This window comes from uncultured Lacinutrix sp. (assembly GCF_947500325.1).
Classification (GTDB): Bacteria; Bacteroidota; Bacteroidia; order Flavobacteriales; family Flavobacteriaceae; genus Lacinutrix.
The window spans coordinates 1-57,671 of sequence record NZ_CANMRQ010000021.1 but is presented as its reverse complement, the minus strand read 5'-3'; the positions used below and the strand labels follow the sequence as shown (position 1 = coordinate 57,671).

At 30.8% G+C, this 57,671-nt stretch carries 46 protein-coding genes (1 of these 46 running past the window's edge); 9 read left to right on the top strand and 37 right to left on the bottom strand.

All coding sequences use genetic code 11. The features are described from left to right. The 7 genes in view from Q0997_RS17380 to kynU are tightly spaced (at most 5 nt apart) and all read right to left on the bottom strand, a layout consistent with a single transcriptional unit that may run on beyond the window. Positions 1-657, bottom strand: partial view of an SDR family oxidoreductase gene (locus tag Q0997_RS17380; protein WP_299891133.1) — the 5' portion only. It extends 126 nt beyond the left edge of the window; 657 of the gene's 783 nt are visible here — the first part of the coding sequence; the start codon lies at positions 655-657; the stop codon falls past the left edge of the window. Position 658: 1 nt separating this feature from the next. Beyond that, positions 659-1,099 carry a GNAT family N-acetyltransferase gene (locus Q0997_RS17375; RefSeq protein WP_299891130.1) on the bottom strand — a complete coding sequence of 147 codons (441 nt, stop codon included), beginning with the start codon at positions 1,097-1,099 and terminating at the stop codon, positions 659-661. A gap of 3 nt (positions 1,100-1,102) precedes the next feature. Beyond that, positions 1,103-2,542, bottom strand: coding sequence for an aldehyde dehydrogenase (locus Q0997_RS17370; protein ID WP_299891128.1), 1,440 nt, complete (start codon positions 2,540-2,542; stop codon positions 1,103-1,105). 5 nt (positions 2,543-2,547) lie between these two features. Then, the gene (locus Q0997_RS17365; protein WP_299891125.1) at positions 2,548-3,144 is read right to left on the bottom strand and encodes a hypothetical protein; all 597 of its coding nucleotides are present in this window, start codon (positions 3,142-3,144) and stop codon (positions 2,548-2,550) included. Positions 3,145-3,148: 4 nt separating this feature from the next. Continuing rightward, positions 3,149-3,553: a RidA family protein gene (locus Q0997_RS17360; protein ID WP_299891122.1), complete on the bottom strand. Its 405-nt coding sequence runs from the start codon at positions 3,551-3,553 to the stop codon at positions 3,149-3,151. Positions 3,554-3,557: 4 nt separating this feature from the next. After that, a complete protein-coding gene (locus Q0997_RS17355; RefSeq protein ID WP_299891119.1) occupies positions 3,558-4,955 on the bottom strand; it encodes an NAD(P)/FAD-dependent oxidoreductase in 1,398 nt (465 codons plus the stop codon). Continuing rightward, positions 4,948-6,213, bottom strand: coding sequence for a kynureninase (gene kynU, locus Q0997_RS17350; RefSeq protein ID WP_299891116.1), 1,266 nt, complete (start codon positions 6,211-6,213; stop codon positions 4,948-4,950). Before kynU ends, Q0997_RS17355 begins: the two co-directional genes overlap by 8 nt. 168 nt (positions 6,214-6,381) lie before the next feature. On the opposite strand from kynU, the gene Q0997_RS17345 reads away from it, so the two are divergent. Further along, positions 6,382-7,152 (top strand): IclR family transcriptional regulator, encoded by a 771-nt coding sequence (locus tag Q0997_RS17345; protein ID WP_299891114.1) that lies wholly within the window; start codon positions 6,382-6,384, stop codon positions 7,150-7,152. 8 nt (positions 7,153-7,160) lie between these two features. On the opposite strand, the gene Q0997_RS17340 is transcribed toward Q0997_RS17345, so the two are convergent. After that, complete coding sequence (locus Q0997_RS17340) at positions 7,161-7,817, bottom strand: hypothetical protein (RefSeq protein WP_299891110.1); 657 nt, start codon at positions 7,815-7,817, stop codon at positions 7,161-7,163. A 95-nt stretch (positions 7,818-7,912) separates the two neighbouring features. On the opposite strand from Q0997_RS17340, the gene Q0997_RS17335 reads away from it, so the two are divergent. Continuing rightward, on the top strand, positions 7,913-8,713 hold the full coding sequence (locus tag Q0997_RS17335) for a bifunctional 2-polyprenyl-6-hydroxyphenol methylase/3-demethylubiquinol 3-O-methyltransferase UbiG (RefSeq protein WP_299891107.1): 801 nt from the start codon (positions 7,913-7,915) through the stop codon (positions 8,711-8,713). On the opposite strand, the gene Q0997_RS17330 is transcribed toward Q0997_RS17335, so the two are convergent. The 4 genes from Q0997_RS17330 to Q0997_RS17315 form a co-directional block, all read right to left on the bottom strand. Further along, positions 8,710-10,314 carry a T9SS type A sorting domain-containing protein gene (locus tag Q0997_RS17330; RefSeq protein WP_299891104.1) on the bottom strand — a complete coding sequence of 535 codons (1,605 nt, stop codon included), beginning with the start codon at positions 10,312-10,314 and terminating at the stop codon, positions 8,710-8,712. The genes Q0997_RS17335 and Q0997_RS17330 overlap by 4 nt on opposite strands. Positions 10,315-10,440: 126 nt before the next feature. Next, positions 10,441-11,106 (bottom strand): peptide-methionine (S)-S-oxide reductase MsrA, encoded by a 666-nt coding sequence (msrA, locus tag Q0997_RS17325; protein ID WP_299891101.1) that lies wholly within the window; start codon positions 11,104-11,106, stop codon positions 10,441-10,443. A gap of 122 nt (positions 11,107-11,228) precedes the next feature. Further along, the gene (locus Q0997_RS17320) at positions 11,229-12,008 is read right to left on the bottom strand and encodes a C4-type zinc ribbon domain-containing protein (RefSeq protein WP_299891098.1); all 780 of its coding nucleotides are present in this window, start codon (positions 12,006-12,008) and stop codon (positions 11,229-11,231) included. A gap of 3 nt (positions 12,009-12,011) precedes the next feature. Then, positions 12,012-13,106, bottom strand: coding sequence for a Nif3-like dinuclear metal center hexameric protein (locus tag Q0997_RS17315; protein ID WP_299891095.1), 1,095 nt, complete (start codon positions 13,104-13,106; stop codon positions 12,012-12,014). Between the two features lie 67 nt (positions 13,107-13,173). Here Q0997_RS17315 and lpxK point away from each other — a divergent pair, with 67 nt between their 5' ends. Further along, complete coding sequence (lpxK, locus tag Q0997_RS17310; RefSeq protein WP_299891092.1) at positions 13,174-14,178, top strand: tetraacyldisaccharide 4'-kinase; 1,005 nt, start codon at positions 13,174-13,176, stop codon at positions 14,176-14,178. Here the strand turns inward: lpxK and Q0997_RS17305 are convergent. From Q0997_RS17305 to Q0997_RS17275, 7 genes are read right to left on the bottom strand one after another with little or no spacing between them, the layout of a single operon-like run. Continuing rightward, entirely contained in the window at positions 14,175-16,397 is a 2,223-nt protein-coding gene (locus Q0997_RS17305; RefSeq protein ID WP_299891090.1) for an ATP-binding protein, read from the bottom strand. The two genes, lpxK and Q0997_RS17305, sit on opposite strands and share 4 nt — an antisense overlap. 38 nt (positions 16,398-16,435) lie before the next feature. Then, positions 16,436-17,443 carry a type I glyceraldehyde-3-phosphate dehydrogenase gene (gene gap / locus Q0997_RS17300; RefSeq protein WP_299891088.1) on the bottom strand — a complete coding sequence of 336 codons (1,008 nt, stop codon included), beginning with the start codon at positions 17,441-17,443 and terminating at the stop codon, positions 16,436-16,438. Beyond that, a complete protein-coding gene (lipA, locus tag Q0997_RS17295) occupies positions 17,443-18,324 on the bottom strand; it encodes a lipoyl synthase (protein ID WP_299891086.1) in 882 nt (293 codons plus the stop codon). Before lipA ends, gap begins: the two co-directional genes overlap by 1 nt. A gap of 36 nt (positions 18,325-18,360) precedes the next feature. After that, positions 18,361-19,572: an Nramp family divalent metal transporter gene (locus Q0997_RS17290; protein WP_299891083.1), complete on the bottom strand. Its 1,212-nt coding sequence runs from the start codon at positions 19,570-19,572 to the stop codon at positions 18,361-18,363. Continuing rightward, complete coding sequence (locus Q0997_RS17285) at positions 19,572-20,117, bottom strand: sigma-70 family RNA polymerase sigma factor (protein WP_299891080.1); 546 nt, start codon at positions 20,115-20,117, stop codon at positions 19,572-19,574. The genes Q0997_RS17290 and Q0997_RS17285 overlap by 1 nt, the downstream gene beginning before the upstream one ends. Further along, positions 20,108-21,220 (bottom strand): glycosyltransferase, encoded by a 1,113-nt coding sequence (locus Q0997_RS17280; protein ID WP_299891078.1) that lies wholly within the window; start codon positions 21,218-21,220, stop codon positions 20,108-20,110. Before Q0997_RS17280 ends, Q0997_RS17285 begins: the two co-directional genes overlap by 10 nt. A 6-nt stretch (positions 21,221-21,226) precedes the next feature. Next, positions 21,227-21,430, bottom strand: coding sequence for a membrane or secreted protein (locus Q0997_RS17275; protein ID WP_299891075.1), 204 nt, complete (start codon positions 21,428-21,430; stop codon positions 21,227-21,229). A gap of 193 nt (positions 21,431-21,623) precedes the next feature. Here Q0997_RS17275 and aqpZ point away from each other — a divergent pair, with 193 nt between their 5' ends. Next, positions 21,624-22,310 (top strand): aquaporin Z, encoded by a 687-nt coding sequence (gene aqpZ, locus Q0997_RS17270; RefSeq protein WP_299891073.1) that lies wholly within the window; start codon positions 21,624-21,626, stop codon positions 22,308-22,310. 68 nt (positions 22,311-22,378) lie between these two features. On the opposite strand, the gene Q0997_RS17265 is transcribed toward aqpZ, so the two are convergent. Genes Q0997_RS17265 through Q0997_RS17250 form a run of 4 tightly spaced genes read right to left on the bottom strand, consistent with a single transcriptional unit; the run spans position 22,379 to position 25,970 of the window. Beyond that, positions 22,379-23,173, bottom strand: a complete 795-nt coding sequence (locus tag Q0997_RS17265; RefSeq protein ID WP_299891070.1) for an anti-sigma factor — start codon at positions 23,171-23,173, stop codon at positions 22,379-22,381. A gap of 10 nt (positions 23,174-23,183) precedes the next feature. Continuing rightward, positions 23,184-23,714 (bottom strand): RNA polymerase sigma factor, encoded by a 531-nt coding sequence (locus tag Q0997_RS17260; RefSeq protein ID WP_299891068.1) that lies wholly within the window; start codon positions 23,712-23,714, stop codon positions 23,184-23,186. 52 nt (positions 23,715-23,766) lie between these two features. Further along, positions 23,767-24,780 carry a UDP-N-acetylmuramate dehydrogenase gene (gene murB / locus Q0997_RS17255; RefSeq protein ID WP_299891065.1) on the bottom strand — a complete coding sequence of 338 codons (1,014 nt, stop codon included), beginning with the start codon at positions 24,778-24,780 and terminating at the stop codon, positions 23,767-23,769. Next, positions 24,780-25,970: a pyridoxal phosphate-dependent aminotransferase gene (locus Q0997_RS17250; protein ID WP_299891062.1), complete on the bottom strand. Its 1,191-nt coding sequence runs from the start codon at positions 25,968-25,970 to the stop codon at positions 24,780-24,782. Before Q0997_RS17250 ends, murB begins: the two co-directional genes overlap by 1 nt. Before the next feature lie 81 nt (positions 25,971-26,051). On the opposite strand from Q0997_RS17250, the gene Q0997_RS17245 reads away from it, so the two are divergent. After that, a complete protein-coding gene (locus tag Q0997_RS17245) occupies positions 26,052-27,398 on the top strand; it encodes an aspartyl protease family protein (protein ID WP_299891059.1) in 1,347 nt (448 codons plus the stop codon). Positions 27,399-27,450: 52 nt separating this feature from the next. On the opposite strand, the gene Q0997_RS17240 is transcribed toward Q0997_RS17245, so the two are convergent. Beyond that, a complete protein-coding gene (locus tag Q0997_RS17240; protein WP_299891057.1) occupies positions 27,451-27,876 on the bottom strand; it encodes a DUF1573 domain-containing protein in 426 nt (141 codons plus the stop codon). A gap of 186 nt (positions 27,877-28,062) precedes the next feature. Between Q0997_RS17240 and Q0997_RS17235 the strand changes: the two genes are divergently transcribed. Further along, entirely contained in the window at positions 28,063-30,699 is a 2,637-nt protein-coding gene (locus Q0997_RS17235) for a valine--tRNA ligase (RefSeq protein ID WP_299891055.1), read from the top strand. Between the two features lie 86 nt (positions 30,700-30,785). Here the strand turns inward: Q0997_RS17235 and Q0997_RS17230 are convergent, their stop codons facing one another. The 6 genes from Q0997_RS17230 to Q0997_RS17205 all read right to left on the bottom strand — a co-directional run bounded on the left by Q0997_RS17230 (position 30,786) and on the right by Q0997_RS17205 (position 39,348). After that, positions 30,786-32,249, bottom strand: coding sequence for a M57 family metalloprotease (locus tag Q0997_RS17230; protein ID WP_299891053.1), 1,464 nt, complete (start codon positions 32,247-32,249; stop codon positions 30,786-30,788). 123 nt (positions 32,250-32,372) lie between these two features. Beyond that, positions 32,373-33,911: a M57 family metalloprotease gene (locus Q0997_RS17225; protein ID WP_299891050.1), complete on the bottom strand. Its 1,539-nt coding sequence runs from the start codon at positions 33,909-33,911 to the stop codon at positions 32,373-32,375. 121 nt (positions 33,912-34,032) lie between these two features. Next, positions 34,033-35,013 (bottom strand): T9SS type A sorting domain-containing protein, encoded by a 981-nt coding sequence (locus Q0997_RS17220; protein ID WP_299891047.1) that lies wholly within the window; start codon positions 35,011-35,013, stop codon positions 34,033-34,035. 303 nt (positions 35,014-35,316) lie between these two features. After that, positions 35,317-35,727 (bottom strand): hypothetical protein, encoded by a 411-nt coding sequence (locus tag Q0997_RS17215; RefSeq protein WP_299891045.1) that lies wholly within the window; start codon positions 35,725-35,727, stop codon positions 35,317-35,319. 427 nt (positions 35,728-36,154) lie between these two features. Next, positions 36,155-38,917: a CHAT domain-containing protein gene (locus Q0997_RS17210; RefSeq protein ID WP_299891042.1), complete on the bottom strand. Its 2,763-nt coding sequence runs from the start codon at positions 38,915-38,917 to the stop codon at positions 36,155-36,157. 5 nt (positions 38,918-38,922) lie between these two features. Next, complete coding sequence (locus tag Q0997_RS17205) at positions 38,923-39,348, bottom strand: hypothetical protein (RefSeq protein ID WP_299891039.1); 426 nt, start codon at positions 39,346-39,348, stop codon at positions 38,923-38,925. Between the two features lie 315 nt (positions 39,349-39,663). Between Q0997_RS17205 and Q0997_RS17200 the strand changes: the two genes are divergently transcribed. From Q0997_RS17200 to Q0997_RS17190, 3 genes are all read left to right on the top strand, one after another. Then, positions 39,664-40,227, top strand: coding sequence for a sigma-70 family RNA polymerase sigma factor (locus Q0997_RS17200; protein ID WP_299891037.1), 564 nt, complete (start codon positions 39,664-39,666; stop codon positions 40,225-40,227). After that, positions 40,224-41,051: a tetratricopeptide repeat protein gene (locus tag Q0997_RS17195; RefSeq protein WP_299891034.1), complete on the top strand. Its 828-nt coding sequence runs from the start codon at positions 40,224-40,226 to the stop codon at positions 41,049-41,051. Before Q0997_RS17200 ends, Q0997_RS17195 begins: the two co-directional genes overlap by 4 nt. Positions 41,052-41,318: 267 nt before the next feature. After that, a complete protein-coding gene (locus Q0997_RS17190; RefSeq protein ID WP_299891031.1) occupies positions 41,319-43,454 on the top strand; it encodes a thioredoxin domain-containing protein in 2,136 nt (711 codons plus the stop codon). 15 nt (positions 43,455-43,469) lie between these two features. Here the strand turns inward: Q0997_RS17190 and Q0997_RS17185 are convergent, their stop codons facing one another. The 7 genes from Q0997_RS17185 to Q0997_RS17155 form a co-directional block, all read right to left on the bottom strand. Next, the gene (locus Q0997_RS17185) at positions 43,470-44,144 is read right to left on the bottom strand and encodes a response regulator (protein ID WP_299891029.1); all 675 of its coding nucleotides are present in this window, start codon (positions 44,142-44,144) and stop codon (positions 43,470-43,472) included. A gap of 2 nt (positions 44,145-44,146) precedes the next feature. Then, positions 44,147-46,213 (bottom strand): sensor histidine kinase, encoded by a 2,067-nt coding sequence (locus tag Q0997_RS17180; RefSeq protein ID WP_299891027.1) that lies wholly within the window; start codon positions 46,211-46,213, stop codon positions 44,147-44,149. Between the two features lie 84 nt (positions 46,214-46,297). Next, positions 46,298-46,453: a hypothetical protein gene (locus Q0997_RS17175; RefSeq protein ID WP_299891024.1), complete on the bottom strand. Its 156-nt coding sequence runs from the start codon at positions 46,451-46,453 to the stop codon at positions 46,298-46,300. Positions 46,454-46,665: 212 nt separating this feature from the next. Then, positions 46,666-47,391 (bottom strand): LytTR family transcriptional regulator DNA-binding domain-containing protein, encoded by a 726-nt coding sequence (locus Q0997_RS17170; RefSeq protein WP_299891021.1) that lies wholly within the window; start codon positions 47,389-47,391, stop codon positions 46,666-46,668. Between the two features lie 952 nt (positions 47,392-48,343). Next, positions 48,344-50,305: an OmpA family protein gene (locus tag Q0997_RS17165; protein ID WP_299891018.1), complete on the bottom strand. Its 1,962-nt coding sequence runs from the start codon at positions 50,303-50,305 to the stop codon at positions 48,344-48,346. Between the two features lie 23 nt (positions 50,306-50,328). Next, positions 50,329-51,273: a type IX secretion system membrane protein PorP/SprF gene (locus tag Q0997_RS17160; RefSeq protein WP_299891016.1), complete on the bottom strand. Its 945-nt coding sequence runs from the start codon at positions 51,271-51,273 to the stop codon at positions 50,329-50,331. A 56-nt stretch (positions 51,274-51,329) separates the two neighbouring features. Further along, positions 51,330-57,671, bottom strand: a 6,342-nt coding sequence (locus Q0997_RS17155; RefSeq protein WP_299891014.1) for a gliding motility-associated C-terminal domain-containing protein, incomplete at its 5' end; no start/stop codon positions are given.

The window sequence follows — 57,671 nt, the reverse complement described above, 5'->3', positions numbered from 1 at the left end:
TACAGCATTCTTCATTGCATTACTAGCATCTTCAACAGTTACACCTGTTTTAGCCGATTTGTTTTTAATAATTTCACTTAAACGCTCTGTTCCTGTCGCTCCAGGTAATACATTATTTACTGTAATACCATAACTCCCTAATTCATTAGCTAATGTTTTACTCCAATTAGCAACAGCTCCACGAATAGTATTACTTACGCCTAATCCATCTAAAGGTTGCTTAACAGAAGTAGAAATTACATTTACAATACGTCCATAATTTTCATCTTTCATAAATGGAACAACAGCTTGCGCAAGTACGTGATTGCATTTTAAATGTTGCGTAAAAGCATTTTCAAATTCATTTACCTCAGCTGAAAATACTGGTCCGCCTTTTGGCCCACCTGTATTATTAACAAGGATATGAAATCCATTATGCTTTGAAATATAGTCTTGTACTTTTATTTTTAAATCTTCTGGATTAGAAAAATCTGCTACAATATAATTGTGATTTCTATGTCCTGGCAATTCTTCTAAAACAGCTTTTAGTTTCTCTTCATTTCTAGCAATTAAAGTTACATTTGCTCCTTCTTCAGCTAAAATCAATGCTGTAGCTTTACCTATTCCTTGTGTACTTCCGCAGACTAATGCGTTTTTATTATTTAAATTTAAATTCATTTTATTTATATATTTTCTTAGCGCGTTCGTTTAGTTTTTCCATTAACTTCTCAGGACTTGCAATACTTGTAAATCCATATTTCTCATATAATCCATGTGCATCTTTTGTTGCCAACATCCATTTATCTATATTTTTTAATTCAGGAAAATTTAAAATCTCCCTCATTAACACTTTAGAAAAACCTTGTCCCTGATACTCTTTAATCACCAATACATCAAGTAAATAGGCGAAAAATATTTTATCGGTCATTACGCGGGCATAAGCTATTTGTTTTTTATCATGAAATAACCCAAAATTAATTGTGTTATCCATTGCTGTTTTCTGCTCTTCTTCCGTACGTAATGCACCCCAATAAGAGTCTTTTATAAAACAATAGATCATTTTAAAGTCCATATCTTCTCTTTTTGAAGAAAAATAAATGCCTTTACTTATTTCTATCATTCTTTAATATTTAATACACACATTTTTAGCTTCAGTAAAAAACCTTAACGCTTCAAAACCGCCTTCACGACCAACTCCACTAGCTTTAACACCTCCAAAAGGTGTTCGCAAATCTCGCATCATCCATGTATTTACCCAAACAATACCTGCTTGTAATTGATTACTTAATCGCATAGTACGTTTTAAGTTATTTGTCCAAAGTGTAGCAGATAAACCGTACTTCACTTTATTTGCCATTTGTAACACCTCATCCTCTGTTTTAAAAGGCATGATAGTAACTACAGGTCCAAAAATTTCTTCTTGATTTACTCTACATTCATCATTTGGCACTTCTATAACAGTAGGTTCTAAATAGTAACCATTTTCATAACTTTCTACTGTTACTTCGTTTCCTCCACAAAGGATTGTCCCGTTTTCAGTTTTGGCAATATCTATATATTCTTTTACTTTTTCTATATGTGGTTTGGATACCAATGCTCCAATGTTGGTGTCATTTTCTGATGGATGACCAACTTTTAATTCTTTTACTCGAGTTACAAAATCTGTTTTAAACTGCTCGTATATTTTTTCTTCTACAAAAATGCGACTTCCACAAAGACATATTTGACCTTGGTTTGCAAATGATGATCTTACCGTTGTGTCTAACATAGTATCATAATCGCAATCTGCAAAAATGATGTTTGGATTTTTCCCTCCTAATTCTAAAGATAGTTTTTTAAACATTGGCGCTGCTACTTTAGCTATATGTGCTCCTGTTGCTGTACCTCCAGTAAATGAAATAGCCTTAATATCTGGATGCTCTACAATTGCTTGGCCTGTTGAACCTCCAAGTCCATGAACAATATTTAAAACACCTTTTGGCAAACCGGCTTCATTACATATTTCTCCTAATAAATATGCAGTCATTGGTGTTACTTCGCTAGGTTTAGCTACTACACAATTACCTGCAGCTATAGCTGGAGCAATTTTCCAAGTGAATAAATATAATGGCAAATTCCATGGTGAAATACAACCTACAACTCCAATGGGTTGGCGTAATGTATAATTTACTGCTTTCTGCCCAACACTTTCATGACTTTCACTTGCGAACTGAGTTATAGCATTACCAAAGAACCTAAAATTACTTGCTGCTCTAGGTATATCGACTGCTTTTGCTAAGCTTACAGGTTTACCATTATCTTTACTTTCTGCTTCTGCAAATCGCTGTAAATTAGCTTCTAATAATTCGGAAATCTTAATAAGAATACGACTACGTTCTTCTAATGTAGTTTGAGACCATACAGGAAATGTTGCTCTTGCAGCTATATAAGCATTTTCTACATCAGCTTTACCTGAATTAGGAATCTGCCCATATACTTCTCCATTTGCTGGACAATAATTATCTATCCAATTATTTTCTATTGGATTATGGAATTTACCGTTTATGTAGTTTTGGATATTCATATTAATTAAGGATATGAAGGAATAACACCTTCTTTTATTAGTTTGAATTCTCCATCAATCAATTTCCAGTTCTTAAAACTTTTTTTACCTGGTTTAATAATTTTTTCGAGATATCTTTCAATCAAAATCAGCTTACTATTCTCTACTTTATATACATTTTTATCTATATCTCTTAGATAACCATATGAAACAGAAGTTATTTCCTTTTTTTTTATGTCAAACTTTGGAAAAGTGATTTTATCATATTCTTTATTCCTTTCAAAAGTTTCTTTTTCATGATTATATATCCAACTTAGGTAAGATATTTTATCAAAAGGAATACTTTTTATAATTCTAATATCAATATGATTATCAAAATTTAAATCTTTAACTTCAAGTATGGATTGATTATTTATTATTGAAAAAAAACTATTATCATCAGGTATAATTGTTTGTAAAAAAACATCTTTTTTATAAATATCAATCCTACTAATTTTTGAAACCTCTAGATTTTTTATTTTAGTCAAATCAAATGTAAATCCTGAATTAACAACATTTATTATCTCTTGAGAAAAAGAATTAAAAGAAGCTAATAACAAAAAAGCAAAGAGTATTCTTTTCATCTTACTATAACTTTTTATAAGCCATCACCTTAATCTCCACTACCAAATCTGGATGTGGTAATTGGTGAACAGCTACAGTTGTTCTGGTTGGACCTGTTTCCTTTTCAAAAAACTCTGCATAAGCTTTGTTATAACCTGCAAAATCATTCATATTAACTAAAAAAGAAGTGACATCTACAACATCTTTCAAACTAGCGCCTTCTTTGGCTAAATTGCGTTCTATATTTTTTATAACTTCCTGAGTTTGAACATAAGCATCTAACCGTTTGGTTCCCATTTCATCTATAATATCTACACCTGCAATTGTATTGTCTGGCCTACGAGAACTAGTTCCTGAAACGAAAATAAAATCACCTACTCTTTTTGTATGTGGATATGCGCCTCTTGGTGTTACTTTTTTGTCTTCCATGTCTTTATTTTAATCCTGCTATTTTATCTTCTTCAAGAATAGCATTAGTTTCTAATTGTACTTTTTTTAATAAAACATTTAAATCTTCATCTTCGTTAATTTCATTATCGGAAATCATATTCAAAATCGCTTTATCTTGTGCTCTACCTCTTTTCATTGCTTCATTATAAGGCATATTTTCATTAAAAGTCACCATAGAGTATTTAGAAAAATAAGACTCTGGAAATGCCTTTTCTAATGTCATCTCTAAATTACGTTTTTCTTTAAATATAGGGTTTGCAACATGATCTCGCATTTCGTAATAATTATCTATTGCTAAATCTGCGATAGCATCTGTATCTGCTTTTCTAGTTTTCTCGTAAGCATTAAAAATGGTTTCCCAATCGCCTTCATGTTTGTCTAAAATAGCATCAAAAACAGTAACGTCTTCAAAAGAAGCATTCATTCCTTGGCCATAAAAAGGAACAATAGCATGTGCAGCATCTCCCATTAACACTGTTTTATTTTTATAATGCCATGGTGAGCATTTTACTGTACCTAAAGCTCCAGTTGGATTATTTGCAAATTCTTCAGCAATATTTGGAATTAAAGCTAATGCGTCTGGGAATTGTGATTTAAAAAAAGTTTTTATATCACTTTCTGTTTTTAAGTCTTTAAAATTATATTCACCGTCTTCATAACTTAAAAATAAGGTTACTGTAAAACTACCATCTAAATTAGGGAGTGCAATTAGCATATAGCTTCCTCTTGGCCATATATGCAAATAATCTTTACTTATTTGATGTTCTCCTTTGGCAGAAGCAGGTATTTCTAATTCTTTATAACCATGAGTTAAATAGTTTTGAGAATAACTAAATAAGAATTTGCGTTCTAAATAATAACTTTTACGTAATGATGATCCAGCTCCATCTGTTCCAAAAATTACATCTGCAGTAATTTTAAAATCAGTTTTAGTTTGATAATCATAAAATGAAGCTTCATTGTTTTCAATATCAACTCCATTACATTTTTTATTAAAATGGATAGTTAGATTATTATATCTATCTGCTTCTGTTAGTAACAATCCATTTAGTTCTCCTCTTGAAATTGAATTAATATATTCTCCATCTCTCCCTGAATAATTAGAAGGAAAAGTATTTCCTTCTACATCGTGTATTAAACGACCATACATAGGAATACACAATGGCTTTACTTTATCTTCTACTCCAGCCAAACGCATTGCTTTTAAACCTCGATCTGACAATGCTAAGTTTATAGATCGTCCAGCAGAAATATCTGTAGTTCTTAAATCTGGTCTACTTTCGTATACATTAACAGTATAACCTCTTTGCGCTAAACGTAATGCTAGCAACGAACCACAAAGTCCTGCACCAATGATTAATATATTATCTTTTTTATTCATTTAATACTGTTTTTAATCTTTCAACCATATTAAACACATCTTCAAACGAATTATATAAAGGCACTGGAGCACAACGAATAACATCTGGTTCTCTCCAATCACTAATTACTCCAGCTTCCGTTAGTTTATCATGTAAACTTCTATCTGCATTTTTCACTTGGATAGACAACTGGCATCCTCTTTCTTCAGGATTACTTGGTGTAATTATTTTAATATCTGAATTATTTAAGTCGTTTATTAGAAATTCAAAATAACCTGTTAGCTTTTTTGATTTGTTAATTAGGTTATCGAAACCAGCAGCTTTAAATACATCTATTGACGCTCTAATAGCTGCCATAGATAATATTGGCGGATTTGATAATTGCCAACCTTCTGCTCCTGCTAATTGATCAAACTCATCACGCATTCTAAAACGGGTTTCTTTATTATGACTCCACCAACCTGTAAAACGATTTAAATCTTTATTATTTGCATGTCTTTCATGAACAAAACAACCTGACAAACTTCCTGGTCCAGAATTCATATATTTATATGTACACCATACAGCAAAATCTGCTCCCGAATTATGTAAATCTAAATCTACATTTCCAGCTCCATGAGCACAATCAAAACCTACCATACAGCCATGTTTATGTCCTAGCTCTGTAATGCGTTTTAAATCGAAAAACTGTCCTGTATAATAATTAACACCACCAATCATGACTAATGCAATTTCATCGCCTTGAGATTCTAAAATAGCTTCTAAATCTTCATAATTAGCTAATTCTTCTCCTTCTCTAGCTTTCCATAATATCAAACCTTCTTTATCATCAAAACCATGATGACGTAACTGAGATTCTACAGCATATTTATCACTTGGAAATGCGTCTGCTTCTATTAAAATTTTATATCGCTTTTGTGTTGGCTTGTAAAAAGACACCATCATAAAATGCAAATTAGCAGTAAGCGTATTCATTACAACTACTTCTATTGGTTTTGCTCCAACAACTGCAGCCATTGTTTCTGTTAAAAATTCATGATATGGTAACCAAGGATTCTTACCTTCTGTATGTCCTTCTACTCCTAAATTAGCCCAGTCTTCAAGTTCTTGATTTATATACTCTTTAGTTATTTTTGGCTGTAGACCCAATGAATTACCACATAAATATATAAGCTCATTTCCATTTTTATCTTTTGGTATATGAAACTTATTTCTAAAATGCGATAATTGATCTTCTGCATCTAACTGTTTTGCGTAACTTAAAGTAGCTTTATTCATTTTTAAAAGTAAAAAAGGTCTTTTGAATTGAAAAATTTTAAAAACGTTTCATTATATGAAACGCTGTTTCAAAAATAAACATTATTTTTGAATAATAGAATGGAAATTATAAAAGATTCATAGAAGGCTCTAATCTTTTTACCAAGCTACTTTACACACTATACTATTATGAATGAAGACGTTAAAGACCTTAATCTATCTGTACTAAAAGCTTTCACTCTCTTAGAAGCTTTTGTTGGAGATAAGCAAAAATGGGGTGTTCGTGAGTTAGCAAAAAAAACAGGCTATAACAAGAGTACAACCTATAGGCTATTAAATACTTTAGAATCTATAGGTGTATTACAAAAAAATGATGAAGACAAATATCTTTTAGGCCTTAAACTATTTGAATTAGGAAATTTAGTTTCAATACATAAATCTCTAAGAAAACATTCTAGGCAGCCTTTAGAACAAATTGCCAGAGAAATTAAAGAAACTGTACATTTTGGTGTTTTAGATAAGAATCAAGTATTGTATTTAAATAAAACAGAAAGTCCACAAGGACTAAAAGTTAGTACACAAATAGGGTCCTATCAAAAAGCTTATTGCACTGCAATAGGCAAAGTCCTGCTAGCCTTTTCTTCTGAAGAAAAAATATTAGAATATTTAAAGAAAACCGCTCTAGATCCATGTACAGTAAATACTATTACAGATCAACATGTTTTTCTTAAAGAACTACAAAAGATAAAAAAGCAGGAATATGCTTTAGATATGGAAGAGCTAGAATTAGGGCTTATCTGTATTGCTATACCAGTTTTTAACAATAAGAATCAAATTATAGCTAGCATCAGTGTTTCTGGACCTTCAAGTCGATTTAAACTTGAAAATATAGGTAATTATTTATCTATTATAAAAAAAGGTGTTCAAGCCATTGAGAATAGTATTAACAATTATAATTAGAGTTTAAACTAATCAACTTTTACTTTAACATTAGTTATGCTTAAATTCCAATTCCCTTCCGCTTTTTTATGATCTCTGGCAATCTTTATTCCATTAAAGTTCTCATAATTTTCAAACGTATTAGTTATTGATGGTTTCTTTGTATTGCCTTCTCTAAACACCCATTCTTTAATACTATAATTATCATCATAAAACACATCATAAGCATCGCCAGGTGTATAACCGCCTTCATCTCCATATAATAATGTTATTTTATTAAGCTGCTCTTTACTTATAGGAGCTTGGCTTTTTACAGGCTCTGAAAAATGAACATCTTTATCCCAAACAAATTGAAAAGGAAATAGTGCCCAATATTTATCATTAACAAATGCTCGATCTGTCTTAAGACTAATACTGTCCATCTTATTTCTATTATAAGAAATAGTATCTTTTTTTGTCAACATTGTTACCGCATTGGTTTTTGGCTTCCAGACCCAAGAACGTTCATAATGACTCGAATCTCTATCGACATTAAATGTAAATTGAATTTCGGAAACCTTTTCCCAATTCTCAAATCCATGAGCATTTGCAATTTTTTCAGGAATTGTTAACTTATTTATAACGTCTTTATTTTCAGACTTACAAGACGATAAAATAAATAAGCAAAAAATAAAAAATCGATACATAGGTTTGTTTTTTTTCGAAAGTAATAAATATTATATAATTAAGTAACTTTGAAATGAATTCGTCAATCAAATTTTAAAAAACAAGTTATTTAATCATGGGCAATAATTCTGAATATTTTAAAACCAATAAGGCTACCTGGAACGACAAAGTAAAAGTACATGCCGAAAGCGAAATGTATGATATAAAAGCTTTTAAAAACGGCAAATCATCTTTAATGAAATACGAATTAAATGCTTTACAAAACGTAACAGGAAAATCACTTCTACATTTACAATGTCATTTTGGTCAAGACACTTTGAGCTGGAGTAGATTAGGCGCAAAATGTGTTGGAGTAGATTTAAGTGATGAAGGCATAAAATTAGCAAAAGCATTAAATAAAGAATTAAATCTTGATGCCCAATTTGTATGCTGTAATGTTTTAGATACTGCTGAACATATAAAAGACTCTTTTGACATAGTATATACTAGCTATGGTGTTATTGGTTGGTTGCCAGATTTAAAACCTTGGGGGAAAATGATAGCCGAAAAACTAAATAATGGCGGTACATTTTACATGGTAGAGTTCCACCCAATAGTTTGGATGTTTGACTACTTAGAAGATAAACCAATAATGAAATACGGTTATATGCAAGACGAGGTTATTTATGAAGAATACGAAGGCACTTATGCTGATTTAGATTCTAAAATGGTAACCAAAGAATATGGTTGGAATCATGGTTTAAGCGAGGTCATAAATGCTTTAACTGAAGCTGGATTACATATTGAATACATGAATGAATATAACGAAAGTCCTTACAATGTATTGCCCGAATTAGTAGAAACCAAATCGGGCAATTACACTACAAAGGATAAACTTTACCCGCTTATATTTGAAATTAAGGCTACTAAGCTTTAATTTTTTAATATTACTTTAGAATTTACTAATAACCCTTCTATATAGAAAGACATTAAGTAAGAACCTTGAGTTAAATTAGAGACATCTAGTGTGGCTTGTCTAGCATTTGTTTTAATAGAAATCATTTCTTGTCCCAATAAATTAAATATTACCACTTTAGAAATTTCTTTATTAGATTCAAATTGAACAAATTCATTAGCTGGGTTTGGATATAATTTAAAAGTTTCTTTATTAAAATCAACTACACTTAAAGTACTAGCTATAATTTCTACAGTCTGTGATGAACTATAGTACCTATTTGGAGCACTTGCTACAGAACTTGGCCCCACAGAATATGTTACTGTATAATTCCCGGGTGTAGATCCCATTAGATCAATTGTTCCTGTATTAGAATCTATTACTAAACCAACTGGCGAGCTAGTATATAATCCTCCAGACACACCTGTACTTAATGTAGGTGTTGGATTAGAGTCTGTACCTGCATCATAACTTGCACTACTATATCCAAATCCTGTAAAATCATTATAATGTGTATCTATATACTCTAAAACTACGCTTGCATAATCTTTTGCAAAAGGTGTTGTAGTATCTGGACCACTACTAAAAGGCGAACCTAAATCTCGCACACGCCTATTAACTTCAGTCATAATACCATCAACAGTACCGCCTCCACCTAAACCATCTGATGCAGATTGTCCAGAACCATGACGTCTATTATTATAAAAGTCCCCATCGAAATAAGCATTAGAAAAAGGTTGAGTATCATCACAGCTAGAGCTACCGTAATCTGAACTACTAGGAATTGCTCTGTAACCTGTAGTTCCATTTCTAGTACAACCAGGGTAATTTTGCGCAGCATAAAAACCACTTGTTGCATGGTAGGCTGCATTTTGAAACAGCTCTCCTAAACTATCATCTCCTCTTACTAATTGCTCATGGTTTAGACCATTAAGATTATTGGCAACCAAGTTCTTAATAGTAGAATTATTTACAATAGATGCTCCATTAATTCCAGAAGCCGAATTTAATTGAGATGATGTAACGTTATAGCCTACTTCTATTCTTGGAATTGAATGACTTTGACCATGTAAATCTATATACAATCCTTTTCCCCAATTAGTTTCAACAGCAGTACTTGCATCATCTAAAAAACTATGCCAAGCATTCCAAAAAAACAAAGCATTAGCATTACCGCAAGTCGCTTCATTTTGCTCTCTATTAGGATCTAATTTTTTCCTATTCAGCCTATTTATAATAACATGTGCATAACCTCCGGTTTGCGCAAATAACTCTGCTTGAATACGCTCTATTAACACATCTGTATTGTCATCTCTTTCGTTTGTTCCACAACCTCTTGTAGGTAAGTAATATGGCTGACTAGAATTATTAGTTGTACTATTATCTGGATAATTAACACCATTCACCGTACCTCCAGTTAATTTAAGACCTCCATGTGGAGCAGATATAATTATTGGTAAATTTCCAGGAATATATTCTATATACTCTTTTCCACTAGTATCAAATACTGAAACACCAGGTGTTTGAGCAAATAAAGATGCATGCAATATTATTGCAACAACAAGAAGTAATGATTTTTTCATTATAAATAGGTTAATTAATAGATTTATAGCAAAGTAATTAGACTTATTGTATTTAATTCGGTTTAAGCCTAAAAACCTTATAATTATCCGCTAAAATAACCAATTTACCGATGAACTGCAGTTTTTTTAATGTTTTTCTTTTAACACTTGAGGCATTTTTGCTTGAAAACGTCTTAATCTTGGTATAGAAACATTTCTAATATAACCATTGTTAGGATGTAGTTTTTCGTAGTCTTGATGATAATCTTCTCCTATCCAGAATTTTTGAAAAGGATATACTTCAGCAGCAATCGTTGCATTTAATTTTTTAGCTAGCAATGCTTTTTTAGATTCTATTATCTTTTTCTGCGCATCGTTTTGGTAAAATAGAATTGAACGGTATTGAGAACCTCTATCTGGACCTTGCCCATTTACTTGTAATGGGTTTTGAGATGCAAAATACACATCTACTAAAGTTTCGAAACTCACTATTTCTGGATCGTATATAATTTCTACAGCTTCGGCATGCCCTGTTCTACCAGTATTACTTGCTGCATATGTTGGATTCTTAGTATGACCACCTGCATAACCACTAATTGATTCTTTTACACCTTTTACACTTTCATAAACCGCTTCTACACACCAAAAACAACCGCTTGCAAAGTAGGCTTTAGCCAATCCATTTTCTAAAGGGACTTCTATAGGTTTTGCTGTTTTTATTTTTTCTTGTGTATTTTTCTGTTCTGCATTTTGAGCAGAATTTTTACAATTAAACAACAAGCCAACCATTAATAATAGAACAATCTTTCTCATAGCAATTCTTTTTACTTTATGTCGTATAAAGTTAAGTATCCTTAATACTAATTATATAAATTTATGCTAAAAAAAAAGCCTCCATTTAAAAATGAAGGCTTTTTATATAGTTTTAAATAGACTTAAAGTTTTTTAAACATTTTAGCCATTTTTTCCTTTTGTTCTTGAGCTAAAATCTCATCTACTAAAATACGTCCAGAATGTTCATCTGTAATTATTTTTTTACGTGAACCTATTTCCATTTGCACTTGTGGTGGAATAGTAAAATAAGAACCTCCTGATGCACCTCTTTCAATTGGCACAACAGCTAAACCATTCTTTACGTTTTTACGAATACGATTATAAGCTTTAACTAAACGTTCTTCAATTTTCTTTTTGTACTCTTCAGACTTATTTATAAGAGCCTCTTCTTCTTTAGCTGTTTCACTTAAAATAGCATCTAATTCACCTTTTTTGTGTTTTAAATGTGTTTCACGCTCTTTAGTGTGCCCTTTAGTTTTGTCAATAACTTCTTTTTTCTGCTCTATTTGAGCTTTGAATTCTCTAATGTGTTTTTCAGCTAATTCTATTTCTAGTTCTTGATACTCTACTTCTTTTGTAAGTGAATTAAACTCTCTGTTATTTCTAACATTTTTTTGTTGCTCACTATACTTCTTTATTAAAGTCTTAGCTTCTTCGATTAAGTTTTTCTTATCGCTAATTTGAGAATCTATTAACGCTAAACTATCACTAAGTTTTTCTAACCTCATGTTTAATCCAGCAACCTCATCTTCTAAATCACTAACTTCTAAAGGCAGTTCTCCACGAACATTTCTTATCTCGTCGATTCTTGAATCGATTAATTGTAAGTCGTATAGAGATCTTAAACGTTCTTCTACAGTTACTTCTTTACTCTTTGCCATACTTTAAAAATATTGAACAGGATTGGTATTTATATTTGATAAAATGATTGCAAAATTACTAATTTTTTTTGTAAGATGCGCTACTAATCCGTTTTTTGTGAACTGCTCGCTTTCATAATGCCCTATATCTGCTAGTACAATATTATTTTCTGCAGAGAAGAAATCATGATATTTAAGATCTGCAGTTATAAAAACATCAGCTTTCATTGCTTTAGCAGCATTTATAGCAAAACTACCAGAACCTCCTAAAACTGCTACTTTTTTTATAGGTTTACCTAATAATTTTGTGTGACGAATAATTGAAACATTCATTTTTTGTTTTAAATACTTAAAGAACTCTAATTCTGGCATAGCATTCTCCAACTCACCTATCATTCCCATACCTATATTTTGATTCTTATTTTCTAGAGTTGTAATCTCATAAGCCACTTCTTCATAAGAATGATTTTTTAAAAGTGTATTAATAATATTACTTTCTAAGTGCTTCGCAAATGTGATACTAATTTGTGTTTCTTCCTCAAAATGTGTCTCTCCTTTATTTCCTTTTGTAGGATTTGAAGATTCATTTCCTTTATAAGAACCAATACCTTCAACATTAAAACTACAATTATTATAATTCCCTATAGCTCCTGCTCCAACTTGAAAAAGTGATTCTCTAAGTGATTTAGCTTCTGTTTTAGGAACAAAAGTTGTTAGTTTCTTAATAGTTTCTGCTTGTGGTATTAAAATTTTTCTATTTAGTAATCCTAGTCGTTCACAAATTATATCATTAACACCATTAACATGATTATCTAATGCAGTATGAATAGCATAAATGGCAATATCATTTTTTATCGCTTTTAATACTGTACGTTCTACATAGGTTTTTCCTGTTAGCTTTTTTAACCCTTTAAAAACGATAGGATGAAAACTAACGACGAGATTACAATTAGTATTAATTGCCTCATCTATAACAGCTTCTATAGTATCTAAAGTAACTAAAACACCAGTTAATTTTTCATTTTTATCTCCAACCAATAGACCTACATTATCAAAATCTTCAGCATAAGCTAAAGGAGCAAAGTCTTCTAAGTGATTAATAACATCTTGAATAATCATATATTTATTAGGATTTTATCTTTAACAAATATAAAATTTTTACTTTCGTCTTGTCGAAACATCATTAATGAAATTAATTAGAATCTTATTATTTCCTATTGTTCCTGTTTACTATATAGTTACATGGCTTCGTAATACATTTTATGATACTGGTATAAAAAAATCTAAATCTTATAATTTCCCTATAATTTGTGTTGGTAATTTAAGTGCTGGTGGTACAGGAAAAACACCAATGGTAGAATATTTAATTAGATTATTAAAAGACCATTACAAAATAGCCACATTAAGTCGCGGTTATGGAAGAAATACTAAAGGTTATGTATTAGCTAATAATTCTATAACTGCAAAAGATATAGGTGACGAGCCGTATCAATTTTATCATAAATTTAATGAAACGATTCAAGTTTCTGTAGATGAAAACAGGCAACATGGTATTGCAACATTGCAAAATTCTAAAAATCAACCAGAAATCATCCTTTTGGATGACGCTTATCAACACAGGAAAGTAACTGCTGGGCTAAATATATTATTATCCACTTATAACCAGCCTTTTTATAACGATATTGTTTTACCTACAGGTAATTTACGAGAACCTCGTAATGGTTCAAAACGCGCACATATTATTGTCATTACAAAATGTCCAGATACTATTACCGATAACGAAAAATTAGATATAACAAAGCGTATTAAACCAAAAGCACATCAGCAAGTGTTTTTTAGCTCGATTGCTTATAGTAACAATGTAAATAATTCAAACGAAAGCAAACCTATAGTATCGCTATCTAATTTCACTTTAGTAACTGGTATAGCTAACGCCAAGCCATTAGTTAATTTTCTTGAGTCTAAAAATCTTAAGTTTAATCATTTAGAATTTAAAGATCATCATGAGTTTTCAACAAAAGATATTGAAATGATCTCTAAAGAGGAATTGATAATTACTACTGAAAAAGATTATATGCGATTAAAAAATATAACCGCGTTAAATAGCAAATTATATTATTTACCAATCGAATCTACTATAGATAGACCTGAAGCGTTTAATAAGGTTATACTAGATTTCGCTAGTTCTTAAGCGTTTTGATTTGTAATAAGTGCTTCAAATAATTTCTTTTCAAAATCCTCTTGTTTGAATGGTTTTGAAATAATATCAGTAAAACCAGCATCATCAAACTCTTTCATCTTATCTTCTATAGTTACTGCTGTTAAAGCAAAAATAGTTAAATCTTTATTAAATGCTCTAATTAACTTTGTAGCTTCAATCCCACTTATTCCTGGCATATGAATATCCATTAAAACAACATCATATACATTGTTTTTCACTTTATCGACTGCTGCTTCTCCATTATCTACAACCTCACAATTAAGTTTCATTTTATTTAAAATCTTTTTAGTAATCATTTGGTTGATTTTATTGTCTTCAACTACTAAGATTTTAACATTGTTTAATTCAACTTCAGCCACATCTTTAAAGTAATTAACATCTTTTTCTTTAATTACTTCTTCTGTATATTTCATAGGCAACTCAAAGAAAAAAGTGGTTCCTTTTCCTAATTCACTTTTTAAGTAGATCTTTCCTTTTAAAATATCTATTAAGCCTTTTACAATAGACAGACCTAAACCTGTTCCTCCATATTTTCTGTTAATTTGTATAGAGCCTTGAGAAAAACTTTCGAACATGTGCTCTTGTTTTTCTTTACTTATACCAATACCATTATCTTCTACTTCGAAAAGAATATTATATACTCCATTTTTTTCATTTATCTTTTTTGTACGCACCCAGATATCTCCATCTTTTGTAAACTTAATAGAGTTACCTATTAAGTTTATTAAAATTTGAGATATTTTAAGTTGATCTGCATTATAGTTTAAAGGCAGTTCTTCATCATACTCTAAATGCAACTTAATATTATTATCTAATGCCGAATTATTTAGAGCAGATATAACATTAGCTATTTTCTTTCTTAAATTAAATACCTCTGGTTCTATATCAACTTTATTCGCTTCAATTTTATTAATTTGAAGTATATCATTAATAAAAGTTAATAAATAATCTCCTGAGAACTTAAGTGATTTTAAGTGCTGTACTTGCTCTGGTTTAGGATCCTCATCTAATAACATATTGGTTAATCCTGTAACAGCATATAGAGGCGTTCTTAATTCATGAGTAACTGTTGATAAGAAATTTGCTTTAGTTCTTGAAGCTAATTCTGCTTTTTCCATTGCTACTATTAGCTCACTATTTTTTTTATGAAGAATATTATTAGATTTTAATCTAATATTATTGTTTTTATATAATGATAGTGTTAGTAAAGATAAAATTGTAATTAAAGCAATACTTAGTATCGTTGTTAACTGATCGAAAGTATTATTTGTTTTGGCTTCTTCTTCAAGATTTGCTTTTCCTTGATTTTGAAATTCTGTTTGATTTGCAATTAAAAACTGATTTTGTCCAAAAGTAATATAAGCTCTCTTTACCTGTAGTAAAGAATCAGACAATTTCATATGTGCTTTTAAATACAGATTAGATAATTTTAAATTATTATCCTTTTCATATAGATTGCTTAGTATTAAATATCCTTCATTTAAGATATCTGAAAAATTATTTTCTTTAGCAATTTGAAAGCCATTAGTTGCATTTTTTAATGCGTCTTTAACATTGGCACCTTGTTTTAATTGAGCTTCTGCTAAAGAAAAAAGTGCTGCACTAGAGATCTTATCTAATTGGTATTGTTTAGCCATATCTATAGCTTTTTCAAAAACACCAATTGCTTTTCTTATATCGCCTTTAGCCAAAAGCGCCTTTCCTTTTTTAAGCACAGATTCTGTTTCGTAATTATGTAAATCTTCTTGCTTAAAGTATGTTTCTGCAGAAATGTAATAATCTAAAGCTTTAACATATTCTTTATTATACATATAAACGTCTCCCAGTGTTTTATATGTTTCTGCTATATTAATATCGTCTTTAGCAAAACGTTGTAGTTCACTCGCTTTAATTAGCATTTTAATAGCTTCATTTGGCGCTTCTAAAACATAGTTTACTTTACCTAATTTAGAATATACAAGACCTAAACTCTTTTTATTATCAATAGTATTGGCGTCTTCTAATGCTAAGTCTAAATATTGTTTTGCCTTAAAATATTGGTGATTATTAATGCTATTTTGCGCACTAGACAAACTAGCATCAATACTAGTTTGAAGTGATTCAATTTCTTTATCTGTTAAGTCTTGAGAATGTATTGATAAGCTTAACAACAATACAATAGCACAAAATATCTTATTGATAAGGGACATTAGTTTTTATATTTATTACTCAAATATAACTATTTATCCTATAAAGGTCTTTTTTTTTCGTTCAAATTGAATATTAAGTCAATAATTCTATTAGAGTAACCTGTTTCATTATCGTACCAACCAATAATCTTTACCATGTTACCTATTACGGAAGTCATTTGAGAATCGAAAATACAAGAATGTGGATTCCCCACTATATCTATTGACACAATTGGATCTTCTGTATATTCTAAAACATCTTTATATTTTTCTTCTGATGCTTTTTTAAATGCTTGATTTATAACTTCAATTGAAACTGTTTTTTTAACATTGAAGGTAATATCCGTTAGAGAGCCATTTGGCACTGGAACACGAATACCACAACCACCTATAACCTCGGCAAGATCAGGAAAAATCTTAGTTAACGCTTTTGCTGCACCTGTAGTTGTTGGCACTATAGATTGTCCAGCTGCACGTGCACGTCTTAAGTCGCGATGCGGTTGATCATGCAAACTTTGATCTGTTGTATACGAATGAATTGTTGTAATATATGCTTGATTTATACCGCACAACTCATTAATAATAGCAATCATTGGTGCTGCATTATTAGTAGTACATGATGCATTGGAAACTATTGTTTCTGTACCGTCTAAAATATGTTCATTAGTTCCTAAAACTATTGTTTTTATATCGTCTTCAATAGGTGGAACACTTAAAATAACCCGTTTTGCTCCATTTTCTATATGATATTCTAATGCTTTAGAAGTTTTAAATTTTCCCGTAGCCTCAATAACAAAATCTGGATTATAGGGTTTCCAATCTATAGTTTTTGGGTGCTTTTCATTCAATAATATAGTTTCATTTCCGTTAACTGAAATACCATTAGAACTATGAGAGATTTCAGCTTTAAAAACGCCATGAATACTATCATATTTAAGTAAATGGCTTAATGTCCTAGCATCTGCTAAATCATTAATTGCAACAACTTTAATATTTTCATAATCTTGAAGTAACCTAAAAACGCGTCTCCCAATACGACCAAAGCCATTAATAGCAATAGTAATCATTAATTAATATGTTTTTGAGCCTTATAAGACGAACGTACTAACGCACTACTTTCTACATGACGAAAGCCTAATTCTAAACCAATCTCTTGATATTCATTAAATTGATCTGGCATGATAAACTGTTTTACTGGTAAATGCTTCTTACTTGGTTGTAAATATTGACCAATTGTAACTACATCTACATCATTTTCTCTTAGATCATGAAGTGTAGCAATAACTTCTTCCCGCGTTTCTCCTAAACCTAGCATAATACCCGATTTAGTTCTACGTTGTCCTTGTTGTTTTAAATATTTTAAAACACCTAAACTTCGCTCATATTTAGCTTGAATACGAACTTCTCTAGTTAACCGTTTTACAGTTTCGATATTATGTGACACGACTTCTGGAGCTACTTCTATTATTCTATCTATATGTTTCTCTATTCCTTGAAAATCTGGGATTAGGGTTTCTAAGGTTGTTTCTGGATTCATACGTCGAACAGCCTTTACAGTTTCTGCCCACATAATACTTCCCATATCTTTTAAATCATCACGATCTACACTAGTTAAAACAGCATGTTTTATTGACATTATTTTTATAGAACGTGCTACTTTTTCTGGCTCATCCCAATCTACAGTTTCTGGCCTTCCTGTTTTAACGCCACAAAATCCACAAGAACGTGTACAAACGTTTCCCAATATCATAAAAGTAGCAGTGCCTTCTCCCCAACATTCTCCCATATTTGGGCAGCTTCCTGATGTACAAATTGTATTTAATTTATATTTATCTACTAAACCACGAAGCTCTGTATACTTTTTACCTGTAGGCAATTTAACACGTAACCATTTTGGTTTTGGCTGTCTTTCTCCTGGTAAAATTACTGATCCTGTTTCACTTTTCATAAATGCAAAATTTCGAAAACAAAGATACGAAGTATTCTATAAAGTAGTGAGGAACCAAATACTAAAACCTATTAAAAATAAAATTCCAGAAACACTTAAAAAATGTAGTTTTTTAGATGGACGCCATTCTTTTGGTGTATGTTTCCCACTAATTAGAGCATAATTAATAATGGCATAAAATGGAGCTGTTAAAAAAGATAAAATTGTAGCGATTTTAATAAGCTTACCCATTTCTGAAGCAAAAAAGAAAAAAATAAAGATAGTACCAATAGCTAGAAGTGAGATCCAAAACAGATATCCGGATTTCTGTTTTTTATTTAATAATAATTCTGCTGTTTTATGCATTGCTCTCGGTGATGCATCAAGTGTAGTTAATGTAGTGCTAAACATAGTAGTAAAAGCAGCAACACCTATAATTACATATGACCAATTACCTAAACTTTTAGTATACATTGTTATTAATTGATTAGAAAAAACACCAGCTTTCCCACTAAATGCTTCACCACTATTGTACATTACTAAAAAACCCAACAATACAAAACCTATTCCTAAAACAATAGTTCCAACATACCCAATATTAAAGTCTAATAATGCCGATTTTGGAGTAAACTCTGTTTCATCTTTCTTTTTCTCAATAGCCCATAAGGAGTGCCAAACCGAAATATCTAACGGTGCTGGCATCCATCCCATGAATGCTATAAGAAAACCTATTTCTATACTTCCTTTTGGCAAAACCTGAATAAATGATAGTTCATTATTTGTTTTAAACAAAGCAAAAACAACTGCTACAATAGTGCTAATAGTAAGTGTTATAATTATAATTTTAATGAGTTTATCTAATATTTTATACTTACCAATAAATAAAATAGATAGACAAATAACAAGAATTATAATCGTCCACACCTCAACACTTACAAAATCGCCAAATAACGATGATGCCAATCCTGCGGTTACAATAGTAACTGCTGTTTGTATAGTAAACATAGTTGCAAATGTTATAATGAAGTATGCAACTAATACACCTTTCCCTAATTTTTTATAACCCTCTAAAAGACTTTCTCCAGTAGCAGAGGCATACCGAGGGCCAAATTGAAAAAAAGGATACTTAAATAAGTTTACAAGTAATAAAGCCCAAAGTAAACCTAAACCAAAATCTGCTCCAGCTCTTGTAGATTGCACTAGATGTGAGACACCAATAGCTGCACCAGCAAATAATAAACCTGGACCAAGTTTTTTTATTGAAATCATTACTTTTTAATAATTGCAGCTAATAGTTTTTTAGCTCGAAGTAATTTTACTTTTACATTATTCATAGGTTCTTCTAACTCTTCACTTATTTCGGCATAGCTTAATTCTTGAAAATAACGCAGATTAATAACCTCTTGATAATGAGGCTTCAATTTTTTAATGTCGCGAAGTAACTTGGCTAAATTTTGCTCTGTGATTAATTTATCTTCTGGTGTTGGAGAATCATCTAAAACACGATAAATCTTATCATCCTCATGATCTGTAATTCTAGAATTTATTGAACTTTTCTCTTTTCGAAGTAGATCTATATGAATATTTTTAGAAATAGTAATTAACCATGTTTTAAAGGCATATTTACTATTGTATGTTTTTATTTTATCAAAAGCCTTTGAAAAAGTCTGAATGGTAATATCTTCAGCATCATTCTCATTTTCAATACGTTTTAACTGGTAACCATACACATAATCCCAAAACTCATCTAATAAAAAATTAAATGCTTTTTGATTGTTTTCTTTTGCTTTTGCAATAGCTTCTTTTATTTCCAATGATTAGGTTTAGATATAAGATTAGTTATAAATATAGTTAATTGAAAACCAATTAAAAACAATTCGAGAAAAGGAAGTATAAAAATAACATCCATTTCATCTAATTTTTTTGCCGAAAAACCAAAAACTAAAAACTGAATAATAAAGCGAACAATTATGAGTCCTATAACAAATTTCCAATAAAACATAGTTATTAAAAGCACAATAGAAAACGCCCAAAATAGTAATTGAGTCGTATAAAACAATGCTAATAATGCTTTATGCTTAAACTTGTAACGGTTTGCTGTTGAGACATGACGTCGCTTTTGGCGAAACCAATCTTTAAATGACGTTTTTGGGTTTGATGTTGTAAAACTATCTTTTGAAAAACAGATACTAGTGTTTATTGAATTAGCCGCTTCATTTATAAATAAATCATCATCTCCAGAACGAATATCTATATGGTTTATAAACCCATTTGTTTTAAAGAATTCGTCACGTTTGTATGCTAAATTTCTTCCTACTCCCATAAATGGAATTCCTAATTTAGCAAACGAAAAGTATTGTATTGCTGTTAAAAGCGTTTCATACCTCACTAATTTATTAAGTAATGAGTTTTTAATTTTATTATAAGCTCCGTAACCTAAAACTATTGTTTTTTCTTCTGAAAAACAAGAAGTCATTTCTGTTATCCAATTAGGCGATACAGGTTCACAATCTGCATCAGTAAACAACAAAAAATCATGGCTAGCAGCCTTAATGCCTAGAGTAAGAGCATATTTTTTATTTGCCCAAAATGATTCTACATTTTTAACATTTACAATTTTTATATTGCTATGTTCATTTGCAAAAGCTTCCATTACTTCTAATGTATTATCATAGGAAGCATCATTAATCAAGACAACTTCAAACTTAGAATACTTTTGATTAAGTATAGAAGGTATAAACTGTTTTAAATTTTCAGATTCATTTTTAGCACAAACTATAATAGAAATTGGAACATTTACTGGCGTATTATTTTTGGAGGCTTTAAAAGCAAAACTACCAAATAAAGATCCATAGAATATAACTTGAATACAAACTACAGCTACGAAGCTGTAGAAAACCACATCAAGTACAATCATGTTAATTTATGAATGTTGGGGTTCGTTACAATTCTCAAACTGATCTGGTGTTTTACCACAAAACCCACAGGATTCACCTTCTGTATTTAGCATAGGATTCTGACTAGCACAAGTACCTGCAAATTTACCATCTTTCTTTGCCCATATCTTAATTGCTATTCCAGCAATTGCAAGACCTAATAATGCTAATGTGATTAATAAAAGTTTCACTCAATTTTGTATTTATAAATAAGACAACAAAGATAATAGTTTTATATTGTTTTTATGCATAATGTACTATTTGCTTTTTTCAGCAGGTTTTTATGCATTTAATCGTAACCTTTATATAAAAGATAGCGTTTCTTCCTATTAGCCAAATTATTCTAATAAATTAATACTCATTAACTTTAAAATTAATCATATTATGAAAAAATTATTTGCAGAATTTTTCGGAACATTTTGGCTTGTTTTTGGAGGTTGTGGTAGTGCTATTTTTGCTGCTGGATATCCAGAATTAGGAATTGGTTTTGTTGGCGTTTCTTTAGCATTTGGTCTTACAGTGCTAACAATGGCCTATGCAGTAGGACATATTTCTGGAGGACATTTTAATCCAGCAGTCTCTTTTGGTTTATGGGCTGGCGGTAAATTTCCGGCAAAAGATTTAATAGGTTACATAATTGCACAGTTAGTAGGTGCTATTTTAGCAGCCGGAACATTATACATTATAGTATCTGGCAAAGATGGTTTCTCTACTATTGGAGGCTTTGCTTCTAATGGGTATGGCGCGCTATCACCAGATGGTTATTCAATGCTATCTGTTTTTATAGCTGAATTTTTACTAACTGGTTTTTTCTTACTTATTATTTTAGGAAGCACTAATGAAAGAGCTCCTAAAGGGTTTGCTCCTATTGCTATTGGATTAGGCTTAACATTAATACATTTAATTAGTATTCCTATCTCTAATACATCTGTCAATCCTGCTAGATCAACGAGTCAAGCCCTATTTGCTGGTGGTGACTTTTTACCTCAAACTTGGTTGTTCTGGGTAGCTCCAATTTTAGGTGCTATAGTAGCTGGGTTTATTCACAAAGCTTTATTTGATAAAGCATAATAATATATAAATATAAAAAGCCTCATTTTTAATGAGGCTTTTTATATTTATATATTTAAGACTAAGATTTAGTCATTAAGTTTTAATTCAATTTCTGCTACTGGTGTTTCTGTAGACTTTATAACACTATTTCCTTTTTGTTCAATAGTAATACTCAATCCTAAAGCATCTTCGGTATAAGGTATTTCTTGTAAGCGTCTATCTGTTTCACTTAAAACCCCTAAGCTTACCATTTTACCTTGTAACTCTGCCCATATTTGATATACCTGATCGTCTGGTAAAACAGGTAATGACACCACATCCAACATAGACTTCTTTTCTTTTGGGTTTATATAAGCTACCGTTTTTAAATTTTTTGCACGACGATTACCTTTTAAAACATATTTCTCCATCTCTGGATTATTAAGCTGATCAAATTGATTTGATAATGCCTCTAATTTTAAATTATTATTTAAAATATCTCCACGCAAATCAAAAATTTCTTCAACTATAACTTGATTTTCTTGCATTAATTTAAGGTTTTGGCTATAAAAAAACAATGAAGACCCAGCAAAAATTAAAGCTGCAACACTAGCTGCAATACCATATGCAAACCAAGATTTTTTTGGTTTCTGTTCTAAGGTAACTACTGGCTTATCATCCAACTCATTAAGAATATCTCCTAACAAATGTACAGGAGCTTCTTCTGCATTAGCCATACAAACTAGTTCTAAGTTATCTTGAAGTTTATTGTAGGCATCTTTAACTTCTGGATAGTTTTCAATATAGTTTTCAACTTCAAGAGTCTCTTGAGTTGTTGTTTGACCTATTAGATATCTTTCTAATAAATCAGATTTTAATAATGTACTTATATCAACATTCATGACATTACTTTTAAGGGTTGTAAATTTTCTTCAATTCACGTAATCCTATTTTTAATCGGGACTTTATGGTTCCTAACGGAATATTTAACTCTTCACTTGCTTCTTGTTGGGTCATCCCCTCAAAAAACAGTGCATTCAAGACCACCTGATACTTTAAATCTATACTACTTAAATGTTTTTTAATATCTAAGGTGTCTTGATTCAAACTTCTGGTTGTCAGCTTATATACGTTTGAATCCTCAATTTGGACTTCTTTACTCGTTTTATTATTTAAAGATCTTATTTTATCTATAGATGTATTATAAACAATTCTATAAAGCCAAGTAAACAATTTTGCTTTTTCAGGATTATAACTTTTTCCTTTTTTCCAAACTTTTATAAAACTCTCTTGTAATACATCTTGCGCTAAATCATCATCTGAAATCACTTTTTTTATAACTCCTAGTAATGCCCCAGAATAATTTTCATATAATAAGGAGATAGCTTTTTTATCACCATCCTTCATTAAAGCTACTATAGTATTTTCTAATGATCTACTCAATTTCTGTTGTTTGTTTAGTTAGATTAACAACTTAAAATTATATTTATTGTTATCATAAAATATTTACTTCTGCCTCTATCGAAATGTTAAAGATACGATAAATAGTTTTCTGTATTAATTTTGAAAGCTCAAGGATTTCTTCTCCTTTTGCACCTCCATAATTAACTAAAACTAGAGCTTGTTTTTTATGCACTCCATAATTACCAAAAGTTTTGCCTTTAAAACCTGCTTGTTCTATAAGCCATCCAGCTGGTACCTTAACTTCTTTTTTTGATACATAATAACTTGGAACTTCAGGAAAGTTTTGTTGTAATTTTAAAAATGCTTCTGATGAAATTACAGGATTCTTAAAAAAACTACCACTATTTCCCAACTCTTTAGGATTAGGTAACTTACTCTCTCTAATAGCTATTACTGCTTTAGAAACATCATGAATAGTTGGAGTTTTTACCATCATTTCTTCTAACTTGGTTTTAATCGCTCCATAATTCGTTTTTAATTCATGGTCTTTTTTAGACAATTTAAACACAACACTTGTAATAATATATTGTCCTTTAACTTCATTTTTAAATATGGAATTTCTGTACGCAAAATTACAATCTGAATTATTAAATGTTTCTAGTTCTAGAGTATTCAAATTTAATGCTTCACAACTAACAAAATGATCTTTTAGCTCCACACCATATGCTCCTATATTTTGAATTGGTGATGTCCCTACATTTCCAGGAATAAGCGACATATTTTCTAAACCTCCATAACCTTTATCCAAACACCAAAGTACAAACTCATGCCAATTTTCTCCAGCTTCAGCTTTAATAAAAACAGATGTTTCTGTTTGAGAAACTATCGTTTTCCCTTTTAGATTAATATGTACAACTAAAGCATCGATATCTTTAGTTAATAACATGTTACTACCTCCACCAAGTATTAACTTATTAGAAAAATGCTTTTGTTTAATTAAAGAAGTTAAATCTGACACTGTATCTATAGACACAAAATGCTTCGCCATAACATCTATACCAAAAGTATTATATGACTTTAAAGATATGTTTGTTTTAATGTGCACTAATCGTTATAAACTTTTAAAGCTTCTTTTATAATATTAACGGCTTTTATTAAACTTTCTTTATTAAGTACGTATGCAATTCTTATTTGGTTTAGACCAACTCCAGATGTTGAATAAAAACCTGCTGCAGGTGCAACCATAACTGTTTCTCCATCAACATCAAACGCTTCTAAAAGCCATTGTGCAAATACATCACTATTTTTTATTGGCAGTTCTGCAATGCAGTAAAATGCTCCTTTAGGATTTGCAACTTTTACGCCTTCTATTTTATTTAGCTCATTAATTAAAGTATTTCTCCTTTCTACATACTCTTCAATTACATCATCAAAATAACTTTGTGGTGTTTCAAGTGCTGCTTCACTTGCTATTTGAGCCAATGTAGGTGGACTCAACCTTGCTTGGGCAAATTTTAAAGCGGTTTGTATTACCTCTTTATTTTTAGAAACCATGCAACCAATTCTCGCACCACACATACTATAACGCTTAGATACAGAATCTATAACAATAGCATAATCTTCTAATCCTTCTTCTTGTAAAATAGAATAATGTGTTTCTCCATCGTAGGCAAACTCTCTGTAAACCTCATCTGCAATTAAAAACAAGTTATGTGTTTTCGCAATGGCTGCTAATTTTTTTATTTCCTCTTTAGAATATAAATAACCTGTAGGATTACCTGGGTTACATATTAAAATAGCTTTAGTTCTTGGTGTAATTAATTTTTCAAATTCCTCTATTGCAGGTAAAGCAAAATTATCTTCAATTTTTGATATAACTGGTACTACTTTTACTCCTGAAGCTGTTGAAAATCCATTATAATTTGCATAAAACGGTTCTGGAATAATAATTTCGTCTTCCACATCCATAATACTTCCAAAAGCAAATAAAAGTGCTTCGCTTCCACCCGTTGTAACAATTATATCGTCATGCTTAACATGGATATTATGTTTTGTATAATAGTTAGCAATTTTCTGTCTATATTGCTCAGAACCTTCAGATCTTGAATAAGACAAGACTTGAATATCTGCTTCCTTAACAGCCTTTATAGCTACTTCAGGTGTTTTTATATCTGGCTGACCAATATTTAAATAATATATAGATTTTCCGTCTTTTGCAGCTTTCTCTGCAAATGGGACTAATTTCCTAATGGGAGATTGTGGCATTAATTGCCCTTTCTTAGAAATTGATGGCATAATTAAAGATTAATTTAAAAAAAGCAAAGTTGCAAAAAAAAAGTTTAATCTGTATTATTAAAATGCTTAACTTCATGTGCTATGTTCTTAAATAAAAAATCCTACATACTACCAATTTTATTTTGCTTCAGTTTAATCTGCTTTTCGCAAAACAACTATGTTGTAAAAAACAAAAAAGGTATTGATAAAATAAATTTCAAATTAGTTAATAATGTTATTATTATCCCCGTTGAAGTTAATGGTGTTGAATTATCATTTCTATTAGACACTGGTGTTAGTAAACCTATTGTGTTTAACTTTTTAAAATCCTCAGATTCTTTAAATATTCAAAATGCAGAAAGAATCTATCTAAAAGGACTAGGGAATAATGGTTTAATTGAGGCTTTAAAATCTTCTAATAATCAATTTAAAATTGGAGACGCCGTAAACACCAATCAAGATTTTTATGTTGTTTTTGATTCTTCAATAAATTTCGCACCTCATCTAGGCGTACCTATTCATGGGATAATAGGCTACGATTTCTTTAAAGATTTAGTTGTTGAAATTAATTATTCTAAAAAATATTTAAAAATTGCTAATCCTGAATCATATAAATATAGGAATTGTAAAAAGTGTGAAACACTTAACCTACAATTTTATAATAATAAACCTTATGTAAATATAAAAACTACTATTGCCAGTAAAAACATCCCTGTAAAATTATTATTAGATACTGGTAGTAGCAATTCTATTTGGTTATTTGAAGATGATGATAAAGGCATTACACTTGGCGATAAATCCTTTGATGATTTTTTAGGTTACGGCCTAAGCGGTATTTTATTTGGAAAAAGAACAAAAATAGACAGTGTAATTATTAATTCTTTTGTTTTAAACAACCCCAAAGCCACTTTCCCAGATTCTACTATTACTAAAAGTATTAAAAGAATAAAAGGACGTAATGGAAGTCTTGGCGGCGAAATTTTAAAGCGATTTAACATTGTTGTAGATTATAAAAAAGCTAAGATTAGATTAAAGAAAAACAGGCTCTTTAAAGAAAAATTTAGCTACAACAAAAGTGGTATTAGTTTAGTTCATGATGGCATTAGAGTAGTAACCGAATTTGAATCGGATTTTTACGGTAATTCAGACTCACAATACAGTAATACTTCTACTAAAGTTATAAAAGCCGTTTTTGCTAGAACGAAAAAAAATATTGTAACACCAGCATTTAGTATTTCTCAAATAAGACCAAATTCGCCTGCAGATCTTGTGGGCTTAAAAGTTGGAGATGTCTTAATTTCTGTAAATAACAAAAATTTTAAAGATCATACCTTACAAGAATTACTAAGTGACTTTTTTGACGAAGAAGGGAAAAAAACTAAAGTTGTAGTAGAGAGATTAGGCATAAAGATTGTTGTTCGTTTTGAATTAAAATCTCCTTTAAATTAAAAAAAGCCAAAACTTTCGTTTTGGCTTTTTTTAATAAATTTTAAGCAAATAATTATTGCTCCATTACGCTTTTCTTCTTAGCATTTAAAACGCTGCTTTTAGAAGGATCTATAACTTCTCCTTTAATTTTTAAAGCTACACTTGGAGTTTCTGCATTAGATAAAACAGTAATAGTTTTTCTAATTGGCATAACTCGTTTTGTATCATACTTAACTTCAATTTCTCCAGTCATTCCTGGCATTATTGGATCTTTTGGTTTTTTAGGTACTGTACAACCACAACTAGAACTTACTTTAGAAATAATTAAAGGTGCATCACCAGTATTAGTAAATTCAAAAGTTCTTAATCCATTGGCTCCTTTTTCTACGGTACCATAATCTATAGTCGTTTCTTTAAACTCAATTTTAGCTACTTTCTCTTGGGCATTTATTGAGAAACTCATTAATCCGACAAATAATACTATTATTAAATTTTTCATCTTCTTCTATTTTTAAGTGTTTTGTAAATCTAACTACTTTTTATCCGTTCTGCAAAAATATTAGATGTAATGCAATCTCACAAATGCAAACATCACATTTAACTATACATTAATACTCGTTATAATTTCGCAGAAACAGAAATATAAGTATTTTTGCCTATCAATATTCAAAAACTATTCCAAAGTATGAGCATTCCATCAAAATATGATGCAATTCAGGTAGAAAACAAGTGGTACGACTACTGGATGAGACATAATTATTTTCATTCAACACCAGACGAGAGAGAACCTTACACTATAGTAATTCCTCCACCAAATGTCACTGGTGTCTTACATATGGGACATATGCTGAATAATACTATTCAAGACGTATTAATTCGTCGTGCCCGTTTGCAAGGTAAGAATGCATGCTGGGTACCAGGAACAGATCATGCCTCAATAGCAACAGAAGCCAAAGTTGTCGCTAAATTAAAAGAGCAAGGTATTGATAAAAACGATTTAACTCGTGATGAGTTTTTAAAGCATGCATGGGATTGGACTGAAGAATATGGTGGCGTTATTCTCGAGCAGCTTAAAAAATTAGGTTGTTCTTGCGATTGGGACAGAACAAAATTTACAATGGATGACGATATGTCTGAAGCTGTAATTAAGGTTTTTGTTGATCTACATGACAAAGGACTAATTTATAGAGGTTACCGAATGGTAAATTGGGATCCTGAAGCAAAAACAACACTGTCTGACGAAGAAGTAATACATGAAGAGCGTCAAGGTTTATTATACTATTTAAATTATAAAATTGAAGGTAGTGATGATACATTAACGATTGCTACTACAAGACCTGAAACCATTTTTGGTGATACTGCCATTTGTATTAATCCAAACGATGAACGTTTTACACATTTAAAAGGGAAAAAAGCAATTGTGCCTATTTGCAATAGAGTGATTCCTATTATTGAAGATGATTATGTTGATGTAGAATTTGGTACAGGTTGTTTAAAAGTAACACCTGCGCATGATGAAAATGATAAAGTATTAGGAGACAAACATCAATTAGAGGTTATAGATATTTTTAATGAAGATGCTAGTTTAAATAGCTTTGGATTGCAATTTGAAGGTCAAGATCGTTTTATTGCTAGAAAAGCAGTTGCCAAACTATTAGATGAAACAGGTATTCTAATAAAAACAGAAACGCATACTAATAAAGTTGGAACATCGGAAAGAACAAAAGCTGTTATAGAGCCACGATTAAGTGACCAATGGTTTTTAAAAATGGAAGAATTAGTAAAACCAGCAATTAAAGCGGTTTTAGATGACGATTCTGAAATTAAATTATTTCCAAAAAAGTTTGAAAACACCTACCGTCATTGGATGGAAAATATTCGCGATTGGAATATTTCTAGACAACTACTTTGGGGACAACAAATTCCTGCCTATTTCTATGGTGATGGTAAAGAAGATTTTGTAGTTGCTGAAACTATCGAGCAAGCTCTCCAGAAAGCTAAAATCAAAACAAACAATTCGCAATTAAAAGCCGAAGATTTAAAGCAAGATACAGATGCTTTAGATACTTGGTTTTCATCTTGGTTATGGCCAATGAGTGTTTTTGATGGTATTAGAAATCCTGAAAATGAAGAGATAAAATATTATTATCCTACTAATGATCTAGTTACTGGACCAGATATTTTATTCTTTTGGGTAGCACGTATGATTATAGCTGGTTATGAATATAAAGATGCTAAGCCTTTTGAAAATGTATATTTAACAGGACTAGTTCGTGATAAGCAACGACGTAAAATGAGTAAAAGTTTAGGAAATTCTCCTGATGCTTTAAAACTTATTGAAGAATATAGTGCAGATGGTGTTCGTGTAGGCTTACTATTAAGTAGTGCTGCAGGTAATGATTTAATGTTTGATGAAGCTTTATGTGATCAAGGTAAAAAGTTTGGTAATAAAATATGGAATGCTTATCGCCTAGTTGATGGCTGGGAAGTTGATAACAGTATACCTCAACCTAATTCTAGTAAAATTGCTATTGAGTGGTTTGAGTCTAAGTTTCAAAAAGCATTAATAGAAATAGAAGATCACTTTAGCAAATACCGTTTAAGTGATGCTTTAATGTCTATATATAAATTAATATTTGATGATTTTTGTGGTTGGATGCTTGAAATGGTAAAACCAGCGTATCAAAAACCAATTGATGGTACATCATACAAAGCTATTATATCGATTTTTGAAAACAACTTAAAAATTGTACATCCATTTATGCCGTTCTTAACCGAAGATTTATGGCAATATATTACAGACAGAACTCCAGAAGAAGCTTTAATTATTTCAAAATGGCCAGAAACGAAACCTATTAATGAAGCTCTAATTTCTGAATTTGATTTTGCGTCTGAAGTTATTACCGGTATTAGAAACATTAGGAAGCAAAAAAACATCGCTTTTAAAGATGCTATAGGCTTCTCAATAATTAATAACGAAAAATCTAATACTACTTTTGACGACGTTATTTCTAAACTTGGAAACTTAGAAAGTATAGAATATACATCTGATGCTGTAGAAGGTGCATTAACATTTAGAGTTAAATCTAATGAATATTTTGTACCAATGGCAGGAAATATAGATGTTGAAGCAGAAATTAAAAAACTCACAGAAGAATTAAACTATACAGAAGGTTTCCTTAAAAGTGTGCAAAAAAAATTATCTAACGAACGTTTTGTAGCTGGAGCACCTGAACAAGTAGTTGCTTCAGAAAAGAAAAAAGAGGCAGATGCATTAGCTAAGATTGAAACTTTAAAAACGAGCTTAACAAGTTTACAATAGACAAAAAACAACTCCTAAAGAAAGAAACCTTTAGGAGTTATTTTTTACTAGTATTTATTGTAATATATCTGATTTACAAAATTATATTAAAAGCCAAATATTTGAGGTTTTCCTTTTTTTACATTAAAAACTTTATCAATATAATAAGTACCACAACTATTACTAATTCTACACTGTACTGTATAATCTCCTTCTGGAGCAGTAGGAAGCACTTCAATAACTCTTAAAAAATCGTTATTTCCTGTTGTTTGTATATTAAAATGTTGTGATGCATTTGGAAATGCATAACTAAACACTACCCATTCTACATTAGTATAAGAACTAAAATTACTTGAACTAGTACTAAACACTCCAGATTGATAATATTGCAATGTATTAGGCCCACTTATTATTGCTCCTCCACTAGGTTGTGGACCTCCATTAATATTAATAGTCTTACTTGCAGAGCCTCCATTTGATAACTGCGCCGTTATTGTAGCTTGAGATGATAAACCGTTGTTTATTGGTTTCACTGTAATACTTGTAGAATTACTGCTTAGAATTTGTAGATTTGAAGAAACAGCCCAACTGCTAGCAGTATCGCCATTAGTTAAATTATAAGTTACAGCATTACTGTTATTACATATAGTAGAAGGGCCGAATATAACTCCACCAACCGGATCAATTATTATAACATCTCCACAACCTCCATATAGTGCATCTATGTTTACTATATCTTGACTAGTAAAACCTGTAATTGGTCTATTAAATATCGTATAATCATTAGGATCATTAGGATTACCACTACCATCAATCATAATAGATAAAGGATCACTAGTTAGGCTATTTTGCATTCCAGGAATTGCTACACCATTATTAAATGGCACATTCGAATGCCTTAAACCAATTGCATGTCCAAGTTCATGTGCTATAATATTTTGTTTTTGTATGGCATTTGTATCTGTACCATCTGTATTTACATAATCTATATTAATTAAAACATCTGGATAAACTTCTCCTGTTGGAGGAAGAGAAGGGAAACCAGGAGTCGCTCCAAAAACACCAGTAATACTTGTTTCTGAAATTGTAATATCTGCTTGCATTGCATTAGTAACTAAATTAAAATTAATACAACTATCATTACTTATACTATTCCAATCATTAATTGCTTGTTCAAGAGCAAATCTCCATGAGCCATTTTGTGGGATACCTAATGGTGCCATAAATTCAGGAATAGCTGTGAAAATATTAATATTACTAACATCTGTAACAGTTACACCTATATAATAATGTCTTTCGCTAACATTTTGAGATTTTACATAATCATTAATGTTTTTCGAAAAAAGATAATCGCCTTCAACAACATAATAGTCATCTACTTCAACAATATTCTTTGTTTCATACCCCATTTCAATTAGTTTTTTAACTACTGGAGTCATTTTTAAAAATTGTTCTTCTTGTTTAAGAGAGGTTTCAACAGTTTCTAAATCATCTTGACTGCAACTTTGAAACATTAATAATGCAGTTATTAATAATAAAAAACCGCTTTTCAATACATGTTTTGTTTTCATAATTTATTGGATTAATTAAGTTTATATATGATTCATTCATATATAATTTTAAAAGTTACCAAAAAATCATAAAAAAGCCTTTCTAAATAGAAAGGCTTTTTTATGGCATTCTTTTAAGAATTTCTAATTTGTACAATTACCAACAAATACATAATTGGGGTTAAAACTAAAAGAAGAAACTCCTAACAAACAACCGTTAGACCAATCACTGCAATCTGCTTTTATTTTCCATACAAAACATTTTCTCCCTAAAGTTTCATGAACATTATTCAAGTTTATCGAGTTTTGAGTTTGAGTGTAAGTTATTGTATTCAATTGTCCTACATCTCCGTTTGGACAATTATCACTACCAGTAAATTCAATTGTATAACTACCATTGGTAATATCTGGCCATGTTAACAATGGGCCATTAATTGATGCCCCATTAACTAAATTTGTAATTGAACAACCTTGACAATCATTATAGTTTAAATTAATAATATTCGATGTTTTTATGATATTACCTTGCGAATTAGTAAAGTTCACACTTAATTCATAATTACCAGTACCATCAAAGACAGAAAAAGAATTTAAATCTATATTATTAATAGCATATGTTCCACCAGAAAAAGTTTGCACATTTGTACAATCTTGCATAAAAGAGCCTACTTTTTTTAGACACATCGTTATCGCTGCACCTTGGGTGTTATAAGTTCCATTGATATTAAAAGTATCAGATGTATAACAAAAAGGAGCAATAGGATTAAGAGTTATACTATATATATCTTGACTATCAAAAACACCATTATTACATCCATATAGATACTCCGTAGCAATAATATCATTGTTAGAAAATGGGACTGTTGAAATATTAGAAATTATTTCTTTTCTCATTATAGAAGCAGGATCTTCAAAGAAATTTGTACCCGGAATTAAAATATATCCATCTCCATCATTTGGATCAAAAACATCTGTATGTCTAAAACCTATACAATGACCTAACTCGTGAGCTATTACATTTCTTTTTCGTATATCTGTTATTACATAATTATTATTTTGACCATTAAAATTCAGGTTCACCGATATTATATTGTATGGACTACCATTAGGAAAAGGAACTCCAGCTAAAGCTAATTGCTGATTATCATCTAATGTTTCTGCATCAATATGTTGATCACTTAAAATTCTAATGTTCGCTATACTCGGATCCGTTACTAAATTAAAATTCACACAACTATTATTACTTATATTATTCCAATCATTTATAGCTTGTTCAACTTCAGTGTCCCAACTATTTGGATCATTAGATGGCATAGAAAAGCCTAAAAACACATTTATATTAGACACATTCGCTTGAGAAACCAAGTTATAGGAATGGTAATGCCTTTCTGCGATATTAGGAGATTGATTATAATTTTTAATGTTTTTTGAAAACATTAAATCTCCTTCGACTAAATAAAATTTATCTTTCTCAACAATATTTTTTAAACTAAATCCCATTTCAACAAGTTTCTCAACTACAGGAGTAACTCTTAAAGGCTTCTTTTTTTGATTAAGGAGTATATTTTGCTCTTCAGTTATTGTATCTATGTTTTTTAACTCATCGTCCGTACAACTATGAAACATTAATAATGTAGTTATTAACAATAAAAAACCTTTTTTAAACACATGTTTTGTTTTCATAATTTATTGGATTAATTAAAAGACACAAACGATTTGTCTATATATTGTTTTGAATATACAAAAAATCATAAAAAAGCCTTTCTAAATTAGAAAGGCTTTCTCTTATTTATAAAACATACTACTATTCAATCACTAATCGCTTTTGGATAATTCCATTTTTGGTCTTAAATCTAACGAAATACAATCCTGTTTCTAATTTAGCAACATTAAATGAGTTTGACTTAGGTTTTAGGCTTTGTAATATATTAGCCTTAAAATCTACTACTTCTATTAATTCAATATCGTTTATATTTAAACCTTCAAAGCTTACTTGGCTCCCTTTTTTTATTGGGTTAGGATATAGTTTAATTTCTTCTTTAACTAGACTTGTTCTTGCTGGTCCAATTGAACCACAAGGCTCATCAATTAATGGATTTAAAGTAACAGTACACTCTGCACCTGTAACATTATCTACATAGTGAACAACCATTGGCACATAAAATCCTGAAGGATTAGTAGTTGTTTGTGCAGAAATATTTACATAAAACTGTGAAGGAAAAACTACATTATTAGCATTTGCAGCTAAATTTCCAAAAACGCCACCTGCAGCTTGTTGTCCGTTTAAATAATTAGGATTCCATCTTGCATAACCAGAAGCTGAATTTGGAAACGGATTACTAAGATACACTTCCGAATCTATAAGAGTTGGATATAAACTAGAGTTTGGTCCGTTATTTACATTACACCAAATATCTTTAATAGACGCTTGGCATTCGCCGCCACCGCCGCCTGCGCAAGTAAAAGTTTCACAAGACTCAATACAATTACCATTATAGAATCGTGTAAGTTTTATTGTGCTAGTTTGACCAGACACACATGAAATATTTACATTTCTAGAAGTATTAGACCCTACAATTGTAGCATTACCAGCGCAAATTTCCCACCAATAGGCTTGAGCATATCTAGATCTAAAGGTATCATTATCAACAACAGTGATATCATTATTAGAATCGTTACAACTACCACAAGAATTAGAGCCTCCTATTCCGCCGTCTATTTTAATTTGTCCATATGTTAGTGTACTCACTAACAAAAAAAATAAAAGAGTTTTTAATGTTTTCATAATTTAAAATTTAAAGTTATTTAACACTCTGTTCAAACAATTATAAAGATGTTACCCAATGGTTTTAAATATTTTAAAAAAAGCCTTTCCAAGTAGTTCTGGAAAGGCTTTTAGTTTTGTATTAATAATCTAAATTAACATCGCTTACAGCTAGTATTAAAAGAAATAAGCTAGTCTATTGGTTAAGATTGTGATTTTGAAAAGTTGTGCACAACGTCAAAATTAGACGTTCTATTTTCAAGTCATTAAAAATGGATTGAGAGATAACTCAATCCATTTTTTAAATAATATATATTATAGCTACTATTGACTGCCACCACCAGTAGTTCCGCCTCCTGTAGAACCGCCACCAGAACCTGTTCCACACGCATAGGTTGTGTATCCAGATCCACTACGTCTAACACATGTTGCGCCTTGTACAGTTTCTCCATTTTGAACAGAACCTCTACATGCCATAAATGTTTCCATATATGCTTCTCTATAATGTATATTTATCGCTGTATTATAAACTATACTACTATAAGTATAATTCCAAGTTGGAGAATAAGCTGTTCTTTGCCCATCTCTACAGCCATTATTTGCGCCCATTGCCGCATATTGGGCATCTGTATAACCAGTTGAAGTACCACCACTACCAACACCGTTACCAGCTGATAGTTGAGCAAAAGAAAATGATGCAGTTAATAAAAATAAAATGCTAAATAAAGTTTTCATAATTAAAATTTATAATTGTTATTAAATCTTTAAATTGTTTTAAGACACTTAAAGTTTATGTCTATTCTTCTCGAGGGAATATTTTTAAAAGTATACTTGTTTTACATTGTTTAATATCCTGTTCAAACAACAATTAAATTGTTACCCTTAAAAATCATTTTTTTTAAAAACAATGTTTTTGAGTATTAATCTTAAATTTTAGAGAGAGTAATCCAATTAAATAATTTGGATGTTATATAACTTAGGTTGAAGTTAAATTTTAGAAAGAGTAACATTTAATAAACCGCCCAACATATATGAAACACTACTTATTATCGAAAATAAATTCAGTAAATAAGTTTGACATATGTTTATAAACACTTTAAAAAGTAATAAAAGAATATTAATAATCTCCTATTGAAAAAGCAAAGATATATTCCTTTAAAAGTTATTTTTTTAATTTCCTATTAAAAAGAAACAGCAAAATTACTAACAACAAAAAGGTTCCAATTGCAATAATAAAGTTCAAATTTTGATTGGGCATAAATATTGCTTCAGTGTCACCTATTAAAACAAAAGAAGCCCAATAATGAGGTAAGCGCTCACTTAATTGATGAGTTTTCAAGTAATTTAATTTTGCTATTCGTAAAGCTTGAGATTTGGTTTTTCCTTTTTTTAAGTTTTTATAAAAATCACTAATAATTTGAGCACTCGATTTATCATTTACATTCCATTGTGTAGAAAGCACACTATTAGCTCCTGTATTAAAGAAATTTCTAGCTAAACTCATAACTCCTTCTCCTTCATTTAAAACCCCTAAAGAAGTCTTACAAGCACTTAAAACCACCAAATCGGCTGTGTTTTTAGCAAAATACAATTCTTCTAAAGACAATTTTTTATCTGAAAAAGCAATCCATGGTGAAGCGTCATCATTTGCATTGGCATGCGATGCTATATGTATTATAGAATGATTTTTAATGTTAGAAATAAAGTTTTTTGATGACGCTTCTTCATATTGAAAGATATTAGACAAGAACAGATTAGAAGCTATTTTAATTTCCTGTTCCGTTTTAGGCAAATTACTAAGTTCATTATTAAATTTTATTGGAGCTATTCCTAAGAATTCCAATTCATTTGTTCTAATTCTCTTTTTATTTTGTTCTAAAAATGAAATTGAATAGGCGTAGCTTATTTCATTATATTCAATGAGATAATTGTCTTGTGCATCTCTTTTTAAAGTTTCAAAAGGAATATTTTGCAAGTAATAATCTGGTATAATAATTAGCTTTTTATTTTTAACAATATCTAATACATGTTCTGGCAATAGGTTATTATAAATTAAATAACTTATAGTATTAAAAGTTTCTTGGTCTTCTTCTTTTTGAAAAGGACTATTTAATAATTCTATATATAAATGAATTTTTTCTAATAATACATCGCAATTATTAATCTTAAAAAACTTAGTCTCTGCATTAGTTATTACCATACCAAAACCACTCTTATCATTTAAAATATATTCTATATAAGCAGTATTCTCGTCTAATGAATCTGTGACTTTTTCTAAACTTAAAACTGTTGTCTTTTTTTTAAATTTCGAGTAAGAAGGAAAATCTTTTTGTAAAGATTCTAAAAAGCTAGAATAACTTTCTTTAGTTTTAATAAGTACAGGAAAAAGAGAATCTTTAAACTTAATATTATTATTAATAGTTATTTCTAACTCGTTAATTTCTTGTTTAAACAAAAACTGTTTATCTATTATATTTTGAGGTACATTGGCACTTAATTTTAATTGTTCTTCTGTTAAATCTTCAAGTAATAAAATGGCTTTATTTTTCTCCATAAAATAAAAAGCTTCATCAGTATCATTTAAAATATAACACGCTTTAACTGCATTAGTATAAATATCTGATGCTTTTTTTCTCCAAAACAGCTTTGATTGTTGTTCATTACTTTCTAATCTAATTTCATCAACAAGATAATCTGCCAATTGTAATGTTTTTAAAGCCTTATTAGCATACTCTTTACGTTCATTTCCACCAAATGACAGCCAAATTTTGGCTTTTTCTATTAAACTGGATAGAATATCATATTTATTTTGAGAAACTAATAAATCTTCTTTTGAAGGTAACTCTTCTTTATTTTTAAGTTTGTTATTGAGTAAAGTATTAATTGAATTTTGAGTATTAATTAAAGCTAAGTCATATGATTTAGTATTATAATAATACAAAGCCTTATTACCATAGGCTAATGATCTTTTTTCTGAAGAAATTTCTAATGCAATTGCTTTATCAAAATATTCAATTGCTAATTTATTATTAGAGTGCATATAAAGATATCCAATATCTATATATGTTAGACCTATTAATTCTTGATCATTTATTTGAAAAGCTAGTTTTAAAGCTTTATCATAATTTAATTTACTTTTTTCAAAATTATAATCTTTTCGTTCATTGTATAAATTTGCTAATTGCTCATATAAATTATAATAATCTATTAAATCTTTATCTTTTTTATTTTCAGGAATTAAACTAATACCTTTATTTAACAGTTCTATTCCTCTATTTAAGCTTTTTTGTGTGCCTATTTTTTTATAGTTTATACTAGCATCATTTATGGCTACTAATAGTTCCTTTCTATTTTTAGTAGTTACAAAATAGTTTATGGCATTTTCATAGAATTGAGCTGCTTTATAAAAATCACCTAAACTGTTAAAACATTGTGCATATAATGTATAAGCATCTGCGATGTTAGCCTTAACAACATCACTATCCGATTTAAATTTTATTATTTTCCTGTAGACCTTTGAGGCATTTAAATACTCCCCTTTTGTTTTATAAAAATAGGCCAGATTATTTAATAAATTACTATGTAATTCTATTTCAGTATTATTTATTTTATTACAGACAGAATCAGCTTGTATGCTAACAGAAATAGCTTCATCAATTCTTTTATTACGATAATGTTCCACAGCATATTCTTTTAAATCATATACCAGTTCTTTTAAATTATTGTTCTCTTTATAAGACTTAAAAAGTGTATTAATTAAGCTGTCTTTTTCGACTGCCGTAAATTTATCATTATCAAAAATATTTTTATAAGCTTGTGAGGTGTTTTGAGCAAAAGAACATGATATAATAAAAAAGAAAACACATAATAGCTTAAAACTATTATGTGTTTTCTTTTTTAAATTATTTTTATAAAATACTGGCATTTTAATTAAAAACAACTGGAAATAGTTCCTCCTCCTTGTTTAATAGTTCCTTCTTTATGGTTTCCTCCTGTTCCATTTCCTTTATCATTTAAATAGTCTATATACTCATCACAATCTACACTCCACATTTCTGTATGTTGACAACCTGGCATTATATTACCTGTAACAGAATATATAGTAAAGCGGCTAGACATTTTATTTCTAAAATTAACTCTTACGGCTAGACTATCTTCAATCCATTCATCTGTGGTTGTATCGTATGTTATATGTAATATAGTTTCTCCATTTTCGTCACAATGAATGAGTCTATTAGTCAATTGATTTTTGTTTTCTTCTAATTCAATAGATTCGTTTATACTTTCTTTAGCGCATCCTAATATTAATAATGCAACAACTAATAATGGTGTAAAAGATAATTTTAAATTTTTCATGTTTAATTTATTTATACGTTTATAGCCATCTGTTACTAAATATATAATTATGTTACCCAGTATTTATTTTATAATTGTTTTTTTAGATTTAGTTCATTTTAATTATTGTAAAAACACTCCTCAATATACATTATTCAATTGAATATGTATTACTTAGAGATTAAAGACTTAAGTTAAGTACTAAATAAAAATATATTTCTTTAAATAAATCTTCTACAAAATATTAATATTTTGTTACATCTATCCTTATCTATTTCTCTAATATATATATTTGTTTTTAATACAATTTATAATGTATTCTTAATTAATTAATAAATGAAAGAAAACAACATTTATTTAAACGCTCTACTAACTAGTGATTCTAATATAATTAAAGAAATTTACCAGAAAAACTTTATAAACGTAGAACGGTTTGTAATACAAAACAAAGGGCAAAAATCTGATGCGCAAGATATTTTCCAAAAAGCATTAATGCAATTAACCGTGCGTTATCACAAAGAGAAATTTGAAATTAAAACTAGTTTTGAAGCTTATTTATTTACAGTTTGTAAAAATTTATGGAGAAGAGAATTAAATAAGTCAAAAAAAGAGGTAACAATTGATGGTTTAGTTGAACTAAGAACTGAAGAGCGAGATATTGCTCTATCATCATTAGAACAAGAACGATGGGATTTTTTTCAAGAAAAATTAGAATTAGTCTCAGAGAATTGTAAAGAAATCTTAAAACGTTTCTTTAAAAGAATAGCGTATAAGGATATTGCAATAGAACTAGATTATAATGATGAAAGAGTAGTAAGACAGCGTGTTTTTAAATGCAAAGCCAAGCTAACCGAAATAATACAAAAGGATTTAAGATTTAAAGAACTACAAGTAATATGACTTTTTCTGAAGACATACTCCAACAAATTGAAAACTATTTAAATGGTAATATGAATGCCGAAGAAATAAAAGCATTTGAATACCAAATAAATGAGAACCCGGAACTTTCCGATGCAGTAACAATCAACAAAAAAATGCGATTGCAATACGGTGTGAATGATTGGGACTTTATTAAAGATGACAAAAGCAATGAAAAATTAAATGCGCTAGAGTCTTTATTAAAATCTAATGAATTTATAGAGAAAAGAAATGCTATTTCAAACGCCAGAGATTCGTACTTTAAAGAAGAAGAAGCTAAAAATTCTAATAGCAATAAATCTAAATTATACTATGCACTTGCTATAGCTGCAGTTTTAGTAATATTTTTTGGAATCTTTCTTAAAGGCAAGTCATTAACTAATCTGGAAATTTATAGTAACTATAATAATTGGGAGGAATTACCTTCATTAGTTTCTAGAAACGAAACAAATGCAGTCTTGTTATCTAGTGGAGAAGATGCTTTTATTTCTAAAAACTATAAAGTAGCTAGTGAAAAATTTAATACATATATTAATAATGAAGACGAAGTTAATCCTAGTGTATTATTATATGCTGGAATCTCTCAGTTAGAACTTGAAAACTTTACTTCTGCTTTAGATAATTTCCAAAAAGTAATAGAATCTAAATCTATAGATAAATCTAAAGGTTACTGGTATAAAGCTTTGGCTTATTTAAAAATGGACGATAGAGACAAAGCACAACAACAGCTTGAAATTATTATAAAAGACACCTCAAATTACAACTACAAAAAAGCTAAAGACATCTTAAACAAGATAAGAGAATAACTAAAACTTAATTTAGATAAAATATTAAAAGCCTTTCCTATACCGGAAAGGCTTTTGTCGATTAGCACATAGCATTATTAATAAAACCTCTCACAGTATAAAAAAAGTACTATTCTAATCTTAATAAATAATTTCTAATTATATACCTATTAGTGCAAATTCTTTAGATTTGTTACCATAATAAATCACTTTATTTTAAAAAAAATAATTTCCAGAAGATACTTTTCTAATTGTAAAGGATTTACAATATTTTTACTACAATTTAATATGACATTTAAATTTCACCATCAGGCAGTAATTATGTATAAACACCTTTATTTTTTTTCATTCTTACTTCTATTTTTAAATTGTAATAATTCTAAATTAGAAGTTAAAACTAGTAATGATTTAATTCATGAGACTAGCCCATACTTGCTTCAACATGCTAATAATCCAGTAAATTGGAAAGCTTGGAATGACAAAACATTAAGTCTTGCAAAAAAAGAAAATAAATTAATGATTATTTCTATTGGCTATTCTGCATGTCATTGGTGCCATGTTATGGAAGAAGAAAGTTTTGAAAACGACTCTATTGCCAAAATAATGAATACCAATTTTATTAATATTAAAGTAGATAGAGAAGAAAGACCAGATATAGATAAAATTTATTTAAATGCTGTAGAATTAATGACTGGCAGTGGTGGATGGCCTTTAAATTGTATTACGCTTCCAGATGGACGCCCTATTTTTGGCGGCACTTATTTTACAAAAGACCAATGGTCTAAAGCTCTAAAAGACATCTCTCAACTTTATGAAAAAAACCCACAAAAAATTATTGAATACGCTAATAAACTTACTGAAGGCATACAAAACTCTGAATTGATAAAAGTAAACACTGAAAAAGCAGATTTTAAAACCTCAACTATAGAAACTGCTCTTAATAAATGGACACAGTATTTAGATTATAAAAATGGTGGTCTAATTGGAGATACGAAATTTCCAATGCCAAGCAATTTGCAATTTTTAATGCGTTATGCATATACCAATAAAAAAGATTCTCTAAAAAACTATATAAAAACTACTTTAGAAAAAATGGCTTATGGTGGTATTTATGATCAAATTGGTGGTGGTTTCTCTAGGTACAGTGTAGATAAAAATTGGCGTATTCCTCATTTTGAGAAAATGCTTTATGATAACGCACAATTAGTAAGCCTATATTCCAAGGCATATTTAGCAGAAAATAAAGATTTATATAAAGTAATTACTATAGAAACATTAGACTTTATAGAGCGTGAATTAACAGACACTAATGGTGGTTTTTACTCCTCCATTGATGCAGATAGTAAAAATGAAAAAAATGAATTAGAAGAAGGTATCTTTTATAGTTGGACTAAAGATGAATTAAAATTATTATTAGAGTCCGATTTTAATTTGTTCGCTTCTTATTATAACATAAATAATTACGGTAAGTGGGAAAAGAATAATTATGTTTTAACAAAAACAAAATCGGACATAGACTTCGCTAAATTAAATAACCTATCTATTACTCAACTACAAACTAAAGTCCTCGCTTGGAAAAAGACACTTTTTAATCACAGAAAAAAAAGACAATCGCCCAGACTTGACGATAAAATGTTAACGTCTTGGAATGCCTTAATGCTTAAAGCCTATGTAAATGCCTACCAAGTATTTGGAAATAAAAAATATTTAGATACTGCTCTTAAAAACGCAGATTTTTTAATAAATAATCAATTACGAAATGATGGTGGTTTAAACCATAGTTATAGAAATGGAAAAAGTACTATTGATGGTTATACCGAAGATTACGCAACTGTTATAGACGCATTTATAACTCTATACCAAGTTACTTTAAACGAAAAGTGGTTAAATACGGCTAAAAATTTAGCAGATTATACTATTTCAAATTTTATAGAACAAAAAAACAAACTGTTTTATTACACAAATAATAAAGCCAAAAATATAATTGCAAGAAAAGTAGAAATTCATGATGGCGTTATTCCTAGTTCTAATTCTATTATGGCTAATAACCTTTTTAAACTAGGGCATTATTACTCCATTAAAGATTACATTGTTACTTCTCAAGAGATGTTAAACAATATGAATAAAAACATTAGCGCTTCTCCATCTGCCTATTCTAATTGGTTAATGCTTATGTATAATTTTACAGATCCTTTTTATGAAGTTGCCATTTCTGGAACAGATGCTCAAGAAAAAATACGAAAACTAAATACTCATTACTTACCAAATATATTAATTGCAGGAGCAACTAAAGAAAGTAACATTCCTTTAATGCAAAATAGATATAATCCCGATAACACTTATATATACATATGCGTTAATGGTACATGTAAACTACCAATAACATCTACCAGTGAAGTTATCTCTAAATTAAAATTATATTAGTATTTATATTGAGTTTTAAATAAACCCTTTTTCTTTGGCCAGATTTACAAGTTCTTTATCGCCATAGTTTTTTACATCAAACACCTCTTTTAGTTGTCTTTTTCGCTTTTCAATTCCTGCCATAGATAATGGTAAAATATTAGGCAATTCTTTCATTTTCGTACCTATAGATAGTTCATACAATAATTGCCTATCTATCCTATCTAAAACAAAATCATTAGATATTTGTTTTCGCATTAATTGAATAACAGTTTTAGTATAAAACGGAGGTTCGGTAATAACTGTTTTTACGGCCATAACTAGATCTTTTGGCGTAATATCATTTTTTATTAAAAACCCATCAGGATTAATGTTTTTTAGAATACTATGAACTCGATAATTGTCATTTAGTGTTGTAGATAATATAATCTTAGATTCTGGTAATAGTTCATTGATTTTATGACCTATATCTTCTCCAGAAAGGTATTTTTTATCACAAGAAGGTGGTAATCTAATATCTAAAAATATAATATATTCTGTTTCACTTTTCGTGGCTGCGGTAATTTTCTCTACAGCAGAATCACAATCATTTGCTACATCAATTTCAAATACTAAATCTTTGTCTTTAGAACTAATATAGTTTAGTGCGTTCTTATAGGCATCAACAATTAATGGATGGTCATCAATTATTAATACGTTGTACTTTTTCATACTTAATTACTATTGATAGGGGTTTTTACAATAATTTCTGTTCCTTGGTTTTTAGTAGATGAGATAATTAACTCAGCTCCAAGTTTTTTTGCTCTAGAAGATATATTGAGTAGACCTATACCTTTAGCCGCCTTTTTCACATTAAATCCTATGCCATCGTCCGCCATTGTTAAATTAAGAATATTATCTCTTATATCAAAATCAATACTAACGTTTTTGGCTTTAGAATATTTATTAATATTTTGAAGTGCTTCCTGTATTATTCTATAAATATTAATTTTTATTTTTTCATCGACTTCATCCCAATAAATATCATCATTAAATGTAAGTGTATGTTTGTACTCTCCTTTAACATTTTGTTTCTCTAATAAATTCTCTATTAAGTCTACATAACTAAGTTTAGAGGAAAGGATTTCATTTTTAAGTTCGTGAGAAATTGTTCTTATTTCCTTTTCTATGCTTTGTAATTCGTCAATATATTTTTCATGTTTTTCTAATGCTTCTGCATCACCTTCAAGGTCTAAAAAGCCAATTCCTAATCGGGTTCCAAATAATCTACCCAAAACACCATCATGTAACTCTTCAGATATTCTATTTCTTTCTAATAATCGTCCTTCTTCTAGATTTGATTGCTGTTTTAACATTAACCTATATATCTCTTCGTTAGATTTTTGTTGCTCGCTTTCAAAAATTAGTTGTTTGTTTTTTGAGTGTTGACGTTTAACAAAATAAAGTAACGAAATAGCAAAAACAGATACTATACTAAGAGCAAAAGCTATTTTCTTTTGTTGCTCAGAACGTTTGGTTTCTTCCTGAAACTCATCAGTCTCAAAAAGTATTCTTGTAAATTTCTCTCGTATTTTTCGCTCGTTTCTTTGAAGACTATCTCCAAGTGTTATATAATTATTTAAATACTTTTTAGAGTTTAGAGTATCTATTTTTGATAACAGTTTTAATGCTACTAAATGGTCTCTATTTCTATTTGCATTTTTTGCTAGTTTATTTGCATCACTTGCAAAACTAATAGCTTGAGAGGTATCTTCTAGCTTTAAATAATACTCTGCCAAATGCAATTTATTAATAATAATTCCTGAAGTATCATCAAGACTATCTCTAATACTTAGCGCATTAAAAAAAGCTTTAGAAAGATTAGCTACATCTCCTTTTTGAAGCTTATTATATGCCAAATTATCTATTAATCTTGCATATAATTTGGGGTTTTCTATTCTTACTTTAGTATTTTCTAATGCTTCTTTTAAATAAAATATTGCTTCATCATGGTTTCCCCATTTTTGATATACTAAACTTAAGTTATTATAACTTCCTTCTTTATAAAACCTGTTGTTTTTAATCTTTTTGTCTTTAATCTTCTTCAAGAAACTCAATGCTTGATTATGGTAAAAAACAGAGCGTTCATATTCTTCTAGCTCTTTATATATAACTCCTAAATGATTATAACTTCTATACAAATTAAGATTTCTTTCTAAGGGTTTAAATTTAGAAATAGCTTTAACCATTAATTTTTCGCTTCCAGTATAATCTTTGGTATTAGCCTGAATTATAGACATGTTGTATAACATTTTGGCCGAGTAATACTTATCGCCTATAACTTCATAAAGTTTATTCGCTTCAGAATAATGGTAGTAAGCGCTATCATTAACTTCTTTTCTAGAAAAAAAGTTACCACAATTCCAGTGAGTATCTGCTATTCCAAATGTATCTTTTGTTTTTAATGATAACGATAAAGCTTCTTTGTTTACTTTTTTGAAGAAAGTGTAATTTTTTTGTCTGTATGCTTCAAAAGCAATTTTCAACAAATTCCTACCCTTTAAGGAGTCGTTTTTTAAATTCTCATTAGAATTATAAGCTTTCATTAGCCTATTTTTTCTTTGTTCTAGATTTAATGAATTCTTTTTTGACTCATTTATCCATATTGAGATACTATCTTTTCTTATAGATAAATTTTTGCTTAACGATTCATTTTTAGAGGTACAGGAAATTGAAATTGAAAAAACTCCAATTATTATAAAAAAAAGAGCATTATTATATATACTTGAGATTCTTTTCAATTAAAAAAAGTTTAAGTAAAAATAAACAAAAAAAGCCTTAACAAATCCTGTTAAGGCTCTTATTAATTATAATATTTTAGTTAATTAATCTTTATCTTCATCTATTCCTGTTTCGTCATCTCCACCTGTGGCTTGTTCTATTAATTCAGGAGAGTCGTTTTCTGTAATTTCTGTAGGCGTACAAGCGTAAAATGTACTAGTAAATAGGGCTATTGCTAAAATAATTTTCAAGGCTTTCATTTTGTGTCTTTTTATGGGTTTAAATAGGCGCCGACTATCGGCTTTTTTTAATTATGCACAATGAAGTAGGTTAAGATTTTTTTTTAATCTGTACCCTGAAAAGCTTTTCTGTTACTAAAGTATAATGTCTTTAAGGTTTTCACAATTATTCTTACCCATGTTTAGTAAAGGCAAGTATTCTATTAGCGAAATAAGGAAATGTAAGAGGAAAATTAATTAAGCGGAAAGGAAATTGAACTGGATAGTTTTTTATTAATTTCTTCAATGTTTTCAATATATGTTTTAGTGAAAGGAATATTTAAACTATGTTCATTTATATTACAAATGTATTTTCCATAATTAATTCTAGAAACATGGTTTGCATTTATAATATAACTTTTATGAATTCTTAAGAAATTATTAGGCAATACATCTTCAAATGTTTTTAAAGTTTTATAGGCACTAATTGTTTTTTCTCCTTTCATATAAAAATCGGTAGCATTATTATCTGCTTTAAGAAATAAAATCTCATCAGCATTTAAATATTGATAATCTCTATAGGATTTTAAACAAATAGTATTCTTTATTTGAGTTTGTCTTTCTTTTTTAGCCTTTAGAATAGTTTTTCTAATTTCTAATTCGGTTAAAGGTTTCAATATAAAATCATAAAGACCGCCTTTTATGGCATCGTATGCTTTACTTTTAGAATATGAAATAGCTACTATTCTTGGAGTCTTTTCACTAAACTGAAATACTTCATTAATAAATTGAAAAGGATTACTTAATGTATTATCCACGCACACGAAAATAATATCTAATGTTTCTTTTAGAATTGTATTCATTGCTGTGTTATAATCACTAGATACTCCTTTAAAAAGAAAGTCTGGATAGCTTTTAAAAACATCCATAATCTGCTTAACTGAAGAGCATTCTTTTTCTATTATGAAATAATTATTCAAAGGATTTAATTTAATTATTACTAAAATTAGTAATTAGGAACTAAACCAATATGTAAATTCTCCTTACAAAAAGTAAGGTTAAATAACAAAAGCGCTCTAATACATAGAGCGCTTTTTTATATGTTACACAGTCTAATAATTATAACTCTACCCGAAACTCATATTAGGAAGTAACATTATTTTTAATAGTTATTTAATTTAACCTTGTATCAAAATTAGTAATAATATATGTAGACTTAATACGAATTAGTCATACAAAAAGTAAGGTTTAATAATAAAAAAAGCGCCCTAAATTTTAGGACGCTTTTTAAATGTTACACAGTCTAATAATTATAACTCTACCCGAAACTCATATTAGGAAGTAACAATATCTTTTAAGAGTTATTAAATTTAGTAAAAATATATATAGACTTAATACAAATTAGTCATACAAAAAGTAAGGTTTAATAATAAAAAAGCGTCCTAAATTTTAGAACGCCTTTAAATGCTATTAAATCTATTTATATTTAAAATACAGTACTTAATCTCTTAAACACAAATTGTATTTTATAATTTGTATTAAAGTTAAAAAAAATAGTTTATAACTAAGACAGTTTTACCTTACAAAAAGTAAGGTGAGTAATAAAAAAAAGCGTCCTAAAATTTAGGACGCTTTTTAAATGTTACACAGTCTAATAATTATAACTCTACCCGAAACTCATATTAGGAAGTAACAATATTTTGAATACTTTAAATAACTACTTATTGTAACTTGAGTCAAAATTACTAATAATACATGTTAATTACAGTGTAAACTTCCGTACAATAAGTAAGGTTATTCAATAATATTTAACTTTAAAAACACCTTACTTATCTACAGCTTTATTTTATAAAAGTGTTCCTTAAAAAAAAGAACACTTTTTAGTTGCTAGAAGTCACAAACAACAACTTCTTAATTTAAATCCACTTATAATTAATTAGCAACTATTATAAATTCACTTCTTCTATTTAATTCATGTTCTACTTCACTGCATTTAACACCATTACTACAGCGATTTACAAGCTTCGTTTCTCCATAACCTCTTCCTTGTAATCTAGAACTATCTATACCTCCGTTTCTAACAATAAAATCTATTGTTGATTTTGCTCTACGATTAGATAAATCCATATTATAGTCGTCCGGCGATCTACTATCTGTATGCGAGCGTACATCTATTTTCATTTCTGGATATAATTTCATTACAGCTATTACTTTTCTTAATTCGTTAGCTGCATCTGCTCTTATATAATCTTTATCTAAATCAAAATAAATAATATTTAATCCTAATATTGTAACCAAATCTGAACCAGGTTCTGCTAGAGTTTTGCCTAAATCATTACCTGTTTTCATAAATAAAGTGCGTTCTACTGTACCTCGTGTATTACCAGTTGCAAATGGCTTCTCTGCTGTTGAATAACTTCTTTTTTGTGAACGTACAGCATACTGTGTACTGCAGGTTAAACCTTTAAATATAAATGAGCCATCATAATTAGATACTTTTTCATCTATAACTTTACCATCAGAATTTAATAAAAACACTTTAGCATCTGCTATTGGGTCATCACTTCTTTCATCTCTAACAACACCTTCCATTTTTTGTACACAGACTCTACTTGTAATTAATGGTCTTATACTTTTAAAGCTATATATATCATCATCTCCAACGCCACCAGATCTATTTGAAGCAAAATACCCTAAACCATTTTTTTTAATTATAAATGTAAAATCATCTTGTGGACTATTAATTGGTCTTCCAAGATTAAAGACTTCCCCAAATTTATTCGAGCCAGTAATTTCTGCAACAAAAACATCTAATCCGCCTAATCCTATATGGCCATCTGAAGCAAAATATATTTTATCATCTTCACTTACAAAAGGAAATGTTTCTCTTCCTTCGGTATTAATACCATCTCCTAAACTTTCTACAGTTCCAAAACCATCACCTTGAACAGGAATTTTATATAAATCTGAAAGCCCTTTTCCTCCAGGCATATCACTTGCGAAATACAAAGTTTTTTCATCTTTACTAAGCGTAGGATGAGCTACAGAATATTCATCATTATTAAATGGTAATTCTTCTACCTCCCAATCTCCAAAATCTTCTGTTCGTTTTGCTCTATATAATTTGAGTCTATTAGTACCTTCAGAATCTTCTTTATAATCTTCTTTGGTATAATTATTTCTTGTAAAATACATGGTTAAGCCATCTTTTGTAAAAACAGCTGTTGACTCATGGTATTTTGAATTGATTGTTTTATCAAACACTTCTACACCTTTACCTCTGGTATCATCGCCTACTGGCACGCCATAAATATCTAAAAATGGTTGTTCATTCCAATTATGAATCATTTTTCTTGCTGATCGTTTACTTCTATTTGATGCAAAAACTAATCGGCCTTGATAAAACGCTGGTGCAAAATCTGAAAGTGTAGAATTAAATCCTATGTTAGACAACTCAAACCTACCTGACTGTTCTTCAATTTCTTCTAAATAATTACGCTCATTAAAAAACAACTTTGCTCTATAATCTTGCCCTTTTATATCTATAAACTCTTCCATTATTTGATCTGATGCTACATATGATTTATCACTTTTCAAAGACAAAGCATATTTATACAAATAATCTGCTTCTTTGTTTCCTCTATCATATAAAACACCATACCATTTAGCTGCTTGAGTATAATCCGCTGTATAGTAATACGAATCTGCTAATCGTTTTAACAAATCTTCAGACTGGTAACCATCTTCAGCGACTTTTAAATAAGCTTCTCTAGCATCGATATATGCAAATTCTTCAAACTCTTTATTTCCTTTTTCGACAGTATTCTCTTGTGCCCACAATTGTGAACTACTTACGAGAACTAAAGCTATTATAATATGTATATATTGTCTCATATCTTAAGTAATTTTTTGTTTGGTTAGAAAAATCTTGGTGAAATCATACGATTATTTCTTTTGAATAATTCATAGCGTAGAAAAAACTCATAAGAACCATCGTTATATTGCTTTAACTCTGTTGTTTCTCTATCGTATGCAAAACCAAGCATTAATGAATCTGAAAGTTGAAAGCCAACCAATCCACTTAATGCAGCACTCCACCTATAAGCTAATCCTAAGGTTAGTTTTTTCTTTATCAATAAACTAGCAGATAAATCCACTTGAAGAGGAGAACCATCAACAGCTTTTAATAATCCAGCAGGTTTAAGTTTAAGATCACTATTTAAATCAAATGTCTTACCAGCCATTAAATAAATATTAACTCGTTCTTTGGCCGTAGCAAATGAATTATTATTTGCTGCGTTTAAATCAAAATGTTTTGTTTCTAACATATTAGGTACACTTAAACCTAAGTACCATTGTTTTGTATAATAATATATACCAACCCCAAATTGAGGTGAAAACTTATTATCTACATTAATCTCAGCTTCTGCGTCACCTGGATTAAAAGCCCCTGTATTTAACCTATTAGTATCAATATTTAGAAAATGTCCGCCTCCTTTTAACCCAAGAGCTAACTTTCTTTCTTCTGAAAGGTTTAGTGTATAACTAAAATCTAGGTCTATATATGTTTCTTGAGTAATAAAAATCTTATCATGAGTTACATTTAATCCTAATCCTACTTTTTCTCCAACGGGCGAGTGTAAAGATGCAGTAAATGTATCTGGAGCACCATCTAAGCCAACCCATTGTGTACGATATAACCCTACAAAACTTAAAACATCCCTTGAACCTGCATATGCTGGATTTATACTAAGGGTATTATACATATACTGAGTGTATTGTGCGTCCTGTTGACCATAACTAAATGTTGTACAAAAAGCCAATATCGTTATGGTTAGAATTGTTAAGAATTTGTTTTCCATAAGTTTGAATATTAAACCTAACGGAAGGTTTATTCCGTTAGGTATTTAATTATGATTTATCTTCTGTTAATATATAATGGTCCTGCTTTAGAAACATTTTCGCCCGAACTGTTGACATAGTCTAATACATAGTAATATGTCCCTACTGGTAATTTCTCTTCTTTCTTAATTGTTACACGACCCTCTGAAACGCCTTTGAAATAGTTAGCATCCTGACCATAACCTTCAACATCATAAACAACTATACCCCATCGGTTATAAATTCTCAATGTATTATTTGGATACTGTTCTATACCTCGTATAACAAATACATCATTAGAGCCATCTCCATTTGGAGTCATGATATCAAATATTTCAAGACCATCTGGAGCATTAGGATCTCCATTATTTATTTCAATATAATCAGGAATCCCATTATTATTTTCGTCTCCTGGTTCTTCTCCATTGTTAAATGCATCACCATCACAGTTTAATAATAACCATTCATCTGAAACGTCTACTATATCTTGACTATTAAAATCAAAATCACATCCATCTGTTGGGTCCGTTTCATCATCAACTTCCTGTTCATTAGAAACACTATCACCATCACAATCGGCATCATTCCATTCATCTGAAGGAGGTAATGTCTGACTTGCAACCTCAAAACTACATGAGTCTGTTGGATCTGTACCATCATTCGTTTCTTGATCATTTGTAACACCATCGCCATCACAATCTAAGGCTCCAAAGGCTCCAGAAACTGGTTCTGTTTGACTAGTTGCAGTAAAATCACAAGAATCTTGAGGATCTGTTCCATCATCTAATTCTGTTCCATTAATTACACCATCGCCATCACAATCTAAAGCTTCCCATTCTGGTGTTACAATCGTTACATCCTGACTTAACATCTCATAACTACATGGATCTAAAGGATCTGTTCCATCTGCTGTTTCATCTCCATTAGTTACACCATCACCATCACAATCTAGCATATCATATGCGCTAGTTGTCATAGAACCATCTTGGCTATTTGGATTGAAACTACAAGAATCTTGTGGATCTGTATTATCATCTGTTTCTTGTTCATTTGAAACACCATCGCCATCACAATCTTCAGCTTCCCATTCTGAATTAACAGTTGTAATATCTTGATTAGCTACATTATAATCACATGTATCTTGTGGATCAGTCATATCTATAACTTCTTGTCCATTAGTAACACCATCACCATCACAATCTGCGGTATTCCAACCTGTATCAACTGGTAATGTCATACTCATCTCGACAAAATCACAAGGGTCATTTGGATCTGTGCCATCATTAGCTTCATCTCCATCTATCACTCCATCTCCATCTGTATCTGGATCTAATGGATCTGTTGTATTTCCATTTGGATCAATAGGCGTGTCTGGATCATCTATTCCTGTTACTTCTTCTTCATTATTTAATCCATCATTATCACAATCTAAATCATTCCAAGAATTATCAGGTGTTAATGTTTGACTTCCTATATCAAAAGAACAAGGGTCATTTGGATCTGTGCCATCATTAGCTTCATCTCCATCACTAATCCCGTCTCCATCTGTATCTGGATCTAACGGATCTGTTGTATTTCCATTTGGATCGTTTGGTGTACTTGGATCATCAACACCTGTAACTTCTTCTCCATTTGTTAGTCCATCATTATCACAATCTGCATCATTCCAATCACCTCCTACTGGTAATGTTTGACTTGCTAATATTAAACTACATGGATCATTTGGATCTGTCCCATCTATCGCTTCATCTCCATCGATAACACCATCACCATCAGTATCTGGGTTTTGTGGATCTGTCATATTTCCATTTGGATCTGCTGGCGTATTTGGATCATCTACTCCTGTATTTTCTTCCCCATTGGTAAGACCATCATTATCACAATCTAAATCATTCCATAATACATCAGCTGGAGCAGTTTGACTTGCTACTACAAAATCACATGGATCATTTGGATCTGTACCATCATTAGCTTCATTTCCATCTGTAACACCATCACCATCTGTATCCGGATCAAAAGGATCTGTTGTATTTCCATTTGGATCTGCAGACGTATTTGGATCATCTACTCCTGTAAGTTCTTCGCCATTTGTAAGACCATCGTTATCACAGTCTAAATCATTCCAATTAGTATCTACTGGAAGTGTTTGACTTGCTACTACAAAATCACATGGATCATTCGGATCTGTACCATCATTAGCTTCATCTCCATCATTAACACCATCTCCATCTGTATCCGGATCTTGTGGATCTGTTATGTTTCCATTTGGATCTAATGGTGTATCTGGATCATCTATTCCAGTTACTTCTTCTTCATTATTTAATCCATCATTATCACAGTCTAAATCATTCCAAGTATTATCTGTAGTTAATGTTTGACTTCCAATATCAAAAGAGCAAGGATCATTTGGATCTGTACCGTCATTAGCTTCATCTCCATCACTAACACCATCACCATCTGTATCTGGATCTTGTGGATCTGTTATATTTCCATTTGGATCGTTTGGAGTACTAGGATCATCAATTCCTGTTGTCTCTTCATTATTTGTTAAACCATCATTATCACAATCTGCACTTTCATAAGATGCATCTGGTGTTTCTGTTTGATTAGCAACTATTAAACTACAATTATCATTTGGATCTGTACCATCAATAGCTTCTTGACCATCTGTTACGCCATCTCCATCTGTATCAGAGTCTAACGGATCTGTTGTATTCCCATTTGGATCTGCTGGCGTATTTGGATCATCTATTCCTATTACTTCTTCTCCATTTGTAAGACCATCGTTATCACAATCTAAATCATTCCATATCATATCTGCAGGTAATGACTGGCTTAATATTTCCAACGAACAAGGATCATTTGGATCTGTACCATCATTAGCTTCATCTCCATCAGTTACACCATCACCATCTGTATCTGGATCTAATGGATTTGTTGTACTTCCGTTTGGATTTGCTGTTGTACTAGGATCATCTACTCCTGTATTTTCTTCTCCATTTGTAAGACCATCATTATCACAATCTAGTGTATTATAAATTACAGTTACTATACTTAAATCTTGATCTGCAATTACATAATCACATGGATCCAAAGGATTTGTAGGAGTCTCTCCATCCGGTGGAGATAACTCGTCACCATTTGTAACGCCGTCTCCATCACAATCTGCATCATCAAAAGATGTAGCTGTCATTGTTATATCTTGATTATTAGAATCAAAAACACATGGGTCTAAAGGATCTGGATCAGTTGTATCTGGATCACCATCTCCATCATCATCATCATCACATCCATTAGTTAAACCATCCCCATCAGTATCTAATCCAGTTGTTACAACATTAGGATTTGCGCCTGTATCATAACTAGCTCCTATAACTGTTCCATTAGGATTTACTGCTAATTGAGGTTCTCCTGTGCCATAAGATCCACCATCACCTCCATCAGCATTTGAATCTTCATATGCCTCATTAGCATCTGAACAGCCATCATCATCACTATCTGTATCTAAGAAATCTGGAAGGTTCTCTCCTATGTTACCATCAGTATCAACTGGCATTCCAACTCCTGCACCTGCTGTTACTGGTATTCCTGTTGTATTATTTACTGGTCCATCGGCTATACCATCATTATTGGCATCGGTCCCTCCTGTCTCTACTGTATCATAGATACCATCATTATCTGCATCTAAGTCTAAATGGTTACTAACACCATCGCCATCTGTATCATATGCTGGCTCTACCATACCATTTACATCGCCTACCATTGGGTCGGCTGGATCATCATCTAAGTAATTTGGTACACCATCGTTATCATCATCCCCACTTGGGTCACCTGGTCCTTCTGCAACATCTAAGATACCATCGTTATCATCATCTTGATCTACGGCATCTGGAATGCCATCCATATCTTGGTCTGGTCCCATAGCTACAGTTATCGTTACAGTAGCCGTATCACAGATATCATCTGGACTTGGTCCATCTCCCGTTAAATCGTTACATACCGTGTAATCCACTGTAACCATCATACCTTGTTCACTAGCTGCTGCTGTGTATATTAATTCGCCAGTGTTCTCATCGAAACTAATAACGCCTACTCCTGATCCTGAACCTGCATCAGTAATGTAAACATCACTGCCTGCTGTGCCAGTATTGTCTGGTAAGTAATCGTCGTTGCCTAAAATATCAATCGTCTCTGCCATACCAACCATTGCCGTTGCGGTATCGTCTACTGCTATTGGGTCTTGTGGGTTTGGATCGGTTGTATCTGGATTACCATCATTGTCATCATCTGGATCGCAAGTATTTGCTATACCATCTGTGTCTGGATCTGGTCCAACTTCTAGGTAATCGGCTGTGCCATTGGCATCACTATCGGCTAATCCTGCCGCATTAGTATAAGTTGCTGCTGATACTGTTCCATCTGTATCTACTACTGCTGGATCAACACCATATTGTCCGCCATCGCCGCCATCGGCTGTGTTATCTCCAAAGGCTTCATTGGCATCACTACAACCATCATCATCACTATCTGTATCTAAGAAATCTGGAAGGTTCTCTCCTACGTTACCATCTGTATCTGTTGGACTAGAGACACCTGTGCCTGCTGATGTAGGAATACCAGTTACTGGATTTATTGCTCCATCTGCTATACCATCACCATCTAAATCTGTTCCTCCTGTCTCTATCGTATCGTAAATACCATCATTGTCGGCATCTAAATCTAAATGGTTACTAACACCATCGCCATCTGTATCATATGCTGGCTCTACCATACCATTTACATCGCCTACCATTGGGTCTGCTGGATCGTCATCTAAGTAATTTGGTACACCATCGTTATCATCATCCCCACTTGGATCACCTGGACCTTCGGCTACATCTAAAATACCATCGTTATCATCATCTTGATCTACGGCATCTGGAATACCATCCATGTCTGCATCTGGTCCCATAGCCACTGTAATTTCTACTGTAGCCGTATCACAAACATCGTCTCCACTTGGATCACTTGCTAAACTGCCATCTGGATTATAGGTGTTATCGCCACTTGGATCATTACATACCGTGTAATCTACTGTAACCAGCATACCTTGTTCACTAGCTGCTGCTGTGTATATTAATTCGCCAGTGTTCTCATCGAAACTAATAACGCCTACTCCTGATCCTGAACCGGCATCGGTTATGTAAACATCACTGCCTGCTGTGCCAGTATTGTCTGGTAAGTAATCGTCGTTGCCTAAAATATCGATCGTCTCTGCCATACCAACCATTGCCGTTGCGGTATCGTCTACTGCTATTGGGTCTTGTGGGTTTGGATCGGTTGTATCTGGGTTACCATCGTTATCATCATCTGGATCACAGGTATTTGCTATACCATCTGCGTCTGGATCTGGTCCTACTTCTAGATAATCGGCTGTGCCGTTAGCATCACTATCGCCGCCTGTTGCTGGGTAACTTGCTGCTACTACAGTACCATTTGCATTTACTGCTGCTGGGTCTGTTCCGTATTGTCCGCCATCGCCGCCATCGGCTGTATTATCTCCATAATATTCATTAGCATCACTACAACCATCGTCATCACTATCTGCATCTAAGAAATCTGGCAAGTTCTCTCCGACGTTACCATCAGTATCTGTTGGCATTCCTACACCTGTGCCTGCACTACTTGGGATTCCTGTTACTGGATCTGGTGTGCCATCGGCTATACCATTGTTATCGGCATCTGTTCCTCCTGTCTCTACTGTATCGTAAATACCGTCATTATCAGCATCTAGGTCTAAATGGTTACTAACACCATCGCCATCTGTATCATATGCTGGTTCTACCATGCCATTTACATCTCCTACCATTGGGTCGGCTGGATCGTCATCTAAGTAATTTGGTACACCATCGTTATCATCATCCCCACTTGGATCACCTGGACCTTCTGCAACATCTAAGATACCATCGTTATCATCATCTTGATCTACGGCATCTGGAATACCATCCATGTCTGCATCTGGTCCCATAGCCACTGTAATTTCTACTGTAGCCGTATCACAAACATCGTCTCCACTTGGATCACTTGCTAAACTGCCATCTGGATTATAGGTGTTATCGCCACTTGGATCATTACATACCGTGTAATCTACTGTAACCAGCATACCTTGTTCGCTAGCTGCTGCTGTGTATATTAATTCGCCTGTGTTCTCATCAAAACTAATAATGCCTACTCCTGATCCTGAACCGGCATCGGTTATGTAAACATCACTGCCTGCTGTGCCGGTGTTGTCTGGTAAGTAATCGTCGTTGCCTAAAATATCGATCGTCTCTGCCATACCAACCATTGCCGTTGCGGTATCGTCTACTGCTATTGGGTCTTGTGGGTTTGGATCGGTTGT

Bases quoted from the DNA above. Each gene is read 5' to 3' on its own strand.
- Q0997_RS17375 (WP_299891130.1), bottom strand. From the start codon at position 1,099: ATGATAGAAATAAGTAAAGGCATTTATTTTTCTTCAAAAAGAGAAGAT.
- Q0997_RS17370 (WP_299891128.1), bottom strand. From the start codon at position 2,542: ATGAATATCCAAAACTACATAAACGGTAAATTCCATAATCCAATAGAA.
- Q0997_RS17365 (WP_299891125.1), bottom strand. From the start codon at position 3,144: ATGAAAAGAATACTCTTTGCTTTTTTGTTATTAGCTTCTTTTAATTCT.
- Q0997_RS17360 (WP_299891122.1), bottom strand. From the start codon at position 3,553: ATGGAAGACAAAAAAGTAACACCAAGAGGCGCATATCCACATACAAAA.
- Q0997_RS17355 (WP_299891119.1), bottom strand. From the start codon at position 4,955: ATGAATAAAAAAGATAATATATTAATCATTGGTGCAGGACTTTGTGGT.
- kynU (WP_299891116.1), bottom strand. From the start codon at position 6,213: ATGAATAAAGCTACTTTAAGTTACGCAAAACAGTTAGATGCAGAAGAT.
- Q0997_RS17345 (WP_299891114.1), top strand. From the start codon at position 6,382: ATGAATGAAGACGTTAAAGACCTTAATCTATCTGTACTAAAAGCTTTC.
- Q0997_RS17340 (WP_299891110.1), bottom strand. From the start codon at position 7,817: ATGTATCGATTTTTTATTTTTTGCTTATTTATTTTATCGTCTTGTAAG.
- Q0997_RS17335 (WP_299891107.1), top strand. From the start codon at position 7,913: ATGGGCAATAATTCTGAATATTTTAAAACCAATAAGGCTACCTGGAAC.
- Q0997_RS17330 (WP_299891104.1), bottom strand. From the start codon at position 10,314: ATGAAAAAATCATTACTTCTTGTTGTTGCAATAATATTGCATGCATCT.
- msrA (WP_299891101.1), bottom strand. From the start codon at position 11,106: ATGAGAAAGATTGTTCTATTATTAATGGTTGGCTTGTTGTTTAATTGT.
- Q0997_RS17320 (WP_299891098.1), bottom strand. From the start codon at position 12,008: ATGGCAAAGAGTAAAGAAGTAACTGTAGAAGAACGTTTAAGATCTCTA.
- Q0997_RS17315 (WP_299891095.1), bottom strand. From the start codon at position 13,106: ATGATTATTCAAGATGTTATTAATCACTTAGAAGACTTTGCTCCTTTA.
- lpxK (WP_299891092.1), top strand. From the start codon at position 13,174: ATGAAATTAATTAGAATCTTATTATTTCCTATTGTTCCTGTTTACTAT.
- Q0997_RS17305 (WP_299891090.1), bottom strand. From the start codon at position 16,397: ATGTCCCTTATCAATAAGATATTTTGTGCTATTGTATTGTTGTTAAGC.
- gap (WP_299891088.1), bottom strand. From the start codon at position 17,443: ATGATTACTATTGCTATTAATGGCTTTGGTCGTATTGGGAGACGCGTT.
- lipA (WP_299891086.1), bottom strand. From the start codon at position 18,324: ATGAAAAGTGAAACAGGATCAGTAATTTTACCAGGAGAAAGACAGCCA.
- Q0997_RS17290 (WP_299891083.1), bottom strand. From the start codon at position 19,572: ATGATTTCAATAAAAAAACTTGGTCCAGGTTTATTATTTGCTGGTGCA.
- Q0997_RS17280 (WP_299891078.1), bottom strand. From the start codon at position 21,220: ATGATTGTACTTGATGTGGTTTTCTACAGCTTCGTAGCTGTAGTTTGT.
- aqpZ (WP_299891073.1), top strand. From the start codon at position 21,624: ATGAAAAAATTATTTGCAGAATTTTTCGGAACATTTTGGCTTGTTTTT.
- Q0997_RS17265 (WP_299891070.1), bottom strand. From the start codon at position 23,173: ATGAATGTTGATATAAGTACATTATTAAAATCTGATTTATTAGAAAGA.
- Q0997_RS17250 (WP_299891062.1), bottom strand. From the start codon at position 25,970: ATGCCATCAATTTCTAAGAAAGGGCAATTAATGCCACAATCTCCCATT.
- Q0997_RS17245 (WP_299891059.1), top strand. From the start codon at position 26,052: ATGTTCTTAAATAAAAAATCCTACATACTACCAATTTTATTTTGCTTC.
- Q0997_RS17240 (WP_299891057.1), bottom strand. From the start codon at position 27,876: ATGAAAAATTTAATAATAGTATTATTTGTCGGATTAATGAGTTTCTCA.
- Q0997_RS17235 (WP_299891055.1), top strand. From the start codon at position 28,063: ATGAGCATTCCATCAAAATATGATGCAATTCAGGTAGAAAACAAGTGG.
- Q0997_RS17230 (WP_299891053.1), bottom strand. From the start codon at position 32,249: ATGAAAACAAAACATGTATTGAAAAGCGGTTTTTTATTATTAATAACT.
- Q0997_RS17225 (WP_299891050.1), bottom strand. From the start codon at position 33,911: ATGAAAACAAAACATGTGTTTAAAAAAGGTTTTTTATTGTTAATAACT.
- Q0997_RS17220 (WP_299891047.1), bottom strand. From the start codon at position 35,013: ATGAAAACATTAAAAACTCTTTTATTTTTTTTGTTAGTGAGTACACTA.
- Q0997_RS17215 (WP_299891045.1), bottom strand. From the start codon at position 35,727: ATGAAAACTTTATTTAGCATTTTATTTTTATTAACTGCATCATTTTCT.
- Q0997_RS17210 (WP_299891042.1), bottom strand. From the start codon at position 38,917: ATGCCAGTATTTTATAAAAATAATTTAAAAAAGAAAACACATAATAGT.
- Q0997_RS17205 (WP_299891039.1), bottom strand. From the start codon at position 39,348: ATGAAAAATTTAAAATTATCTTTTACACCATTATTAGTTGTTGCATTA.
- Q0997_RS17200 (WP_299891037.1), top strand. From the start codon at position 39,664: ATGAAAGAAAACAACATTTATTTAAACGCTCTACTAACTAGTGATTCT.
- Q0997_RS17195 (WP_299891034.1), top strand. From the start codon at position 40,224: ATGACTTTTTCTGAAGACATACTCCAACAAATTGAAAACTATTTAAAT.
- Q0997_RS17190 (WP_299891031.1), top strand. From the start codon at position 41,319: ATGACATTTAAATTTCACCATCAGGCAGTAATTATGTATAAACACCTT.
- Q0997_RS17185 (WP_299891029.1), bottom strand. From the start codon at position 44,144: ATGAAAAAGTACAACGTATTAATAATTGATGACCATCCATTAATTGTT.
- Q0997_RS17175 (WP_299891024.1), bottom strand. From the start codon at position 46,453: ATGAAAGCCTTGAAAATTATTTTAGCAATAGCCCTATTTACTAGTACA.
- Q0997_RS17165 (WP_299891018.1), bottom strand. From the start codon at position 50,305: ATGAGACAATATATACATATTATAATAGCTTTAGTTCTCGTAAGTAGT.
- Q0997_RS17160 (WP_299891016.1), bottom strand. From the start codon at position 51,273: ATGGAAAACAAATTCTTAACAATTCTAACCATAACGATATTGGCTTTT.